The sequence below is a fragment of the Bdellovibrio sp. SBM16 genome, from assembly GCF_056175625.1.
The window spans coordinates 57,672-115,342 of record NZ_JBJKJG010000004.1 but is presented as its reverse complement, the minus strand read 5'-3'; the positions used below and the strand labels follow the sequence as shown (position 1 = coordinate 115,342).

At 42.6% G+C, this 57,671-nt stretch carries 54 protein-coding genes (2 of these 54 cut by a window edge); 33 read left to right on the top strand and 21 right to left on the bottom strand.

The window, feature by feature from the left end; genetic code table 11:
* The 4 genes in view from AC04MM_RS05180 to AC04MM_RS05165 are tightly spaced (at most 15 nt apart) and all read left to right on the top strand, a layout consistent with a single transcriptional unit that may run on beyond the window.
* Positions 1-662, top strand: the 3' portion of a protein-coding gene (locus AC04MM_RS05180) for a peptidyl-prolyl cis-trans isomerase (protein WP_475379262.1). It extends 349 nt beyond the left edge of the window; the window shows 662 of its 1,011 coding nt (coding positions 350-1,011); its start codon lies off the left edge, out of view; the stop codon is at positions 660-662.
* A gap of 15 nt (positions 663-677) precedes the next feature.
* Positions 678-1,673: a peptidylprolyl isomerase gene (locus AC04MM_RS05175; protein WP_475379261.1), complete on the top strand. Its 996-nt coding sequence runs from the start codon at positions 678-680 to the stop codon at positions 1,671-1,673.
* Positions 1,666-2,652 (top strand): PdxA family dehydrogenase, encoded by a 987-nt coding sequence (locus tag AC04MM_RS05170; protein WP_475379260.1) that lies wholly within the window; start codon positions 1,666-1,668, stop codon positions 2,650-2,652. The genes AC04MM_RS05175 and AC04MM_RS05170 overlap by 8 nt, the downstream gene beginning before the upstream one ends.
* Entirely contained in the window at positions 2,649-4,019 is a 1,371-nt protein-coding gene (locus AC04MM_RS05165) for a phosphomannomutase/phosphoglucomutase (RefSeq protein ID WP_475379259.1), read from the top strand. The genes AC04MM_RS05170 and AC04MM_RS05165 overlap by 4 nt, the downstream gene beginning before the upstream one ends.
* 180 nt (positions 4,020-4,199) lie before the next feature.
* On the opposite strand, the gene AC04MM_RS05160 is transcribed toward AC04MM_RS05165, so the two are convergent.
* The 10 genes from AC04MM_RS05160 to dnaA all read right to left on the bottom strand — a co-directional run bounded on the left by AC04MM_RS05160 (position 4,200) and on the right by dnaA (position 15,624).
* The gene (locus AC04MM_RS05160) at positions 4,200-4,523 is read right to left on the bottom strand and encodes an ATP synthase F0 subunit C (RefSeq protein ID WP_475379258.1); all 324 of its coding nucleotides are present in this window, start codon (positions 4,521-4,523) and stop codon (positions 4,200-4,202) included.
* 58 nt (positions 4,524-4,581) lie between these two features.
* Complete coding sequence (gene atpB, locus AC04MM_RS05155) at positions 4,582-5,268, bottom strand: F0F1 ATP synthase subunit A (protein ID WP_475379257.1); 687 nt, start codon at positions 5,266-5,268, stop codon at positions 4,582-4,584.
* 9 nt (positions 5,269-5,277) lie between these two features.
* Positions 5,278-5,634: a hypothetical protein gene (locus AC04MM_RS05150; RefSeq protein WP_475379256.1), complete on the bottom strand. Its 357-nt coding sequence runs from the start codon at positions 5,632-5,634 to the stop codon at positions 5,278-5,280.
* Positions 5,635-5,647: 13 nt separating this feature from the next.
* Positions 5,648-5,878, bottom strand: a complete 231-nt coding sequence (locus AC04MM_RS05145; protein ID WP_475379255.1) for a hypothetical protein — start codon at positions 5,876-5,878, stop codon at positions 5,648-5,650.
* On the bottom strand, positions 5,875-6,696 hold the full coding sequence (locus tag AC04MM_RS05140; protein WP_475379254.1) for a tetratricopeptide repeat protein: 822 nt from the start codon (positions 6,694-6,696) through the stop codon (positions 5,875-5,877). Before AC04MM_RS05140 ends, AC04MM_RS05145 begins: the two co-directional genes overlap by 4 nt.
* Positions 6,662-9,136 (bottom strand): DNA gyrase subunit A, encoded by a 2,475-nt coding sequence (gyrA, locus tag AC04MM_RS05135; RefSeq protein WP_475379253.1) that lies wholly within the window; start codon positions 9,134-9,136, stop codon positions 6,662-6,664. Before gyrA ends, AC04MM_RS05140 begins: the two co-directional genes overlap by 35 nt.
* A gap of 17 nt (positions 9,137-9,153) precedes the next feature.
* Complete coding sequence (gene gyrB, locus AC04MM_RS05130) at positions 9,154-11,583, bottom strand: DNA topoisomerase (ATP-hydrolyzing) subunit B (RefSeq protein WP_475379252.1); 2,430 nt, start codon at positions 11,581-11,583, stop codon at positions 9,154-9,156.
* 75 nt (positions 11,584-11,658) lie between these two features.
* A complete protein-coding gene (recF, locus tag AC04MM_RS05125) occupies positions 11,659-12,789 on the bottom strand; it encodes a DNA replication/repair protein RecF (RefSeq protein WP_475379251.1) in 1,131 nt (376 codons plus the stop codon).
* Positions 12,789-13,895 (bottom strand): DNA polymerase III subunit beta, encoded by a 1,107-nt coding sequence (gene dnaN / locus AC04MM_RS05120; RefSeq protein ID WP_475379250.1) that lies wholly within the window; start codon positions 13,893-13,895, stop codon positions 12,789-12,791. The genes recF and dnaN overlap by 1 nt, the downstream gene beginning before the upstream one ends.
* A 307-nt stretch (positions 13,896-14,202) precedes the next feature.
* Positions 14,203-15,624, bottom strand: coding sequence for a chromosomal replication initiator protein DnaA (gene dnaA / locus AC04MM_RS05115; RefSeq protein WP_475379249.1), 1,422 nt, complete (start codon positions 15,622-15,624; stop codon positions 14,203-14,205).
* Positions 15,625-15,793: 169 nt separating this feature from the next.
* On the opposite strand from dnaA, the gene rpmH reads away from it, so the two are divergent.
* The 8 genes from rpmH to AC04MM_RS05075 are packed head-to-tail and all read left to right on the top strand — an operon-like array spanning position 15,794 to position 22,672.
* Positions 15,794-15,946: a 50S ribosomal protein L34 gene (gene rpmH, locus AC04MM_RS05110; protein ID WP_475379248.1), complete on the top strand. Its 153-nt coding sequence runs from the start codon at positions 15,794-15,796 to the stop codon at positions 15,944-15,946.
* A complete protein-coding gene (gene rnpA / locus AC04MM_RS05105) occupies positions 15,933-16,271 on the top strand; it encodes a ribonuclease P protein component (protein WP_475379247.1) in 339 nt (112 codons plus the stop codon). The genes rpmH and rnpA overlap by 14 nt, the downstream gene beginning before the upstream one ends.
* 22 nt (positions 16,272-16,293) lie before the next feature.
* Positions 16,294-16,497 (top strand): membrane protein insertion efficiency factor YidD, encoded by a 204-nt coding sequence (yidD, locus tag AC04MM_RS05100; RefSeq protein WP_475379333.1) that lies wholly within the window; start codon positions 16,294-16,296, stop codon positions 16,495-16,497.
* 13 nt (positions 16,498-16,510) lie between these two features.
* Positions 16,511-18,112 (top strand): membrane protein insertase YidC, encoded by a 1,602-nt coding sequence (gene yidC / locus AC04MM_RS05095; RefSeq protein ID WP_475379246.1) that lies wholly within the window; start codon positions 16,511-16,513, stop codon positions 18,110-18,112.
* 18 nt (positions 18,113-18,130) lie between these two features.
* A complete protein-coding gene (locus tag AC04MM_RS05090; protein WP_475379245.1) occupies positions 18,131-18,682 on the top strand; it encodes a Jag family protein in 552 nt (183 codons plus the stop codon).
* 5 nt (positions 18,683-18,687) lie between these two features.
* On the top strand, positions 18,688-20,085 hold the full coding sequence (mnmE, locus tag AC04MM_RS05085) for a tRNA uridine-5-carboxymethylaminomethyl(34) synthesis GTPase MnmE (protein WP_475379244.1): 1,398 nt from the start codon (positions 18,688-18,690) through the stop codon (positions 20,083-20,085).
* A 49-nt stretch (positions 20,086-20,134) separates the two neighbouring features.
* On the top strand, positions 20,135-22,003 hold the full coding sequence (gene mnmG / locus AC04MM_RS05080) for a tRNA uridine-5-carboxymethylaminomethyl(34) synthesis enzyme MnmG (RefSeq protein WP_475379243.1): 1,869 nt from the start codon (positions 20,135-20,137) through the stop codon (positions 22,001-22,003).
* Between the two features lie 21 nt (positions 22,004-22,024).
* Positions 22,025-22,672 (top strand): 16S rRNA (guanine(527)-N(7))-methyltransferase RsmG, encoded by a 648-nt coding sequence (locus AC04MM_RS05075; RefSeq protein ID WP_475379242.1) that lies wholly within the window; start codon positions 22,025-22,027, stop codon positions 22,670-22,672.
* Between the two features lie 12 nt (positions 22,673-22,684).
* Here the strand turns inward: AC04MM_RS05075 and AC04MM_RS05070 are convergent, their stop codons facing one another.
* The gene (locus AC04MM_RS05070; RefSeq protein ID WP_475379241.1) at positions 22,685-23,203 is read right to left on the bottom strand and encodes a hypothetical protein; all 519 of its coding nucleotides are present in this window, start codon (positions 23,201-23,203) and stop codon (positions 22,685-22,687) included.
* Positions 23,204-23,329: 126 nt separating this feature from the next.
* Here AC04MM_RS05070 and AC04MM_RS05065 point away from each other — a divergent pair, with 126 nt between their 5' ends.
* From AC04MM_RS05065 to atpC, 10 genes are all read left to right on the top strand, one after another.
* Positions 23,330-24,139, top strand: a complete 810-nt coding sequence (locus AC04MM_RS05065; protein WP_475379240.1) for a ParA family protein — start codon at positions 23,330-23,332, stop codon at positions 24,137-24,139.
* Between the two features lie 3 nt (positions 24,140-24,142).
* Complete coding sequence (locus AC04MM_RS05060) at positions 24,143-25,168, top strand: ParB/RepB/Spo0J family partition protein (protein WP_475379239.1); 1,026 nt, start codon at positions 24,143-24,145, stop codon at positions 25,166-25,168.
* On the top strand, positions 25,168-25,497 hold the full coding sequence (locus AC04MM_RS05055) for a bactofilin family protein (protein ID WP_409478628.1): 330 nt from the start codon (positions 25,168-25,170) through the stop codon (positions 25,495-25,497). Before AC04MM_RS05060 ends, AC04MM_RS05055 begins: the two co-directional genes overlap by 1 nt.
* A 164-nt stretch (positions 25,498-25,661) precedes the next feature.
* Positions 25,662-26,132 (top strand): F0F1 ATP synthase subunit B family protein, encoded by a 471-nt coding sequence (locus AC04MM_RS05050; RefSeq protein ID WP_475379238.1) that lies wholly within the window; start codon positions 25,662-25,664, stop codon positions 26,130-26,132.
* Between the two features lie 2 nt (positions 26,133-26,134).
* The gene (locus AC04MM_RS05045) at positions 26,135-26,701 is read left to right on the top strand and encodes an ATP synthase F0 subunit B (protein ID WP_475379237.1); all 567 of its coding nucleotides are present in this window, start codon (positions 26,135-26,137) and stop codon (positions 26,699-26,701) included.
* On the top strand, positions 26,698-27,237 hold the full coding sequence (gene atpH / locus AC04MM_RS05040; protein ID WP_475379236.1) for an ATP synthase F1 subunit delta: 540 nt from the start codon (positions 26,698-26,700) through the stop codon (positions 27,235-27,237). The genes AC04MM_RS05045 and atpH overlap by 4 nt, the downstream gene beginning before the upstream one ends.
* A 3-nt stretch (positions 27,238-27,240) precedes the next feature.
* Complete coding sequence (atpA, locus tag AC04MM_RS05035; RefSeq protein WP_475379235.1) at positions 27,241-28,761, top strand: F0F1 ATP synthase subunit alpha; 1,521 nt, start codon at positions 27,241-27,243, stop codon at positions 28,759-28,761.
* 13 nt (positions 28,762-28,774) lie between these two features.
* Positions 28,775-29,650, top strand: a complete 876-nt coding sequence (atpG, locus tag AC04MM_RS05030) for an ATP synthase F1 subunit gamma (protein WP_475379234.1) — start codon at positions 28,775-28,777, stop codon at positions 29,648-29,650.
* 34 nt (positions 29,651-29,684) lie between these two features.
* The gene (atpD, locus tag AC04MM_RS05025; protein ID WP_475379233.1) at positions 29,685-31,094 is read left to right on the top strand and encodes a F0F1 ATP synthase subunit beta; all 1,410 of its coding nucleotides are present in this window, start codon (positions 29,685-29,687) and stop codon (positions 31,092-31,094) included.
* Between the two features lies 1 nt (position 31,095).
* Positions 31,096-31,515: an ATP synthase F1 subunit epsilon gene (atpC, locus tag AC04MM_RS05020; protein ID WP_475379232.1), complete on the top strand. Its 420-nt coding sequence runs from the start codon at positions 31,096-31,098 to the stop codon at positions 31,513-31,515.
* Positions 31,516-31,621: 106 nt separating this feature from the next.
* Here atpC and AC04MM_RS05015 read toward each other — a convergent pair whose 3' ends face one another.
* Entirely contained in the window at positions 31,622-32,701 is a 1,080-nt protein-coding gene (locus AC04MM_RS05015; RefSeq protein WP_475379231.1) for a CapA family protein, read from the bottom strand.
* A 249-nt stretch (positions 32,702-32,950) separates the two neighbouring features.
* Between AC04MM_RS05015 and AC04MM_RS05010 the strand changes: the two genes are divergently transcribed.
* Positions 32,951-33,733 carry a hypothetical protein gene (locus tag AC04MM_RS05010; protein ID WP_475379230.1) on the top strand — a complete coding sequence of 261 codons (783 nt, stop codon included), beginning with the start codon at positions 32,951-32,953 and terminating at the stop codon, positions 33,731-33,733.
* A gap of 9 nt (positions 33,734-33,742) precedes the next feature.
* Positions 33,743-34,519, top strand: a complete 777-nt coding sequence (locus AC04MM_RS05005; RefSeq protein ID WP_475379229.1) for a hypothetical protein — start codon at positions 33,743-33,745, stop codon at positions 34,517-34,519.
* Between the two features lie 4 nt (positions 34,520-34,523).
* Here the strand turns inward: AC04MM_RS05005 and mfd are convergent, their stop codons facing one another.
* Positions 34,524-38,057 (bottom strand): transcription-repair coupling factor, encoded by a 3,534-nt coding sequence (gene mfd, locus AC04MM_RS05000; protein WP_475379228.1) that lies wholly within the window; start codon positions 38,055-38,057, stop codon positions 34,524-34,526.
* 227 nt (positions 38,058-38,284) lie between these two features.
* Here mfd and AC04MM_RS04995 point away from each other — a divergent pair, with 227 nt between their 5' ends.
* From AC04MM_RS04995 to AC04MM_RS04965, 7 genes are read left to right on the top strand one after another with little or no spacing between them, the layout of a single operon-like run.
* Positions 38,285-38,656, top strand: coding sequence for an NADH-quinone oxidoreductase subunit A (locus tag AC04MM_RS04995; RefSeq protein WP_475379227.1), 372 nt, complete (start codon positions 38,285-38,287; stop codon positions 38,654-38,656).
* Between the two features lie 26 nt (positions 38,657-38,682).
* Positions 38,683-39,810, top strand: a complete 1,128-nt coding sequence (locus tag AC04MM_RS04990; RefSeq protein ID WP_475379226.1) for a complex I subunit 1/NuoH family protein — start codon at positions 38,683-38,685, stop codon at positions 39,808-39,810.
* A gap of 9 nt (positions 39,811-39,819) precedes the next feature.
* Positions 39,820-40,353 carry an NADH-quinone oxidoreductase subunit J gene (locus AC04MM_RS04985; RefSeq protein WP_475379225.1) on the top strand — a complete coding sequence of 178 codons (534 nt, stop codon included), beginning with the start codon at positions 39,820-39,822 and terminating at the stop codon, positions 40,351-40,353.
* The gene (gene nuoK / locus AC04MM_RS04980; protein ID WP_475379224.1) at positions 40,340-40,666 is read left to right on the top strand and encodes an NADH-quinone oxidoreductase subunit NuoK; all 327 of its coding nucleotides are present in this window, start codon (positions 40,340-40,342) and stop codon (positions 40,664-40,666) included. Before AC04MM_RS04985 ends, nuoK begins: the two co-directional genes overlap by 14 nt.
* 6 nt (positions 40,667-40,672) lie before the next feature.
* Positions 40,673-42,607, top strand: a complete 1,935-nt coding sequence (gene nuoL, locus AC04MM_RS04975) for an NADH-quinone oxidoreductase subunit L (RefSeq protein ID WP_475379223.1) — start codon at positions 40,673-40,675, stop codon at positions 42,605-42,607.
* A 3-nt stretch (positions 42,608-42,610) separates the two neighbouring features.
* Complete coding sequence (locus tag AC04MM_RS04970; protein ID WP_475379222.1) at positions 42,611-44,137, top strand: complex I subunit 4 family protein; 1,527 nt, start codon at positions 42,611-42,613, stop codon at positions 44,135-44,137.
* A 2-nt stretch (positions 44,138-44,139) separates the two neighbouring features.
* Positions 44,140-45,600, top strand: a complete 1,461-nt coding sequence (locus tag AC04MM_RS04965) for an NADH-quinone oxidoreductase subunit N (RefSeq protein ID WP_475379221.1) — start codon at positions 44,140-44,142, stop codon at positions 45,598-45,600.
* A 68-nt stretch (positions 45,601-45,668) separates the two neighbouring features.
* On the opposite strand, the gene AC04MM_RS04960 is transcribed toward AC04MM_RS04965, so the two are convergent.
* Positions 45,669-46,865 (bottom strand): patatin-like phospholipase family protein, encoded by a 1,197-nt coding sequence (locus tag AC04MM_RS04960; protein ID WP_475379220.1) that lies wholly within the window; start codon positions 46,863-46,865, stop codon positions 45,669-45,671.
* 193 nt (positions 46,866-47,058) lie between these two features.
* Here AC04MM_RS04960 and AC04MM_RS04955 point away from each other — a divergent pair, with 193 nt between their 5' ends.
* Positions 47,059-47,559, top strand: coding sequence for a hypothetical protein (locus tag AC04MM_RS04955; protein WP_475379219.1), 501 nt, complete (start codon positions 47,059-47,061; stop codon positions 47,557-47,559).
* A gap of 102 nt (positions 47,560-47,661) precedes the next feature.
* Here the strand turns inward: AC04MM_RS04955 and lon are convergent, their stop codons facing one another.
* The 7 genes from lon to hemW all read right to left on the bottom strand — a co-directional run bounded on the left by lon (position 47,662) and on the right by hemW (position 55,670).
* On the bottom strand, positions 47,662-50,082 hold the full coding sequence (lon, locus tag AC04MM_RS04950; protein WP_475379218.1) for an endopeptidase La: 2,421 nt from the start codon (positions 50,080-50,082) through the stop codon (positions 47,662-47,664).
* A gap of 175 nt (positions 50,083-50,257) precedes the next feature.
* A complete protein-coding gene (locus tag AC04MM_RS04945; protein WP_475379217.1) occupies positions 50,258-50,653 on the bottom strand; it encodes a TraR/DksA family transcriptional regulator in 396 nt (131 codons plus the stop codon).
* 178 nt (positions 50,654-50,831) lie between these two features.
* The gene (locus AC04MM_RS04940) at positions 50,832-51,224 is read right to left on the bottom strand and encodes a TraR/DksA family transcriptional regulator (protein ID WP_475379216.1); all 393 of its coding nucleotides are present in this window, start codon (positions 51,222-51,224) and stop codon (positions 50,832-50,834) included.
* Between the two features lie 181 nt (positions 51,225-51,405).
* A complete protein-coding gene (locus AC04MM_RS04935) occupies positions 51,406-52,887 on the bottom strand; it encodes a penicillin-binding protein activator (RefSeq protein WP_475379215.1) in 1,482 nt (493 codons plus the stop codon).
* Complete coding sequence (locus tag AC04MM_RS04930; RefSeq protein WP_475379214.1) at positions 52,887-53,891, bottom strand: DnaJ C-terminal domain-containing protein; 1,005 nt, start codon at positions 53,889-53,891, stop codon at positions 52,887-52,889. The genes AC04MM_RS04935 and AC04MM_RS04930 overlap by 1 nt, the downstream gene beginning before the upstream one ends.
* A 2-nt stretch (positions 53,892-53,893) precedes the next feature.
* Positions 53,894-54,433 carry a nucleotide exchange factor GrpE gene (locus AC04MM_RS04925; protein WP_475379213.1) on the bottom strand — a complete coding sequence of 180 codons (540 nt, stop codon included), beginning with the start codon at positions 54,431-54,433 and terminating at the stop codon, positions 53,894-53,896.
* A gap of 49 nt (positions 54,434-54,482) precedes the next feature.
* Positions 54,483-55,670, bottom strand: a complete 1,188-nt coding sequence (gene hemW / locus AC04MM_RS04920) for a radical SAM family heme chaperone HemW (protein ID WP_475379212.1) — start codon at positions 55,668-55,670, stop codon at positions 54,483-54,485.
* 15 nt (positions 55,671-55,685) lie between these two features.
* Between hemW and AC04MM_RS04915 the strand changes: the two genes are divergently transcribed.
* On the top strand, positions 55,686-57,671 hold the 5' portion of the coding sequence (locus AC04MM_RS04915) for a M16 family metallopeptidase (protein WP_475379211.1). The gene runs 627 nt beyond the window's last position; only the first 1,986 of its 2,613 coding nucleotides appear in the window; the start codon lies at positions 55,686-55,688; the stop codon falls past the right edge of the window.

Below are 57,671 nucleotides of genomic sequence, written 5' to 3'. Positions count from 1 at the left end.
TCGAGGCCGAACTGGCAAAAATAATCTCCCAGTTTCCAAGCGACAAAGATTTTCGTGATGAACTGGCTTCGCAGAACAAATCTTATCAGGACTGGCGAAAAGCCGTTGAAATCGGCCTCAAGCGCGAAAGGCTTTTTTCTGAACTGCGCAAAGAAATGGCCACGCCCACCGATGAGGAGCTAGAGGCGCATTACCAGGCTAACAAGCTTAAGTACTTTCAGAACGAATCGGTTCAGGCCGAATCAATTTTATTGCAGGATGAAAATCAAGCCGATGTGATCAAAAAGCTCTACCGCAAGCGTACGCTAGAAAGCCTTTTTAAGGAGTATTCTTTAGACCGCGCAAATCCTGCCGCCATGAAATACGGTTGGATTGAGCGCGCCTCAGGATCTCCGCTTGAACCGTTATTTATTTCTAAAAAAGCGGAGCTAATCGGGCCGATTCAAGTAGCCGAAGGCTACCGCCTTTTTAAAGTAACTCAGCGCAAGCAGTCGTTCCAGCGTACGTTCAATGAAGTCAAGCCACAGATCAAAGCTGAGGTCGTGGCGCTGCGTGAATCTGCGCGCTTTTCGGCCTGGCTAGACGAGCAAATTAAGCGCTATAAAATTCTTCGCAATACAGCTGCCATTGACGCTTTGGTCGTTGAAACCCGCGAAGAATAAAGAGATATTCTTGGGATGAAAAAGTACTTCATTCCATTAGTATTAAGCTTAGTTTCTTGTCTTGTTTTGGCGGCTCCGGCCAAAGAATCTCCTGCCAAAAAATCTGATAAAGCAGACCTTGTTGATAAAATTATTGCCACCGTTGGTTCCGAGGCCGTATTGCAGTCAGACCTAAACGAAGTTCCTTCGCGTTTAAAAAAAGAGGGCTCAATCGATGAGACCATGTTATTGGACGATAAAATTGAAGATTTAAAATCAAACCGCAACACCCAGCTGCAGTTTTTAATCCGCGAAAAACTTGTTGAATCAGAAATCAAACGCCAGAACTTATCTTTTACCGATGAGCGTGTTAATGAAGAGATGTCTGAAATGGCAAAGAAAAACGGTATGAACAAGTCTGAACTGGAAGCTTATATTAAAAGACAGGGCTTCAGTGTGGCTGATTACAAAAAAACCTTAAAAGCGCGCATGGAGCGTAAAAACTTTTTTGAAACCGAAATCGTCTCTAAGCTCCGCATTACCGATGATGACGCCTACAACGAATATAAAATACGCAATCCTAAATACAAACCGAACGTGAACGAATTTAAAGTGGCAATGATTTTCTTTAACCCACGTAAGGGCTCGCCGGAAGAAGCTCTGAAACGTGCTGACAGTGTTTATAAAAAACTGCAGGCTGGCGAATCGTTTGAATCACTGGCCGACAAATACAATGAAGACCCGAACGCGAATCCAGGCGGGGTTTTGGGTACTTTTAAAACCGGTGATCTAAACCCAGAAATGGAAAAAGCCGTAGCCAATCTTGAGGCCGGCGAAAATTCGCAGATCGTGCGCACTTCGCGTGGTTACCAGATTTTAAAGGTGTTGGATAAAAAAGTAACCCAGGATCCGATGTTCGTAAGATACAAAGAGCAGATCAAAGCGGGCTTGGTTGAGAAAAACTTTAAGCGCCAGTTAAAAAACTGGTTCGAATCAAAAAAACAAGAAGCTTACATTAAAATTTATGAGTAAGTTGTTTTCGGCCGTTGCCATTACCACGGGCGATCCAGATGGTATTGGCTTCGAGGTCACAGCAAAAGCGCTAGCAAAACTCGGTCCGCAGAAGAACACTTCGTTTTTTTTATTTCGCGATAAAAAGCAGGAAAAAAAACAGAAGCGCTACTTTAATCTGATTGATCAAAAGTTTTCACGTTTAACATTTACCTCTGCGCGTTCAGCGCTGGCCTTTTTTTATATTTTAAAAAATGCCAATGCGCTCGACGGCCATTTTCTGTTTGATTTAGAGCTTTCCAGCAATGCGGCCGAATGGATCGTTGAAGCCACCGAACTTTGCCGTGATAAGATGATGACCTCGCTGGTTACGGCACCGGTTTCAAAAACACTGATCAAAGAGGCTGGTTATAAATTCGTAGGGCATACCGGAATTTTTAGGCATTACTTTCCGAAGAACCCCATGTTTATGGGTTTTATCGGTAATAAATTTAACGTGATCATTGCAACTGACCATATAGCCATAAAAGATATCGAAAAAGAGTTATCCCCAAAGAAACTCACAGCCAGCCTGGCAGCCGCCAAAAAGCTGCAAGCCCTGCTATCTAGTGGTAAGCCGGTAGGTCTTTTAGGACTCAATCCGCATGCCGGCGAAAAAGGTGTGGTTGGATCATTTGAACAAAAATTCTTACTGCCGCTAGTAAAAAAACATAAGTTTCTCAGCGGTCCGCTTTCGCCAGATGCAGCATTTTTTCCTGAAAACTGGTCAAAGTATTCGACTTATTTGGCTCTCTATCATGATCAGGGTTTAATACCGTTTAAAATGATTCATGGCCAGGATAGCGGCGTGCACATTACATTAGGACTACCATTTCTACGTACCAGCGTAGATCATGGAACGGCTAAAGATATTTATAATAAAAACAAAGCTAACGCCAACTCGATGCGTGAAGCGATTGAATTAAATATTAAATTATTAAAGAAGGGACAGCAGATATGATCATCAGCCCAATTATTTTTCGTGAATACGATATTCGTGGAGTTTACAATAAGCAATTCGACGATGAATTCGCTTACTACCTAGGAAAAGCGTTCTGCTCGTTTGTGCAGAAAAAAACCGGCAAAAAGTCTTTTCGTTTATCATTAGGTCATGATGCCAGAACGTCTTCTGTGCCATTAATCGAAAATCTTAAAAAAGGATTTGTTGAATCGGGTGCTGAGGTTTACATGCTCGGCATGGTGACTTCACCGATCAGCTATTTTTCTACCTTTGCTCTGGATCTAGATGGCGGCATCATGGTAACCGGTTCGCATAACCCGCCAGAGTACAACGGCTTTAAGATTTCTTTTGGCAAAACCACTATCCATGGCGCCGAAATTCAACAGCTTTACAAAATTATTTCTGAAAATGACTATGTCACTAACCCGGGTGGTTCGGCAAAAAGCTACGATATCTTTCCGGATTATTTAGAACGCTATAAAAAAGAATTTGGCCAGTTAAAGCCAATCAAGGTCGTTCTTGATTGCGGCAACGGCGCCGGCGGCGTAATTGTAAAACGCTTATTTGAAGCCGTGGGTTTAACTCCAGAAATTTTATTTGAAAAACCAGATGGAACTTTCCCAAATCACCATCCTGATCCAACTGTCGAAGAAAACCTACAGGATCTTGCGAAAAAGGTTAAAGAAACCGGTGCTGTAGTTGGTATCGGATTTGACGGCGATGCGGACCGTATTGGTATCGTCGATCACACCGGTAAGATGATTTACGGCGACGAGTTAATGACGATCTACGCTCGTTCAGTATTGGCGACAAAAAAAGGTGAAAAAATTGTTGGTGATGTAAAGTGCTCTGACAGAATGTACAATGATATCGCCAAACACGGTGGCGTGCCGGTGTTATGGAAAACCGGCCACAGCTTAGTAAAGGAAAAAGTTAAATCAGAAAAAGCACCGTTCGGCGGTGAAATGTCTGGTCACGTATTCTTTGCTGACCGCAACTATGGTTACGACGACGCTCCATACGCAGGGCTGCGTTTATGTGAAATCTTATCACAAACCGGAAAAAACATTCCGCAGTTATTAGAAGGTTTGCCTCCGGCCTTCAACACGCCAGAAATTCGTATCGACACAACAGAAGAGAAGAAAGTTTTAATCGTTGAAAAAGTTAAAGAAGCATTTTCAAAACCTTCAGACGATTTTAAAGTTAACCTAATCGACGGCATCCGCATCAGCTTTAACGATGGCTGGGCATTGGCTCGCGCTTCAAATACACAACCAGTATTAGTTGTGCGTTTCGAATCATCAACTGAAGCAGGGCTTAAAAAGATCCAAGATTCAGTTATGAATGTTGTGAATAAATACTTATAAAAGCCGGCAGGCCTTTTCACTACAGTTATTTTCAGTCGAAAAAGAATAAACCCAAGGTATGTTGCCTTGGGTTTTTTTATTTTGCTAGCCAATCACTCTTCGAGCCAATAAAAAAAGGCCGGTGATAAAACCGACCTTTCTTAGTTTTAAACTTAGCTGCGAACTGAGGTTCGCAATAAATTAGAAACCGAAACCAGCTGCTGGTAATTTTACGAAAGCAACTAGGAACGCTAAGATAACTAAAGACTCGATAAGAGCTAAAGCTAAGATAAGCGGTGTGAATAATTTGTCAGAAGCAGCTGGATTACGAGCCATACCTTCTAAAGCAGCAGAAGCAGCTTTACCTTGAGCCGCTGTACCACCGAATACCGCTAAACCGATAGCGATAGCAGCAGATAAAGCGATTAAACCGCTGTTTGAGCCAGTTGCTGCTGCAGCTGCATCTTGTGCAAATACGGTAGCAGAAGCTAATAATGTTGTAGCAAATACGATTGCCTTTTTCATGTGTTTCTCCTTGGTATTTTTAATACCAGTTAATTAGTGGTCAGCCTTCCGGCTGATCTTAGTGGTCGTGGGCTGTAGCAAGAGCCACGTAGACCATTGATAATAAAGTGAATACGAACGCTTGAATGACGCAAACAAGCATTCCCATTAAGTAGAACGGAATCGCAGGACCGATCGGGAATAAGTTTAAGAAAACTGTTAATACCGCGTGGTCACCTGTCATCACGTTCGCCAAACGTAAACCTAAAGTTAATGGACGGATAAAGTGAGAGATCAACTCGATGATCAACATTAGCGGGGCTAATGCTAATACTGGGCCCAAGAAATGTTTTAAATAACCTAAGCCACCTTCTTTTAAACCAATCACGTTATACGCTAAGAAAGAAAACACACCGAAAGCAAACGTTGTGTTAAAGTTGTCAGTCGCAGGTGTCATACCCGGGATAAGACCTACAAAGTTGTTGATTAATACAAAAGTAAAAATCGCTGCAAAATATGGAGCGAAATGACGGCCATGGTGACCAATTACTTGATTTGCTAAGTTGTAGATATACTCAGTTAAGAATTCAAAAACACCGCGAACAGAAAATTTGTTCGTCGGGATCACAGCTGCATCGCCAGAACCTAAAGAAACGCGTGCAACTAAGCCAACTACTACACAAAGGATCGTTGCCAACAATAGCGTAGCAACATGGATATAGTGGTGACCAACAAAAGGGATTAATTGCGTCCAGTTAAAATGCATACTTTGTCCTTACGGTTTAATTTTTTTATCTAAACTCTGCTTTAGCAGAGCACCCAGAACAATCGAAACGACAAACGATAAAAATCCGATTAAAACGCCGATTGAATTAAACCAACTCTGGCGGCTCATCTGTATTACGATATATCCAAGTAACGGGTATTTTAATATAATGACCACAACCCCTAGGGCAACGGATTTTTTCTCGAAAACCACTCTCCAAATAACCCAAATCCCTAACAAATTCACAATAAGCAGCAGATGACAAAGTACTGCGGTGAAGGCCATCGGTCCGGTGGCGAAAAACCAGGTGGCAAGGCCGGCAATAATTGCGGTTAAAAGCGATAAACTTGCAATTTTTTTAATCATTTAAATGGTCTTTCTATTGATCTTTATTTTTTTCGATCGCTCGTAACTTAGTGATAAGACTGATAAACCACACAACAAAGGCCAACACAATAAGTAATGCCTTTAGGTAATTTGGGTAGCCCTGTTTAACCAGATACTCACCACCATAAATTGCAAACAAAATAAGCGATATTAATTCAAAGCCGATGGCAGTGAACATCAAGTACTTATTTCGCTTCGGTGGTTTAGGATTTGGCATATTCATTTTCTGACCCCGTTGGTGAAGGGTTTATTCACTAGCTTTTCATTTAAGCGCTTAATTCGCAGATCGAAGTAAGCCTGATCTTTAATTTTATTTTTGTTTTGTTGGAGATAATTGATGGCCGCTTTGTAATCCTGCTTTTCTTCATAGGCCATCGCCACCGCTATATATAGGTTTTCTTCCAAGAAATATTTCGGGTCGCTGGCCAGGATCTGGTTATAATTCTTAACGGCTTCATCGTATTGACCCAGCGACGAATAGGTTTGGGCCTTTAGTTTCAAAAATGCGTTTTTCTCAAATTTTGCCGAAGCCGAAAAGACCTCAATATACTCAAGCGCCGTTTTAAAACTTCCGGTATAGCGGTAACACTGAGCGATTTTAAGCCTGATCTTTTCCAGCTTTTCCGGGTCCTTAATCAGTGATTCAAGCAATAAATATTCTTTAACGGCACTGGTGTAATCCTGGATATTTTCAAAATAAATTTCGGCGATTGCATCCTGCGAAAGCAGGCGAATCGACGCGTCTTCAGATTTTAGAATTAGGTCGCGGTACACGAGTAAAGCTTTATTGTAGTCATGAATCTCAAAACGCAGAATGCGTGCAATCTCAAACTGGGTTTTTGACCACAGACGATTGTTTTTTTCTAATTCAGCTGAGTTTTCTAAAAGATCAACAGCGTCCAAAAACTGACGCTGTTCGATTTTTTCTTGAGCCAAGTGGTAAAACTTTTCAGCTCTGGATTGGCAGGCACTCATAGCACCTGCCGTTAAGAAAAGTATGAATAACTTAGTGGATTTCTTCGCCAGCTTTATCTTCATCATCGACAACAGCTAAACCTGAAACGAACTCTTGCTTCTCATCTAAGTTAATAAGTCTTACACCTTGTGTATTACGTCCAAGAACTGAAATATCAGAGATTTTCATTCTGATAACCTGGCCTTGATCCGTCGATAAGATTAACTCCTGAGCCGCATTTACTTTTAATGTTCCAACCACATTACCAACTTTATCAGTTGTTTTTTGTGTGATGATACCAACACCACCACGCGATTGAACGCGGTACTCGGTAACATCTGAACGCTTACCGTAACCCTTAGAAGTAACCATCAAAAGTGTATCTTTCGTGTCTTTTTCGATCACTTGCATGCCGACAACGATATCGTCTTTAGCCAGCGTAATACCTTTTACACCGCGGGCCGAACGACCCATGCCGCGCACGTCATCTTCATTAAAACGAATCGACATACCTTCTTTCGTGGCGATGAAAATATCTGATTGGCCATCAGAAATCTTCGCTGCTACTAATTGATCTTCTAAATCTGTCGTTAAAGCGATGATACCCGCCTGACGAGGGTTGCTGAAAGAATCCAGAGAAGTTTTTTTGATGATCCCTTTTTCAGTTAACATTACGACGTATTTGTTTTCAGAAAACTCATTCACCGGTAAAATTGCGCGGACTTTTTCGCCGGCCGCCAGCTGAACAACGTTCGCAATTGCTTTGCCTTTAGATGTTCTGTTGCCTAAAGGTAATTTATGAACTTTACACCAGTAAACTTTACCTTTGTCAGTGAACACTAATAACTGAGTTTTTGTTGAGGCCGTAAAAATATCCGTGACGTAATCTTCCTCACGGGTTTCCATGCCTTTTAAGCCTTTACCGCCACGTTTTTGTACGCGGTATTCTTCTGTGTTGATACGTTTGATGTAACCCGTGTTTGTGATTGTCACAACCATCGGCTCATCAGCAATCAGATCTTCATCTTCAAGATCTTCCATATCACCAGTGATTTCCGAGCGGCGCTTGTCAGCGTACTTTTTCTTAATTTCTTCTAATTCACCAATGATGATTTTGTAAATTTCTTTCACGTCAGATAATACAAATTTTAACCAGTTAATCTGTTTGGTGATTTCTTCTAATTCATCGATGATTTTTTGGATCTCTAAACCAGTTAAGCGCTGTAAACGCATCTCTAAAATGGCCACCGCTTGACGCTCAGAGAACTGGAACTTGCTCATTAAGTTTTCGCGAGCCACGTTAGCTTCACGCGATGCTTTAATCGTAGCGATAACGGCATCGATATTATCTAGTGCTTTCTTCAAGCCTTCTAAGATATGGGCGCGTTCTTGGGCTTTTTTAAGTTCGAAGATACAGCGCTTAGTAACAACATCGCGTCTGTGATCAACGAACGCCTCTAACATTGATTTTAAATCAAATGTTACCGGTTGGTTTTTCGCATCGATCGCAAGCATGATGATACCAAAGCTAACTTGTAACTGCGTGAATTTGAATAAGCGGTTTAAAATAACCGAACCGTTTTCGCCACGTTTTAAGATAATAACGACGCGCATACCTTCGCGCGATGATTCGTCGCGGATATCTGAGATACCTTCGATCGTTTTTTCTTTTACCAGGTCGGCAATCGATTCAATTAATTTTGCTTTATTTACCTGGTACGGAAGCTCAGTCACGATAATTTCTTCGTGATCTTTTTTTGTTTCGATTTCAGTGCGTGCTTTTAACGTGATGATACCGCGACCTTTTTTGTAAGCCTGTAAGATTCCCGCACGTCCGGCAATTAAGCCTGCAGTCGGAAAATCCGGGCCAGGGATTCTTTCGATTAAATCATCGATCGAACAGTCCGGATTGTTAATTAAGTGAATGGCGCCATCTACTACCTCGCCTAAATTGTGCGGCGGAATATTTGTTGCCATACCGACGGCGATACCAGAAGAGCCGTTCACTAGTAGATTTGGAAATTTTGATGGTAACACCAACGGGATCTGTAACGAATCATCATAGTTCGGACCATGTGCTACAGTTTCTTTTTCGATATCAGCCAGTAATTCTTCTGCCAATCTCGTCATACGTACTTCGGTGTAACGGGAAGCGGCCGCGCTGTCTCCGTCAATTGAACCGAAGTTACCCTGACCGTCGATCAGCGGGTAGCGAAGCGAGAAATCCTGAGCCATACGTACCATCGTATCGTAGGCGGCATTATCACCGTGCGGATGGTATTTACCGATAACATCACCAACAACACGCGCTGATTTTTTATACGGCTTATCGTGTGTGTTTGAAAGCTCATGTTGGGCAAATAAAACACGGCGATGAACCGGTTTTAAACCGTCACGCACATCGGGTAGGGCGCGACCTACGATTACAGACATTGAGTACTGTAAGTAAGCATCGCGCATTTCTTTGTTGATATCTACGTTAGTAACGCCTTTTACTGGAACGTTGTTGTTGTCATTCGAATCCATTTAATCCATTCCCCTAATTACACATCTAACGAACGCGCCAATAGCGCATTATCTTGGATAAATTTACGACGTGGTTCAACTTGCTCACCCATAAGAACTGAGAAAGTTTCATCTGCCGCGACAGCATCATCAATAGTGACTTTTAATAAATTACGGTTTTCAGGATTTAGTGTCGTATCCCAAAGTTGCTCTGGATTCATTTCTCCTAATCCTTTGTAACGTTGGATATAAATACCTTTTTTCGAGCTTTCCATGATGTTTTCATAGAAGTCGTTGTAATTTTCAAAGTCCTGATCTTCACCGTTTCTAACGATTGTCATCGGTAGCTTAGAAATCGATTGCATATGGTTCCAGATATTTCTGATTTCTACAATTTCAGAGAAATTGATCATGTCAGCAGATAAAACTGTTTTCATCCGGTCAGCGTAACGGGTAGTTTCAACTACTGCTTCAACTTTGCCATCTGTGTTTGTTACAGAGAAATCAACTTCAGTAACACCCAAAGTCGGCTGGTTTGCAATCCAGGCTTTTAAATCAGTTAAAGCTTTTGTTAATTTAGTTTCATCTTTTAGGGTCGAATCTAAATCAGCTACTTTACTCAATAAGAAGTATAGAACATCTCTGTCGTATTTACGTGAAGATGAATGTAATAACGAATTAAATTTTTGAATACCCAAGATGAACTTACGCAATTCAGCGGTTTCAACTTTTTTACCTTTAACTTCAAACGAATCTAAACCTGTTTTTAATAGATGTTCTGTTAATGCAGCTTCATCCTTTAAGTAAGTCTCAGATTGACCTTTTTTAGCGCGGTATAAAGGTGGTTGAGCGATGTAGATATAACCTTTTTCTAATACTTCCGGCATTTGACGGTAGAAGAAAGTTAATAAAAGTGTACGGATATGCGATCCATCCACATCGGCATCGGTCATGATAATAATTTTGTGATAACGGATTTTATCGGCTGAAACATTTTCTTTGCCGATACCTGTTCCTAACGCCGAAATCATCATTTTGATCTCGTCGTTTGATAACATTTTATCAAAACGTGCTTTTTCAACGTTTAAGATCTTACCTTTTAACGGTAAAACGGCTTGTGTCTTACGATCACGCGCCATTTTTGCTGATCCACCGGCCGAGTCTCCCTCCACCAGGTATAATTCACATTTGGCTGGATCGCGCTCTTGGCAGTCTGCCATTTTTCCAGGTAATGATCCGCCGTCGAGTGCTGTTTTACGGCGGGTTAAATCACGCGCTTTTCTAGCTGCGTCGCGGGCGCGGGCTGCTTCCACACATTTAGTCACAATTGTTTTTGCAGTGCTTGGATTTCTATCTAACCAGTCAGCTAATTTATCATTTACTAAAGATTCGACAATACCTTTTACTTCGGCATTTCCAAGTTTAGTTTTTGTTTGTCCTTCGAATTGAGGTTCACGAACTTTAACAGAGATAATCGCAGCTAAACCTTCGCGGATATCTTCACCTTCGATTGATTCTTTAAAATCTTTTAATAGATTTTTCTGAGTCGCGTATGAATTTGTCGTACGAGTTAAAGCGCCACGGAAACCCACTAAATGCGTTCCACCTTCGTGAGTATTGATGTTATTTGCGTAGCAGTAGATAGATTCTGAGTAAGAATCATTCCATTGCATTGCGATTTCTACTTCAACCTGGTCTTTTTCACCTTTGAAGTAAATTACTTCATTGTGAATCGCTTTTTTAGATTGATTTAAGTAAGCAACGAATTCAGCAACACCGTTAGCGTATTGGAAATCAGCTTTTTTGCCCGTTGTTTCATCCGTTAAACAGATGTGAAGACCAGCATTTAAGAAAGCAATCTCGCGAAAACGGTTTGATAATGTATTAAAATCAAAGGCCATTCCCGGTTCTTTAAAGATTTCTAAATCAGGTTTAAACGTTACGATTGTACCGGTACGGTTTGTAGGGCCAACTTTTTCAACTGGGCCATCAGGAATACCTTTGTGGTAAACTTGGCGGTAGTGAGTACCGTTTTTATGCGATTCTGCCTGACAACGAGAAGACAGGGCATTAACAACCGAGGCACCAACGCCATGTAGACCGCCGGAAACTTTGTACGCGCCACCATCAAATTTACCGCCGGCATGGAGAACCGTATAAACAACTTCCATTGCATCTTTACCGGATTTATGTGGACCAACCGGAACACCGCGGCCGTTATCGTCCACCGATAGAGAACCATCGGTATGAATGGTCACGTAAATATTTTTACAATATCCAGCTAAATGTTCATCGACAGCATTATCCGCAATCTCGTAGACAAGATGGTGATAACCACGAATCGTCGTATCACCGATGTACATTCCCGGTCTTTTACGAACGGCTTCAAGTCCTTCTAAGACCTGAATATCGTCTGCGCCGTACTGTTTATCCGAAGATACGGCCGTTGTTGAAACTTGTTCTGACATGAGCACCTCTCACACATTTGCGAAACATCTAAGAAAGAAAAATTCTTTTTAAATTAATTTCTTTAACCGCTGAAATTAACCAGCAGTTTGTACAAATCCATTTTGTACTTTGAAAACGGTGCTTCTATCGATGTTTAGTTTGTTCAAAACTTCGATATCAGTTGAGGTTAAAAATGTCTGAGTTTGAATTTCATTCAACGCCAAAACGAGCGAATTTTGCTTCGTTTGATCTAGCTCCGACAACACATCATCCAATAACAACACAGGATAGAATCCGTTAACCTTGTAATGATACACGATTTGAGCCATTTTGAAAGCTAATATGATAGATCTTTGCTGCCCCTGCGAAGAGAAAAAACGTGAGTCATTTCCGCTATATAGAAATATGACATCATGCTTCTGCGGACCTACTAAACTGATGCCTGCGGAAAGCTCAGCTGGGAGCAGTTCTTGGGCTCTTTTTTTCATTAAATTTATCAACATTTCCTCAGAATTTTCCACAATTTTTTGGTCAGAAATTTCGTAAGAAAAATCAAAAGTCACATTTGGGTTTTTAGTTTCAATTTTAACCAGGGCGTCTTGTACGTAGGGTTTAATCTCAGTCAGGCATTTAATGCGTAAATACGTAAGTTTGCCTGCTAAATGGAAGTAGATCTGATTGATGCTCTCTAAAGTTTGAATACCCATATCGCGCGCGATCTTATCTTCAGCAATATCTCTTAAAATCTTATTGCGTGTTCTTAAGGCTTTTTTAAATTCAAGGATTAGTTGTTTACCGTTTTTGACGCTGGTTTCAATTAAGCTATCCAGAAGCTTTCTGCGCTCGTCATCAGATTCTTTGATCACCGATAAGCTTTCAGGCGAAAAAAGCACAACAGGAGGCAGGTATTGCTCAACCTTGGTGGTTTTTTTATCATTCACCAGAGTTTCTTTTTTATTGCCGATCAGTTTGACCAGAATTTGATATTCAAGATCATTATTTTGTACGCAAGCTTTGATAAATGCGTTTTGCTGACCAAACTGAATTAAAGTTGAATAGTCAGAATATCTGAAAGATTCACCCTCAATCAGCAGATGGATACTTTCAATAAAGTTGGTTTTACCCTGACCATTATCGCCGATAAAAATATTCAAACGTGGAGAAAGCTTGAGATGCGCCTCAGAAATATTTCTAAAGCTTTTAAGCCCCAGAGTATTCAGCTGCATTAAATTCTCATCGGCATGACGACATTCACATAGTCGTTTTTACCAGATGCTTTTAACACGCCAGGAGACACCTGATCATTTAATTCAATTTCTATGCTGTCTTGCTCGATGTTTTTTAGAACATCTTCAATGTATCTGGCATTAAAACCGATTTTTAAATCCGGACCTGAGTAATCAACATCTAGCTCATCTTTAGCATCACCTAATTCAGGATTGCTAGATGTGATTTCTAGTCTGTTGTTGGTAAATGTTAATAGAATCGCTTTTGATTTGGCGTTAGCCAATAAAGAAACTTTCTTTAAAGAAGAAAGAATTGTCTCACGAGGAATTTTGATCTTGTGAGAAAGTTTTTGTGGAATAAACTGTTGATAATTCGGATATTTACCTTCAATCAGTCTGATCATTAATACGCAAGTGCCGCACTTAACAATAAATTGTGAACCTTCGACTGCCACATAAACATCTTCAACGGTGTTCTCAATTAATTTTTTAATTTCAAATAAACCTTTTTTGGGAATAATCACGCCCACTTTTTCGTTAAACGTTAGATTCGAAAAAGATTTTTTAATTAAACTTAATCGGTGACCATCGGTTGCTACCATTGTCACATTGTTTTTATCTGAAGCTTCAAAGAAGACGCCATTTAAATGATAGCGTGTTTCATCGTTAGAAACGCTGTAAATTGTTTTATCGATCATCTGCTTAAATTCTGAAGCATCGATCTTAGAAAAGTTTTCTGATTTATAAGTTGGGAATACCGGATACTCTTCAGCAGCTACACCGACAATCTTTGATAAAAACTTGCCCTGTTTAATTTCTAGGTAGTTATTTTCTTTCTTGGTTAATTGAATCGGACCTTCCAAAAGTTCTTTAGTTAAATCAAATAGGCTTTTAGCGCTTACAGCGACCTTGCCTTCTTCTTTAATCACGGCCGGGCTACTGTCAGTAAGGCTTACTTCTAAATCTGTGGCATAGGCTTTTAATTGATTATTTGCCGTTTCTAAAAGAACGTTCACTAAAACAGGCATCGTGTTTCTTTTTTCAACGATGTTTTGTGTTCTACCGATTAATCCTAATAAATCTTTTTTCTGAATTTCGATTTTCATATAAAGCCTTTTGGTTTTATTGCTTAAATTTTTATGTGCCTTACTAAAGCATGTTCAAATGTATTTAACTACATCTTTTACTTGTTTTTTTGGATCCCAGTTTACCTAATAATATATATATAAATAAGTAGTAGTATTAGTAGGGGCTGTTGTTATCCGTAAAACTCAATTAACTTATTGAAACTTCTATCTTTTCTACGTGGAAAACTCAACCTTTAGCTCACTGTTTTCAGGCCTCAAAATTGGGGGAAACTTTACCCACAAAGTTATACCTAACTAATCCACAGCTCTATCCACAATCCACATGTTATAAACCTGTGATATTGTGGATTTGGTTTACTAACTCGTCGATATCACTTTTGAATTGTAAATCTTTGGCCTGTAGAGATTCGACTTTTTCCAGTGAATTAATCACAGTTGTGTGGTCGCGGCCGCCGAAAGTTTTACCAATTTCTACTAATGACTTGTCTAAAAACTTTTTGATTAAAAACATAGCGATCTGGCGCGGGACCACGATTGGCTTTGCACGGCTGCTAGATTTTAAATCAGTAATGCGGATTTTATAGTATTCAGCAACGATTCTTAAAATTTCATCAACACTAATAGTAGTCGTTGCTTCATGGTGTGATAAAATTTTGCGCGCTAACTCTAAATTCACAGTTACACCCTGAAGTTCTGAGAACATTTTAATTTTGTTCAGATTTCCTTCAAGTTCACGGATTGAACGTTTTGAAATACGCGCTAAATACTGGATAGCATCTTCCGGGATACGCAAATTTTTCTTTTCAGCTTTGTAACGTAATATGGCTATTCGCGTTTCTAGATCTGGCATTGTGATATCAGCAATCAATCCACGTTCTAAACGGGTGCGCGAACGATCTTCTAAATTAAGAATATCTTTCGGCATTCGGTCGCTGGCTAAAATCACCTGACGTCTGCGTTCAATAAATGCATTAATAGTATGGAAGAACTCTTCCTGAACAGCCTGACCACGTTCAATGTACTGTACGTCATCAACCACTAAAACATCGCAGTTTTCGCGATATTTCATACGGAATTTATCCATTTCTTGTCTACGGATAGACTGAACACATTCGTTTAAGAATTTTTCGGCACTGGTATAAACGACACGATAGTGTGGATAGTTTTGGTGAATCTGGTGGATAGCCGCCTTTAATAAGTGCGTTTTACCCATCCCTGATGGTCCATATATAAAGAGAGGATTGTAATCACCTTCACCAGGGCTTTGCGATACATTATATGTAGCCGCGTGCGCGAATTCTGAGTTTTTACCCACAACAAAAGTAGAAAAAGTAAACTCTTCGCCTAAAAGTTCCATGTTTACTACCGGTAGTGGCTTGGCCTGGTTTAATTTATGCTGAACCTGTAACAACTCATCAGAATTTTGCAGGATATCTTGCAGTGATGAATTGGTATCGATCGACGACGATTTTTCAGAAATGACAAAGTTAACTTCGAAATCTTCAGTCACGACGGATTTAATTTCAGCAACAATGGTATCTTTTAAGTTATTGCTGACATAAAAATGATGAAATTTTGAAGGTACAGATAAAGTGAAATGAAATTTATCTTCGACTTTTTCGGTACTGATAAACTCAACGGGTTCTAAATAGGATTCTAAAATGCGGTTCGAACCGCTTTTTTGCTTAATCGAGTTTTTTACTTGGCTCCAGAATGATGAATCCAATTGTGCTGAATTTAACTGCATTGGCCCCCCTAGCAATTAACGGAATGTGGATAACTATCAAAGGCACGGCTAGTTTTCAACAGTTGACCATGACGCCGCGATGTGTTTTAACTAGAGTTCTCTTTTTTGAAAGAGCTTAAAAAACTTGCAATAGACGTCAATCGTCGTAAGAAGAAAAATCGAGGATATTATGAGTAAACGTACATACCAACCAAGCAAAAAACGTCGCGCTAAAAAACACGGTTTCCGTGCTAGAATGAAAACGTCTAAAGGTAAAAAGGTATTATCTCGCCGTAGAGCAAAAGGCCGCAAAAAATTAACAGTTAAACGTGGCGGAAAGTAATTCTAAAGTCTTTCCTATAAAGCTGTCCTCTGAATTCACTGAAATTACGAAAAATGGTCGCAAGGTAAGAGCTTCCTCTTACCTGACTTTAATTTTATTGGATTCAAAGGATGAACACGCGTATTTCGGCATAACAGTTTCAAAAAAAGTAGGCTCCGCCGTAGTACGAAATAAGCTAAAGAGATGGGTGCGTAACTGTGTACGATCTGCAGGCTGGAGTACAAAATATAAATCCAAAAAAGTTGTGTTCATGTTCCGAGCACAGCCCGAAGGTTTTTACAAAAAACTCGAATACAGCAACTTCGTCGCAGCAGTTATGGCTTAGCCAGGCTTTAAGCAGGGCATTTATCTATTTAGTGAAATTTTACCAGGCAACATTTTCATACTTTTTAGGTGGAAATTGCCGGTTCTATCCCAGCTGTTCGCATTATGCGGTGGAAAGCTTTCAGACACACTCTTTCTTAAGAGCCCTTAAACTTACAATTATCAGACTACTTAAATGTCATCCGTTTCACCCGCATAAAGGGTTTGATCCGGTACCCAAGACATAAATAAGGACAACGAATGAATCAAAAACAAGAAACTCCCTTCGGTAATCCTAGATTTTTAATGGCTTTAGCCATCACTTTTTTCGGATTATGGGGCTGGCAGTATTATTTAAGTAAAAAATTCCCGCAACCGCCGCCGGGATCACAGGCTGCGGCAGTCAGCGCAACGACTACAGTTACACCTACTGCGACACAAGCGACTCCGGCCGCATCTGCTGCTGTGGCAGCGACAACGGCGCCGGCTGTTGAAGAAGAAAAAACCTTCGATTACGAAGACGAAAATGTAAAATTCCAGGTTTCTTCTAACGGTTTAGGTATTAAGAATTTTACTCTTAAAAAGTACACCGACAGAAAAGGTGCAAACATTCAGTTTGCCTCTGTAGAGCCGCAGGCCGAGCTTTCAGTCAACAATCAAAGAATTAATTTCACTATGGCGCAGGCCAGTTCGCCGAATCTGCCGGAAGATATTCATTTTCATGGCGTTGCGACCGTAGACGGCAAAAAAGTTTCGCGCTCATTAAGATACAAAAAAGACACCATGTCTTTTGAATCAGAAACCGAATTTGATGCGGGCTTTGAAACTTTATCTATTAAGTTATTTCAAAAACATCAGCAGCCCGAAAGCACAAGCTTCTTAACTCCGAGTTTTGAAAAGCAGGATTTCGTTTGGATTGAAGCCGGCTCTACGAACAGCGAGAGCATTGCCGGGCTTAAAGAAAATGAGGCTTTCTTAAAAGCTGCTCCTGCAGCGACTATGGCATCAGTCGGTACTCAGTATTTTACAGCAGCGGCCTTAAACCGCGCTGACATCGTGCCGAGTGTTTCGAATAAAGTCGAAAACAACATGGCTTCAGTTGACGTTATTTATAACTTAAAAAATTCAAGCTTAAATAAAATTTCGCAGGTGATTTACCTCGGCCCGAAAGAGACCAACGCTCTAGCAAAAATCGACAAACAATTAACTGAAACACTAAATTACGGCATGTTCGGGTTTATCTCGGCAGTTTTGATGAAATTAATGGTGTTTTTATACGGAATTTTCGGCAACTGGGGCTTAGCAATTATCGCTTTAACGTTAGTTGTGCGCGCAGTGCTTTTACCGTTTAACGTGATGTCGTTCAGATCAGCGCAAGCGATGCAAAAAGTTAAACCTAAACTTGATGCTATCCGCGAAAGATATAAAGACGATCCAATGCGCATGAACAAAGAGACGATGGCGGTGATGAAAGAAAACAACGCCAATCCGTTATCGGGCTGTTTACCGATGTTAATCCAGATTCCGATTTTCTTCGCACTTTGGAGCGCCATCGGCTCAAGCATCGAAATCTATCAACAGCCATTTTTTGGCTGGATTAAAGATTTAAGCTACCACGATCCGTTATTTGTGTTTCCGATTTTGATGGGTATTACAATGTACTTCCAGCAAAAAATGACACCGACCACGATGGATCCGACACAGGCAAAAATTTTAAATTTTATGCCGATTTTATTTACGTTATTTATGTTAACTTTACCGAGCGGCTTAACACTGTACAATTTTGTGAGTGCGCTATTCGGTGTGGTTCAACAATATTTTTTATTAAAAGAAACTAAAAACAACAGCCCGGCAGTGGCGTAGTTATAGAGGGGTATAGTTATGGCAGGATTTTTCTCAAAACTTTTTGGCGGCGGTAAAAAATCAGATATCGATGCAGTTGTAGAAGCAACTTTATCAGGAATCTTAGAAAAAGGCGGATTCGATTTAGAGTACAATTTAAATATCTCTAAAAAAGATGAAGTCACCGAAATCAAAATTGATTTTTCTGGTAATGACGAAGAGTTGTTAAAGGACCACAAAGGTCAGTTATTAGACGCTTTTCAGTTAATCATCAAACGCGTTACCCAACACAACTTTCCAGATGTGCAAACTAACGTACTGGTTGATTGCGGCGGTTACCGCGAAGAATCGGAAGCTGCTCTTATCGAGCGCGCTGAGCACCTAAAGACAATCGCTATCGAACAGGGTAAATCGGTTTATTACCGTGCCTTACCTCCGAAAGAGCGCAAAGTTGTTCACCAGTATTTAGCACAGGATGCGCGCGTTAAAAGCCGTTCACTTGGTGATGGTCTATACAAAAAAATCAAAATTTTTCCGGTTAAGAATCAAGGCGCTGGAGCTGACGAAGCTGCAATGTCTGATGAAGGATAGTTTGCATGTTCGATGCTAGTCGCGAAACAAAGACTATTTGTGCATTAGCATCGGCAACCGGTACCGCGGCCATTTCAGTCATCAGACTGAGTGGTCCGGACTCATACAGCATCATTCAAAAAGCCTGCAAGAGTTTGGCGGCAAAAAAGATCGAATCGCACCGAGTTTATCTTGCAAAATTTTTCAATAAAAATCATGAAGTGATTGATCAGGTTGTTGTTACAGCTTTTGATCAGGGTAAATCGTATACTGGCGAAGAGACCATCGAGATTTCTTCACATGGTTCTCCACATATCACAAAAAAAATCCTTGAAGCGTTAATTGAATACGGCGCGGTGACGGCCGAAAAAGGTGAGTTTACATACCGTGCGTTTATGAACGACCGATTAGATCTGGTGCAGGCCGAGGCCGTATTGGCGTTGATCGAGTCACAATCAGACAGCGCATTAAGAATGTCGCTGCGTCAGCTTGAAGGCAAGGTCTCTGACAAGTTTAAAGCGTTAGAAGATAAACTGACTTGGTGTTTAGCGCATATCGAAGCTTCGATTGATTTTTCGACTGAAGGTATTGATGTGGTCGACCCGCAGGTTTTGATTCAGAAGCTTAAAGAGCTAAAGGCAGAGTTGGATGTTTTAACAAACTCCTACAGCCAGGGTAAAATTCTAAAAGACGGCATCAAACTAGTTTTGGCCGGTTTACCTAACGTGGGTAAATCAAGTTTACTTAATAACCTGGTTCTGGATGAAAAAGCCATTGTGACTGATATCGCCGGCACCACGCGTGACGTGGTCGAAGGGTCGACGTTTTACAACGGTATTAAATTTAATATCTCAGATACAGCCGGTCTTCGTGAAACTACCGATATCGTCGAAAATATCGGCGTCCAACGGTCCTTAAAAGAGATCGAAAGCGGCGACTTAACCCTTTTTGTGTTTGATAGCAGTTTAGGCCTCCAGCAGGGCGATCTTGAGCGTTTTCGCATGGTGAAGGGAAACGCCTTGGTCCTGGCAAATAAAGCTGATAAAATCAATCCTGTAAAGCCGTCGGAAATTAAGCAAAAATTACAGGATTTAGGCGGGGGCCCGCGGGTTATCGACGTGCTTCCGGTTTCAGCCCTTGATGTTAAGGCCCGCGATACGATATTACATCGGGTAAGCACCATCATGGGATCTGAGAAGTTTAGCGATGAATCTGTCATTTCATCGGCTCGCCAGTTTGAACTTTCTAATACGGCAATGCAGTTGATTGATCAGTCGATCGGCGAATTAGAAAATCAAATGGGTAGTGAGTTTGTCGCTCAGACTCTTAAGAATGCCTTGCTGGCGCTGCAAAAAATCTTAGGAAGATATTTTGACGATCAAATTATGGATCGTGTTTTTAAAGAATTCTGCTTAGGAAAATAGATAAAGCTAATTAGCGCTTATTTAACAACCCCTAAGCAATAGGGTGTTCATGAAATCTAATTCGTATCAAGTTATTGTTGTCGGCGCAGGTCATGCGGGTATTGAAGCCTGTTTGGTGCCAGCTAAATTAGGATTAAAAACCCTGATGGTGACTACGAATACAGATCGTATCGGTTACATGTCATGTAACCCTTCAATCGGGGGTTTAGCCAAAGGCCACATGGTGCGAGAGATAGATGTGCTTGGCGGGCAAATGGGTGTTGCGGCCGATCAATCTTGTATCCAGTTTAAGAGATTAAACGCCTCTAAAGGCCCAGCCGTTCGTGGTACACGCACGCAGAACGACAAAAAAATCTACTCGCAAATCCAGACGACAGCTTTGTATAACCAGCCGAACTTAGAAGTTATCCAGGGCGAAGTAAAGCGCCTGCTCTTAGAGGGCAGCGAGTGCCGTGGTGTGGTTTTACAAGATGGGTCAGAGATATTTTCTGACCGCGTGATCATTACTGCAGGAACTTTTTTAAATGGTGTAATGCACATCGGTTTAGAACAAACACCTGGCGGTCGTGTTGGCGACGCAGCCTCGGTAGGTCTATCTGATCAATTGCGTGAATTTGGGTTCACTGTTCAGCGCTTAAAAACCGGCACGCCGGCCCGTTTACATAAAGACAGTATTGATTGGAGTAAAACCGAACCGCAGTACGGTGATCCAAAGTTTTATCCCTTTAGTTTCAGATCAAAACGTGAATTCTATCTGCCGCAGGTTCTTTGTTATCTATCACACACCACTGAACAGACGCATGAAATTATTCGCAACAACCTTGATAAATCGCCGATGTACTGCGGAGTCATCGAAGGTGTAGGCCCGCGCTACTGTCCTAGTATTGAAGACAAAGTAACGCGTTTTTATGAAAAGCCGACCCACCAAACTTTCTTAGAGCCAGAAAGTTTAACAAGTGATTTGATTTACCTTCAGGGTATTTCAACCTCGCTTCCTGCGGATGTTCAGGATCAGTTTTTAAAAACGATTCCTGGCTTAGAAAACGTTAAGGTTGTTCGCTATGGTTATGCTGTTGAATACGACTTTATTGAGCCAACCCAGATTCATCATCGCCTTGAAACCCGGCCGATTAAAAACCTGTTTTTAGCCGGGCAGATCAATGGCACCAGCGGTTACGAAGAAGCCGCGGCACAGGGTTTTATTGCTGGGGTAAATGCGGCCCATAGCTTACTTGAAAAAGACGAGTTTATTTTGTCTCGCTCAGAAGCCTATGCCGGCGTACTTATCGACGATTTGGTGACGAAAGGTACGCGCGAGCCGTACCGTATGTTTACTTCGCGCGCCGAGCACCGGTTAGTCTTGCGTGAAGATAATTCGATAGACCGCCTGGCCGAAATCTCTAAAAAAATTGGTTTAGTCTCTGAACAGGAGCTCAATCAGCTGATGGCGATCAAAGATGAGCGCGCAGTGCTGTTAGGCCAGCTACAGGCAACGGTTTTATACCCGAAAAAAGCTGTTAATGATGTAATTGCCGAAATGGGCAGTCAGCCTCTTGTTAAGCCGGTCACCATGGAAGAATTTTTGCGCCGTCCGGAGATTGGCTTTCCGCAGTTGGAAAAGCTGGATTTTCAGGTTTCTTCTAACGAAGTCGTGACTGAAGCCGTTGAAATCGAAGTTAAGTATTCGGGTTATGTGAAAAAGCAGTACGAGATTATCGAACAATCGAAAAAGCTCGAGTCTCTCGAAATTCCACAAGAATTAGTTTTTTCAAGTGTTAAAGGCTTGTCGAATGAAGAGGTTGATAAATTAAATAAAGTAAAACCTCGCACTTTAGGACAGGCGCAAAGAATTTCTGGTGTAAATCCATCCGCAATCCAAGCTATAATGATTTATCTCAAAGGTAATAAATTTTTGTAGTTTGATGGGGATAGTTGGTTGATGAGTTCAGATGTTCAGGTTAATTGGCGTTTAGCAAAATGGTTCCCACAACTTACTAAAGAAGCACTTGAAAAGCTTAGTTTATTCAATCAAGAGTTGATAAAAGCTAACGGCACTTTGAATTTAGTTTCGCAGAAATCGCTTCCCCATGCCGATCTAGTGCATTTTGCGGATTCGCTACTTGCCTTTGAGGCAGTTTATAAAAAAGTTAATAAAAACGAAAGCTTATATGATATTGCATCGGGAAATGGTTTTCCTGGTTTGGTCATTGCTATCGTCTATCCGGATGTAAAAGTAAACCTGGTTGACCCAGACCAACGTCGGTGTGAGTTCATGAAGAAGGTCATTCAGGTTACCGGAATTAAGAATGCATTTGTAATTCCGATGCAGGCAGAAAATTTAGAAGAGGATTCGGTTGTGCAGGCAATTTGCCGCGGCTATACCACCATGGCCAAAGCGTTCATGGCACTACGTAAATCGTTTAAGTCGGGTGCGACGATGTATTTTATGAAAGGCTCAGACTGGCCTGCCGAGATCTCACAGGTGCCAACGCAACTTTGTTCTATTTGGACGCCCGCTCTTTTTCATGAGTATAAATTACCGGTGACAGATACAAACTTCTACGTCGTCGCCGCCAAGAAGAATTAGCCGCTAATTTTGTTATTGCGAGGCCTTTGCGGGCGCGGGCTTGTCGCTTGTTCCACGTGGAACATCCTTGGGCTCTTCGGTTTTTAATGTATCTTTTAGACGCGCGGTCTTCTCGCGAATAAGTTGTAACCTGAGAAGTTCGGCCGCGGCCTCACCCTCTTCGGGCCACTTGCGACCCTCTTTAAGCAAACTCTCTAGGTAGCGGCGCTCAACATAGAGTTTTCTCTCTTCCAGGCGAACTTCATACATGCGCACCTGTTGTGCGGCGTAGGTCTGCGCATTTAATCCTTCGTTGATTCTTTTTTCGTATACAGCACGCTCGCCAGATTGCGGAACGGCTTTTTCAAGATCTAGCTTATTGGTATTGATATAATCATTCACATAGGCAAGTGCCGCTTTAGCCTCGCCCATATCTTTTTCTAGTTGTGCGTATACCGGATCTTTTTTGTGAGGATTGGGGTCGCGCTTATTACAACCCGCCACAATTAGCGAAATCAGCATAAAAAGAAGGAATTTGGTCAGGTTTTGCATATGTTCCACGTAGAACAATCGGATTAAATAGTGCGGCACTAAAGTATTTTCTTGAAAAGAAGTGCTTAGGGCTACAGGATATTCACATTGTTCCACGTAGAACATTTCAATTAGGAGAAAAACATCATGGTTAAGGTCATTTGCGTAGCCAATCAAAAGGGTGGAGTCGGAAAAACCACTACAACAGTGAATTTATCGTCAGCATTAGCCCAATTAGGCAAAAAAGTATTGGTTATCGACATGGATCCACAAGGAAATGCGTCGAGCGGACTGGGAATTAAAAAACACGAGACCGAAGAAAAGAATATTTATCACGTACTGATCGGCGAAAACACTCTGCAAGAGGTGGCTTTTCGCGCCAATCACGACAATTTATTCATCGCCACCGCAAATCCTGACCTGGTGGGCGCCGAAATCGAGCTTGTGGATATGCCACAGCGCGAGTTTCGCTTAAAACAGGCTATCCAAACGGTGGCAAGCCTCTATGATTACGTCTTAATTGACTGTCCACCATCGCTGGGACTACTCACTTTGAACTCATTAGCTGCCGCTAATAGCTTTTTAGTGCCATTACAGTGTGAGTACTACGCCCTCGAGGGCCTTTCACAACTATTAAATACGGCCGGCCTCGTTAAAAGGGGAATTAATCCAAACCTACACATCGAAGGTATTCTTTTAACGATGTTTGATAAGCGTAATAACTTAAGCCACCAGGTGGTTGAAGAAATTAAAACTCACTTTAAAGATAAGGTGTTCGGCGTGATCATTCCACGCAATGTGCGCTTATCAGAAGCCCCTAGCCATGGCGTATCGATCTTCGGCTACGACCCAAGAAGTATTGGTGCGTTGATGTACCTAGAATTAGGTAAAGAGATCATTTCTAAGCGCAAAACTGAAGCTCTAGAGCAAAACAACGTTCAAAATCAAGAGATCTAACATATGGAAAATTCTACAGAAAATTCAAACAAAAAACGTTTAGGCCGTGGTTTAGGCTCCCTTTTGGGGGGCGCTACCGCCGATATGTCAGCCCCTCCCCAAACGGCTAAAGCCCAGGCGCCGGCCGGTGCGACTACTCAACCAAAGTCTGTGATTAGCCAAGAAGTTAAGCCCGTTGTTGTTGAGAAGGTAGTCGAAAAGATCGTAGAGAAAGTTGTCGAACAAAAAATCGATGAAGACAAAAGAGTATGGCAAATCGCCGTCGATAAATGTGTTCCGGGTCAGTTTCAACCGCGTAAGAAATTTGATAAAGAAGCGCTAAATGAACTCGCTCAATCTATTAAAGAAAACGGCATTTTGCAGCCAATCGTTGTACGCAAACGTCAAGCGGGTGGTTTTGAAATCGTGGCCGGCGAGCGCCGCTGGAGAGCCTCGCAAATTGCGGGTTTACACGAAATTCCAGCGTTAATTAAGACATTTTCGGATCAAGATGCGCTTCAGCTGGCGTTAATCGAAAATATTCAGCGTGAAGATTTAGATCCGGTTGAAGAAGCTGAAAGTTACCAGCGCTTAATGGATGAATTTAATTTGTCACAACAGCAGGTAGCCGAAAAAGTCGGTAAAGAGCGTTCTTCGGTAGCCAATGCCGTTCGTCTATTAGTATTACCGTTTGAAATTAAAAATATGATCGCTGATAAAATCATTTCGGTGGGCCATGCAAAAGTGATTCTATCTGTCGAGGGAAAACAAGAGCAAATGCGCTTGGCAAAAGCTGTTCAAGCCAAAGGCCTATCGGTTCGCGCCCTGGAGCAGATGGTAAAATCCGGTGGGCATAATGAAGAGAATTCTGAAGCTCAGATTAAAGAAATGGATATGCCAGAAAAGCTTGCCCAGCAACTAGCCCAGCAAGTGCAAAAAGTGATCGGCACAAAAACAACGATTAACTATAAAAAGGGTAAGGGCGAGCTAACAATTCACTTCTACTCGGACGAACAACTTAACAGTATCTACGAGAGATTAACCGAATAATGGATCAACTTTCGATATCAGCAATAGTTGAAGAAGGCTGCGCCATCGAAGGGCGTATGTCGTTCAGCGGAACCGCGAAAATATCAGGCCAGTTCAATGGCGAAATATTTTCGCGTGATGAATTAATTATCACTGAAACCGGCTTTGTTAAAGCCGATGTTGAAGTTGGCAGCATTACCGTAAAAGGCACTTTTGAAGGCAATATTACCGCCCACACCAAAGTGATTATGTTGCCACCAGCCCATTTTAGAGGCACCGTGACCGCGCCTAGTCTTAAAATCGAAGAGGGTGTGGTTTTTGAGGGAGCTTCGTACATTCCGAAGACCTAAAACTGCCACAAATCTGCCACCGCTTTAGAATGCGAATTTTTAAAGCGGAAGCTATTTAATTTTCAACTTGCCCTGTAAAAATCCTGTTGGCTCTTAGATCTTGACCTTAAAATCAATAAAATGCTATCCCATGGTGTTTCTTAAGAAATACATAAAGGATAACTATGGAAATTTTCACGAAAATTGGTGAGATCGTTACGCAGATCTTGGTCCAACTTCACGCCAACTACACGGTGTACTATCAGCTTGTTATTTTTATTGTGGCAATTTCGTTTTTAACGATTGTTGTTTACAATCCTTATTTCAAAGCTGCAGACAAACGTTTTCAAAAAACAAAAGGTGCAGATGCGGTTGCAAAAGACGCAGCAGCAGAGGCAAAAAACCTTCAGTTGGTTTATCAAACGAAAGCTCGCGAAGTGAATAATAAAATTCGCGACATCTATGATGCAGAAAAAAATAAAGCGTTAAAAAAATCTGCAGACATCTTGGCGCAAGCAAAAATTCAAGCCGATCAAGCAGCTTCTAGCGCACGTAAAAATATCGATGACCAGATGAAAGCCGCCGATGCAGAGATTGCAAAAATCTCTCAAGACATCGCGCAAACGTTAACAACTAAATTCGAGCAGGGGTTATAAGAATGAAATCATTATTAATCTCAGCAACACTATTATTATCAGTTTTTGCAGTTGCGGCCGGCGGCGGTGGTGACCACGACGTGAACCACATTCCATGGGAAGCTATTCGTAACCAAGCAATCAATGTAGGTATTTTGTTTGCGGCACTGATTTTCATGTTAAGAAAATCTATTCCGGCGGCTTTTCAGGCGCGCCAGGCTTCATTCTTAGAAGAAGCACAAAAAACTGAAGCAGCGTTAAAATTGGCAGAAGCAGAATTAAAAGATATCAAAACCCGCCTTGCTGAACTTGAAAAAAATGAAGCCTCTTCAATTGCTAAAGCAGAAAAAGAAGCAATCATTGCCGCTGAAAAAATCGTGGCTGACTCTCAGGCTCAAGGTAAAAAAATCGTAGACGACACTTCATTGATTATCTCTGCTGAGGTGTTGAAGGCCAAAGCGCTTATCCGCGAAAAAATTATTTCTCAATCAATGGCGATCACAGAGCAGGGCATTAAGGCTTCTGCTGATGCGATCACAAAAAAATCTGAATCTGGATTTTTACAAGATTTAGGACAGGTGAAAGCATGAGTTCGAACAACGTCGTAACAAAATACGCGAAGTCACTGTTTGACGTGACTTACGCAAAGGGTTCTGCGGGCGATGTGGGCCAACAATTAAACGAAGTGGCAAAAGCTTTCACTTCTGATGTTGTTGCGTTTTTTCAAAGCCCGTTCAATACAGCAGAAAACAAACTAACAGTAGCAAAAGCTGCGCTAGAGGGAAAAGTAACTGCAGAGGCATTTAACTTTATCCTTACTTTGGTTCAAAACGAGCGCGTGGCTTTATTAAAAGACATCGCCAAAGAGTTTAGCTCTTTAGTGCAAGCAAGCGCTGGCATTACAAAAGGTAAATTATTTGCCGCTCAAGAAGTTTCAGCAGATTTCTTAAAACAAGTAGAGGCAACGGCTTCAAAAGCTTTAGGTAAAAAAGTTGAGCTTGCTTTCGAAAAAAATCCTAATCTAGTGGCGGGCTTCAAAGTTGAAGTTGCCGGCTGGACAATGGATGATTCAGCTCAAGCCCATTTAAAAATTTTAAAAGATGATTTAATTAAGAGAGGACTATAATTCATGGAAACACAAATCAGAGCCGATGAAATTGGCCGTATTTTAAAGGAACAAATCTCTAAATATAACAAGACGGTTGAAGTTGCCGAAGCAGGAAGCGTTCTTTCTGTTGGTGACGGTGTTGCCCGCGTTTATGGTTTAGAAAACGTAATGGCCGGCGAGTTAGTTGAATTCGCATCAGGCGTTAAAGGTATGGCGTTAAACTTAGAAGCATCTCAAGTGGGTGTGGTTATCTTCGGCGAAGACCGTCAGATTAAAGAAGGCGATACTGTTAAAAGAACTAAACAAATCGTTTCTGTTCCCGTTGGTCCCGAGTTATTAGGCCGCGTAGTTGACGCTTTAGGTAACCCTGTAGATGGCAAAGGTCCTCTTAATGCTAAAGAAACCCGTATCGTTGAATTAAAAGCTCCGGGTATCGTTTACCGTAAATCGGTTCACGAGCCGCTTCAAACTGGTATCAAAGCTATTGATGCCTTAGTACCAATTGGACGTGGTCAACGTGAGTTAATCATCGGTGACCGTCAAACTGGTAAAACAACTATCGCTATCGATACAATCATCAATCAAAAAGGCCAAGGCGTTCACTGCTTCTACGTAGCGATCGGTCAAAAGCAATCTACAGTATCATTAGTTGTTGAAAAATTACGTCAAGCAGGCGCAATGGATTACACAACTGTAATCACAGCTTCAGCTTCTGATCCAGCTCCGATGCAGTTCTTATCAGCTTACTCTGGTACTGCGATGGCTGAATACTTCCGTGATTCTGGCAAACACGCCCTAATCATCTACGATGACTTAACGAAACAAGCTCAGGCGTACCGTCAAATGTCATTATTATTACGTCGTCCTCCTGGACGTGAAGCCTACCCAGGCGACGTATTCTATTTACACAGCCGTTTATTAGAGCGCGCAGCTAAAGTTTCTGACGCAGTTGGTGCTGGTTCATTAACAGCGTTACCGATGATCGAAACACAAGCGGGCGATATCTCTGCCTACATCCCAACAAACGTTATCTCGATCACTGATGGTCAGATCTTCTTAGAATCAGATTTATTCTATAAAGGTATCCGTCCGGCTATCTCTGTAGGTAAATCAGTATCACGTGTTGGTGGTGCGGCTCAGATTAAAGCGATGAAACAAGTTGCCGGTTCTATGAAATTAGAATTAGCTCAGTTCCGCGCACTAGAGGCTTTCGCGGCTTTCGCATCTGACTTAGATAAAGCATCACAAAACCAATTAGCTCGTGGTCGCCGTTTAGTTGAAGTTTTAAAACAAGGTCAATATCAACCAGTTAAAGTTGAAGAACAAACTGCGATGATTTTTGCTGCGGGTAACGGTTTCGTGGATGTAATTCCTGAGACTGACGTTAAACGTTACGAAAAAGAAATGATCGAATTCTTAAAACAAAAATACTCTTCTATCTTGCCAGACATCGTTGCGAAAAAAGCGATCTCTGATGATACGAAAAAAGAGTTATTGAACGCTCTTAACGAATTTAAAGCTGTATTCCAAGCTACTAAGTAATTAGGAAGATAGAATGGCAAGTTTAAAAGACATTCGCATGCGAATTGATTCGACGAAGAATACTCAGCAAATCACGAAAGCGATGAAGCTGGTATCTGCGGCGAAACTGCGTCGTGCGCAACACAACATCACAAATATGAGACCGTATGCGGTAACTTTGAAAAAAGTTATCGCCAACATTACGGCAACTCAGAAAGTGGCGCATCCGTTAATGACGGCAAAAGACTCTGTAAAAAAGGTTCTTTTAGTTGTATTAACTTCTGATCGCGGCCTTTGTGGTGGTTTTAATACTAATATTATCAAGTTCGTCGATAAATACCGTACTGAGCAATCAGCCGGTTTAGAAAAATTAGATTTTATCTTTATCGGTAAACGCGGTGACGACTACTTCGCAAAACGTGGAGTTAAATCTGTTCAAACTTTCTTAAAGTTAGATAAAGATATTTCTTACGATTTAGCAAAAGGTGTCGCTGACAAATTAATCACGCATTACTTAGATGGTAGCTACGATGAAATTCGATTAGTTTATAACGAATTTAAATCAGCGATCTCTCAAGTCGTTGTGGCTGAAAAAATGTTACCAATCGAGGTTGAAGCAACTTCTTTTGATGCAGAGGGCAGCCAGTTTTCTAAAGACATCGTTTTTGATCCGTCTCCGGAAGCGATCGTTGGAGAGCTTTTGAAAAAGCACTTTAACTTATCGGTTTACAGAGCCATGTCTGAATCGGTCGCGTCTGAGCATGGTGCTCGTATGTCGGCGATGGAAAACGCAACTAACAATGCAAAAGAGATGATTAACAAATTAACTCTGACGTACAACAAAGCTCGTCAAGAAAAGATCACTACAGAGTTAACTGAGATCGTATCTGGTGCGGAAGCACTTAAATAATTTTTGAAAGTATAAATTTAAAGAGGAAATAAATATGATTAAAGGTAAAGTTAAACAGGTTACGGGAGCGGTTGTTGACGTTGAATTTGACGGCGCAGAACTACCACCAATCAACGGCGCATTACGCGTAACAAACAAATTCATCTCTGATAAAGCATTCAACTTAGTATTAGAAACAGCTCAGCACTTAGGTGACAACACTGTGCGTACAATCTCTATGGACTCTACTGAAGGTTTAGTTCGTGGCGCAGAAGTACAATACACGGGTAACATGATCACAGCTCCTGTAGGCCGCGAAGTATTAGGCCGTATCATCAACGTAGTTGGTGAACCAATCGACGAAGCTGGTCCTGTAACTGCAAAAGAACAATGGCCAATTCACAGAGCGGCTCCGAAGTTCGAAGACCAAGCAACTTCTGCTGAGATGTTAATGACTGGTATCAAAGTCGTAGACTTATTAGCTCCTTACGTAAAAGGTGGTAAAATCGGTTTATTCGGTGGTGCCGGCGTTGGTAAAACAGTTCTTATCCAAGAATTAATCCGTAACATCGCGACTGAGCACGGTGGTTTCTCTGTATTCGCCGGCGTAGGTGAGCGTACTCGTGAAGGTAATGACTTATGGATGGAAATGAAAGAATCAGGCGTTATCGAAAAAACAGCGCTTGTGTTCGGTCAAATGAATGAACCTCCTGGAGCGCGCGCCCGCGTTGCTTTAACTGGTTTAACAATCGCTGAATATTTCCGTGATGTTGAAAAACAAGACGTTCTTTTCTTCGTAGATAATATTTTCCGTTTCACTCAAGCGGGTGCGGAAGTTTCGGCGTTACTAGGCCGTATCCCTTCTGCCGTAGGTTACCAGCCAAACTTAGCATCTGAAATGGGTGCGATGCAGGAACGTATTACTTCAACTAAAAACGGTTCGATCACGTCAGTACAAGCGGTATACGTACCAGCCGATGACTATACGGATCCAGCTCCAGCAACAACATTTACTCACTTAGATGCGACGACAAACTTAGACCGTGATATCGCGGCGCAAGCGATCTTCCCAGCGGTTCACCCGTTAACGTCGACTTCTCGTATCTTAGATCCTTTGGTTGTGGGCGAAGCGCACTATAAAACAGCACGTGACGTTCAGGCGTTATTACAACGTTATAAAGAGCTACAAGATATCATCGCCATCTTAGGTATGGATGAGTTATCTGAAGAAGATAAATTAGTTGTTCACCGCGCACGCCGTGTACAACGTTTCTTAGCACAACCATTCTTCGTTGCTGAGCAATTTACAAACTTAGCTGGTAAATACGTAGATATTAAAGATACTGTTCGTTCTTTCCGTGAAATCTTAGACGGTAAACACGATGCTTTACCAGAACAAGCTTTCTACATGGTTGGAACTATCGACGAAGCAGTTGAAAAAGCTAAAAAATTAGCGGCAGGCTAATATGTTTAAATTAAACTTATTAACTCCAGAGAAAAAGGTTGTTGTTGATCAAGAGATCACAGAAGCCGTTATCCCGATTTGGTCAGGTGAGGTAGATATCTTACCTGGTCACGTTCCGATGATTGCTAACCTTGGCACTGGGATTTTAAAATTCAAAGTGAAAGAAACTGGTTCGGTGTTTAAAGCCGTTATCAGCTCTGGATACTGCGAAGTAAATCCTGAAGGCGTAAACATCCTGACAGAATCAATTCAGCTAAAAGAAGAGATCTCTGAAGAGGCTGCTAAGGCCAAAGTTGCTGAAGCAAATGCTAAACTGACCAAAGAATCTTTAACTGATGCTCAGTTCGAAGAGACTTTAAAAGAAGTTAAAAAAGCTCAAGAAGGCATTAACTTAGTAAACGAAAACATTCGTCACCACTAAATTAAGACTTTAAATTCTAAAAAGAAAAAACCAAGGTCAAAAGCCTTGGTTTTTTTGTGCCTGAAGTGATATCTCGGCAGCGAACAAGGGCCGGTCGGCCTTTTAACTACGGCAGAAAACCGCTATTTTTATCTGCCGGAGCGATGATGCCGTTTTTTGAAAAACTGATTCCACCACCGCCAAATTGCTGCTGAGTCATATTGTAGATCGTAACTAAGGCACCGGCCTTTTTGTCAATCTCAATACGGTGTGGACCCTTATGCTGGATGAACGAAATAATCTGACCACCGACAAATTCGCCCTTGGCATTGATCTGATAGCGAATCAGCGGCGCTTGTCCAGAGATGCCGTTCGTACTGATGCCCCGGCCAGTTAAAAAATTACCTAAGCTGTAGATAATTAATTTCTTTTTATAGAGCTCGATAGCGCGAGGAACGTGTGGGCCATGCATAATGATAGAATCTGCACCTGCATCAATAGCTGTGCGGGCAAACTTCACCGAATCTCCGCGGTTTTCACCAAGATACATTTCTGTGCCTTCAAGCGAAACCTTCGTGGATCCTTCGCCGCCCACGTGCGAAGAAATCAAAACAATATATCCTTCGTTTTTTAGTTTGCGAATTTCTTCATACACCGGAAGCGGGTTAGTGATACTGCGTTTGCCGGCGTAAAAATCTGTGGCGATTAATGCGATCTTGTGGCCCTTTGCCGAAAGCAAGGCAACTTCACCGGCCTTAGATGAATACTGCAAACCTAATGTAGCCAAGGTTGATTTGGTAGACTGAATTCCTGCCTGGCCGAAATCTTTGACGTGATTATTGGCCAGTGAAATCACATTAAAGCCAGCGTCGACTAGGCGCTGACCCATAACGGTTGGAGTCTTAAACAGATAACGGTTCGGACCCGGTCTTTTACCGTCGGGTTGTGGGTCGCCGTCGAACAAGGTTCCTTCTAAATTTGCGAAACGCACATCAGCAGCCTGAATCCATTGTTTGGCCGGGTCGAATAATCCCAAACCATCATTCGGGGGCAACATGCTCTCGTCGGGATAGTTTGTGCCCATCATCACATCGCCGACAGCGCTGATCATGATATCGTCAGAAGCTGCAATCGCCGCAGAAACTAAAAGTTGCGAAGAAATAAAAGCCGCAAAAAATAATTTTAATTTTGAAGAAGGGGCAAGCATACGACGTCTCCTCGTTACTGCAGAATGGTTTGCGACATTCGTTCCAGCCATAGTCGTCTATATGCGAGATAACAGCTAAAATTCGTATAAGCGATTTACAATGAGACAGCTAAAGTCAGCGTCTAAAAGTTTGACATTGGCAGGATAGACAAAAGTCCTAAAACCTTCGTCTTCATTTTAAGTGAAATTCTGGATATTCTAAACAAACGATCAACAGGCTGCAGAGAATAAAGCTAGAATGAAATAGCTATGAATTCACTCTTAAAAGCATGTCTTCTTGTTGCCGTTTCAAGCGTAAGCTCTTTTGCGTTGGCGCAGGATTATTCCGAGCCACTGGCAGATAATGAAATTATTGTTGAGAGCAAACAGGATTTAACAGAGCCGTATAAAGAACGCCGCAAAGATTTTGGTGCGTTGTTTTCGGTGAATTATGAACGCTATTTTCCGGCAGAACATGTTTCAGTTATTCAAAACAGAACCTACGAAGAAATTTCTGGCGGCGAAGATATCCCGGTCATCGGAGCTGAAATCGGCGTAAAGTATAATTTTTCTTTGGGCTCGCTTTCTGGTCTGTTTGGCTACGGAATGGGAACTTATGCCAATGAAGAACAAAATCTCGATGGCGTGAGCGTTAAAATTACCAAGCTCGGCTTAAATTTTGCCTTAGACAACTTAATGTCTGAACCATGGATTGTGCCGTACGCACAGGGCGGGATTCATCAGATTGACTGGGAAGAAAACAGTTACACCGGAACAGAAAATGTATTTGAAACACTAATTACCAAGCCTAATGCGCACTTTAAGGTTGGTATGCTAGTGCAACTCAACTGGATCGAAAACTGGATTGATCCCACGACAACGGCCGAAGGTTTGCGCTCATCGGGCCTTGAAAATACATACTTAGATATTTTCTACACGAGCTATTCTGCTTACGCAGAGCCAGACCCATTGGTTGGAGCGCTGGGCTCAGACGATGGTGAGGCCAATTTATCTAGTTCGGGCCTTGGCCTGGGACTTAAGCTCGAGTTCTAAAAGGTATAAATGCGAATTTATGTGTTGGCAGCTTTTTTACTGATCTCTGTACAAGATGTGTTTGCCTGTGGCTTGCGCTCACCGGCATCTGATGAGCTGTTGCGTGCGATTGCCGAACAAAGCCAAGCGCCTGCCGATAAGTCTTTACCAAGAGCCATAATCTCTGGGGCGGGATCGCTGTTGATAACCAACGAAAATGGCGAAGAAGTTAAAATCGACAGTAACCTGACACTAGCGGCCGGCATGACTATTGTCGCCAAATCCGGAGCCGCCAAAATTATTCTGCCATCGACCGGTCAGATTATCGAAATGCAGCCACAGACTTCATTAACTGTGGTGCAAATGAATAAATCTGACGAACAAAAAATATGTTCTGTTAGCTTTGCGCAAACAAGCGGTAGCGCGCAGTATACTTCTGACCACCTGGGGCGCGAGCAGCAATGTAAAACCAGCAGCAATGATGTGTTTGAAGTAGTTACGCCGAATGTGGGAATCATACCAGTCGGAACAAAATATAATGTCGATTTAAATCAGGCTATTGCCGAGCTTAACGGCGAAGACTATAGCAGCGAAAATATTGCGGTAGATAAAGGTGCTGTGAAAGTGCGCCTTATCAAATTAAAAAAGAGCCGCAAAAATGTTCAGACTAAAGAAGAAAACGTGGCGGCAGCAGATTACGTGTTTGATGAACAAAAGCAGGTCACTGTTAAAGCAGGAAAAAAAGCGCGCATTAAGAAATCCAAAAAAGACCGTCTGGCCGACATCCAGATTGTTTATCCGGAATAACTACTTACACCAAACTTAATAGATATTGCAGTTCTTCGTAAACACCCGACCAGGTGATATTATTCATGCGAACATTCAAACGCTGATCCGGTGTGATCGAGTATTTTTTATTTTCGCGCATAGCAAGCTGAATCGCGGTTTGTGGTTTTAGTTTGGTCTGCTCGGTAAACACCAGAGAAATATTTTTTAATCCGGCGCTGATATCACGCACCCCTAAGTTTTTGCACTGGCGGCGGATCAGCATAAGTCCCATGAGATTAACCACAGGTTCAGGTAATTCGCCAAACTGATCCTTTAGCTCGTTTTCGATCTGATCTAAATCTTCTTGTGATTTAATATCAGCTAATGCTTTGTAATAACTTAAGCGAATACGGATATCTTTGATGTACACATCAGGAATAAGAGCAGGAATTCGCAGATTAATCTCCGGATCTAATTCCTGATCCGGTGTTGATTCGCCTTTGGCTTCTGCCAGCGCCTCGTTGAGCAGATCCATGTACATTTCATAGCCCACCGAATTAACATGTCCTGACTGATCATCGCCTAAGATATTGCCGGCACCACGCAATTCTAAATCGTACTGCGCAATCTTGATTCCAGAACCTAAAGCCGAATTATCCTGGATGATCTTCAAGCGCTCCTGCGCATCTTTTTCCAAACGTTTGTCTTTTGGCATTAATAGATAGCAGTAAGCACGGGCCTTGCTGCGGCCGACGCGACCACGCAGCTGATACAGTTGTGATAACCCGAACATGTGGGCCTGATCGATAAACATGGTATTGGCGCGCGGCACATCCATGCCGGATTCAACGATGGCGGTACAGATCAGAACATCTATTTCGTGGTTAAAAAACGCAAGCATTGCAGCTTCAAGTTCTTCTTCGTCCATTTGTCCGTGGGCGACTTTCATTCTGGCGTCAGGAACAATTTGTCGCAGCTCATCGGCGATGCCATAAATACTTTGCACGCGGTTATGAATAAAATAAACCTGTCCGCCGCGGGCGATTTCGGCCGCGATGCCCTTGCGGATTAGTTCGGTATCAAATTTTGACACAAATGTTCTGGTCGGCAAGCGGTCGACCGGCGGTGTATTGATAATCGAAAGATCGCGCACGCCGGTAAAACTCATGTTCAGAGTTCTTGGGATCGGTGTTGCAGATAATGTCAAAGTGTCGACATTGGTTTTAAGTTTTTTAACTTTTTCTTTGTGGAGAACGCCGAATTTTTGCTCTTCATCGATAATTAATAAACCCAAATCTTTAAAAACCACATCTTTACTTAATAAACGATGGGTGCCGATCAAGATATCGACCTTACCGTCTTTTAGTTCAGCCAGGGTTTTCTTTTGATCTGCAGTCGAAACAAAGCGGTTTAGCGATCTGATCTCGTAATTAAATCCGGCAAAACGCTTTTTAAAAGTTTCTAAATGCTGAAATGTTAAAACGGTGGTTGGCGCAAGCACGGCCACTTGTTTTTTGTTGGCCACGGCCTGGAAAGCTGCGCGCATTGAAACTTCGGTTTTACCAAAACCCACATCACCACACACCAAGCGGTCCATCGGGTGGTCTGAATGAAAATCTTTTTGGATTTCAGTGATCGCGCGCAACTGATCGTTGGTCTCATCATACGGAAATGCGCGCTCGAACTGGCCGTATTTGATTTCATCTAATGTTAACGGGCTGCGGGTGATTTCGGCGCGTTTGGCATAGAGCTGTAAAAGTTCGGCCGCAATATCGCGCAGATGTTTTTTAACTTTGGTTTTGGTTTTTTCCCAGCCCGGGCCGCCGAGCTTGTCGAGAATAGTCGTTTGAGCTGCGCCGGAAAATTTCTGCAGCTGGCCGACCCGATAAACCGGAAGATAGAGCTTGTCTTTGTCCTTGTAGGCCACCTGAATAAACTCAGACTCGATACCGCCGACATTCATGATTTTTAAACCTTCATAAACACCGATACCATGTTTAACGTGCACGACGAGGTCGTTAGGTTTAAGATCACCGAAACTTAAACGTTTGGCATTCTTAGAAAACTCCTCATATGAGCTTTGTGCCGAAGTCCGCTGCTTGCGACCGAAAAAATCATCAGCGCGCAAGAAAATAATCTGTTCTTCATGGAGCAAAACAGTTTCGCCCAGGTCACGCGGGATCAATACTGCGGGCTGATTGGCCTGATCAAGAAAAGATAGCCATTTATCCCAGTCATAACTTGCCGGACCTGATGCGGGAGCTACTTCAAAACCGACTTCCAGCCGGTCTAACAGGTTTTTCAGGCGATCAAGCTGGGTTTGATTTTTGAAAGAAATAAATATTTTGTATTTATCTTTGCGCCAGGTCTGTAATTTTGGCGCGGCTGCAGAAACCCATTCTGTTGAGCCCGGTGTTTTATTGTAGGCAAGCTGGGTAAACTCAGTCAGAGGGCTTGATTTATATTCAATGCGCTCTTCTGTCAGCGATTCTTCGGTTAAAAACGCCAGGTTTGAAAACTGGATTGTTTGCGAGCCTTCGGGAAATGTAACTTTGTCATAAGAAAAATAGAGCTCATCGATCTCGGGCTTAAATAACGTCGTTTCAGCCGCGCGGTAATCGGCAACGACTTCCTGGTAAAATTCGTCGGCTCTGCGGGCCACCTCGACCGGATCAACTACAATAACATTTAAAGCTGAAGAAAAATGATCCAGCGGTGATGTTAAGCTGTCGTAACTGTAAGGCAATAGGTACTCAGCACCCGGAAATAAAGTTTTCTGGGTTAATTCACGCAACAACTCATCGCGCTCGGCGTGGGCCACCGGACGGTCGCCAAGTTGTTTGCGAAATTTTTTAACGACTGCTTCTAAGTTATCATCGGTTAATTCATATTCAAATACCGGAGCCAAGTTTAGAACGCGAGTTTCGTTTTCACTAAGTTGCGAAATATTAGAAAAATATCTTAGGGTTTCAACCTGATCACCGAACAATTCAAGGCGCACCGGTTTTTCTTCGGCCACGGAAAAAATATCGACGATACCTCCGCGGATTGAATACTGACCACGATCTTCAACAACCGGAGCCGGTTGGTAGCCCAGGTCATGAAAGTATTCGGCCAAGTTTGAAGGCAGTTCGTCGCCGGATTTAATGGCACGACATCTTTTTAAGAAGGCACTGTAAGGAGCTGACTTCTGTTGCAGGGCTGAGATCGGCGCGATAAAAATGTTGTTTTTTTCAGCGTTTGGCTGGTTGGCCCAATATAAAAATTTAGAGCGGTCCCATGAAACCGATGGCGATGGGTAGAGCCCTGAATACGGCTGTACATCGAAATGTTTTAAGATATGACAGTGAAATTCGTTAGAAAAAAAGCTCATTTGTTTGGCAACCAGCTCGGCTTCTTCCAAACTGGAAACTACGACAAGCGTCGGTAAGCCATTGAAATTAGAAGCGAAATGTTGCGACAACAAAAAAGAAATGCCTGCGGTTGATTGCGAACCAACCACATTGAATAACTCTTTCTTTTTGTTGGCCGCGCGAAGAAGAATTTCTTCCAAACGCAGCGGATACTGACTACTCATGAACTAACGATTCCTAAATATGCATCATAATTATATTTCAAAGAGTTCAGATGTTGCCAAAAAAATATTCTTTCGTCACTCGAGAAAAGCGGACAAGACAAACAATGTTTAGGTGGATTTTCAGCTCAATTCAGACGTGAATTTTCATTTGGTTTTTAAGTGAACGCTTTGTATAACTAAGTAGTTAAAACTATTACGTAAAAAAACAAAAACGACAAGGAGGCAAGATGCCTTTAGGTGGGATCATTTTTATCACGCTTTTTATCGCGGTGTTTGGGGTAATTTTAATTTACCTAGCACGCTGGACGGGCGGCCGCGCAAAACGTACAAGCGCAGCTAAAATGGAAATCTATGAGTGTGGTATTCCAGAACAAGAAAAAAAGGATACTAAAATTTCTGTTAAATTCTATTTAACGGCGATCCTGTTTATTCTTTTCGATATTGAGATCATCTTCATGTATCCGTGGGCAGTGGGCTTTAAAGAGTTTATCGCTTCAGGTGCCGGCCCTTTTGTTTTTGGATCGATGGCGATTTTCTTAGCGATCTTCATCTTCGGTCTTTGGTGGGAAATCAAATCTAAAGCTCTTGAGTGGGACTAGGAAAAGGAAACTGATTTATGTTAGATATGGGAAGTACTCCTTTTGAAATTACAATCAACTTAGTGAAAACTGTTTTGGTTTTCTTAATGATGGTTCAGCTTGTTCCGATTTTGGTTTGGGTTGAGCGTCGCGGTTCGGCTTTCATTCAAAATCGTTTCGGCCCGAACCGTATCGGACCTTTGGGTTTATTACAGCTTTTGGCCGATGCGGTAAAATTCTTAACGAAAGAAGATTTCGTACCGGATAAAGGTAACAAATATTTATTTTACGCCGCACCGATCTTTGCGTTAATCCCGGCATCAATTGCTTACATGGCTATTCCGATGTCGACTCCGCTGATTATCGGTGATTCAAAATTTTTAATTCAGGGTTTTGAAATCAACGTTGGTATCGTTTTTATCCTGGGCGTTTCGTCTTTAGCCGCGTACACCATCTTGATGGCAGGCTGGGGCTCTGGTTCTAAGTTTGCCCTAATGGGCGCGATGCGTGCGGCAGCTCAGATCGTTTCTTACGAATTAGCATTAGGTCTTTCAATCGTTGGCGTGATCATGACTTATGGCACATTCAACTTATCGGAAATGATCGCAGCTCAGCAGGGTTTATTAACATTTAATGGCTTTGGCCACACAGCGACTTTGCCGCTTCCGAACTGGGGCATTTTTTATCAGCCGCTTGGCGCACTGATTTTCTTTGCGGCAGCGTTTGCTGAGTCAAACCGTTTACCGTTCGACTTAGCAGAAGGCGAAGCAGAGCTTGTAGCCGGCTTTCACACTGAATACGGCGGCTTTAAAATGTTAATGTTTTTCATCGGCGAATACGGTCACATGATGATCGCGTCTGGCTTGTTTGCGACGTTCTTCCTGGGCGGGTACAACATTCCATTCACAACCGTAGAAGGCATTCATGCGTGGTTAACTGGCCTGACAGGCTCGGCTGCTACGGCGAATATCTTAAATACGGTGGTTCACTTTTTATCTTACAACGTGAAGTTTTTAATCTTACTTTGGATCTTTATCCATGTTCGTTGGACCTTACCACGTTTTAGATACGACCAATTAATGGAGCTGGGCTGGAAAACCATGCTTCCTTGGGCGTTAGCAAACACAATCTTAACTTCAATCGTCATTTTCGCAGCGGCGCAATTTGCGTTCTAGGGAGTAGTAATGACAGATGCAATTTTATTCTGGTTTTTAGCAGCAGTTACGATCTTAGCGGGTCTTTCTGTTGTTCTTATGTCTAACCCGATCTATTCAGCGCTTTCGTTAGCGATGACGATGGTCGGCGTAGCAGCGCTATTTGTAACACTTGGCGCGTATTTCTTAGCGGGTGTTCAGTTGATCGTTTACGCCGGCGCCGTGATGGTCTTATTCGTCATGGTTCTGATGTTATTCGACTTAAAACACGAAATTCAGGCGTTTACCCGCGGTAAAATCACAGGCGCGATAAAAATCGCTTCAGTCGGTATTTTGGCGGGCTTAATTGTTGGCGCGATCACTTTAGGAACTAAAGTTATCGAAGTTTCTAAAACAGCAGAGGCAACGGCAAAAACTTACGGCGACAACACGATGGCGCTTGCACAAAACCTATTCTTACAAAACGTTTTTGGCTTTGAAGCTTTGGGCGTAGTTCTTTTAGTAATTGCAGTTGGAACTGTGGCGTTATCACGCAGCAGAGGGGGCACACATGCCAGAGACTAATATCTTCACAACTATCGGCCTTGAGCACTACTTAGTTCTTTCGGCTGTATTATTTTCGATGGGCATGGCCGGAGTACTTCTGCGCCGTAACTTAATCGTACTATTAATGTCGATTGAGTTAATGCTCAACGCAGTTAACATCAGTTTTGTGGCGTTCTCGAAATACAACAACAACATCGAAGGCCAGATCATGGTTTTCTTCGTTATGACAATTGCCGCAGCTGAGGCGGCGGTTGGTTTAGCGTTGGCGGTATCGATCTTTAAACGCTTTAAAGAAGTTAACATCAGATTCTTCGAGCACTTGAAAGGGTAATTAGAGATGAGTCACCAAGCATTGATTGCAATATTATTACTAAGCCCTTTTGTGGGGTTTCTTTTAAACGGTCTTCGATATCGTTCGCAAAACTACGTGTTGGCGGGTTCGATCGCAACCGGCGCAGTTTTTATCTCTTTCATCTGTTCAGTGATGTTGATGATGGACTTAATCGCAGCCCCGGTTGATCAAAGACGTTTTACAGCTAACTTTTTTGAATGGATTGCGGTTGGCGGTTTTAAAGTTAACGCCGGCTTTGTCGTTGATCAGATCTCGTCGATTATGATCCTGATCATCACGGGCGTAGGTTCGTTGATCCACTTATTCTCAATTGGTTACATGCACCACGATAAGGGTGTAACAAAGTACTTCGCCTATCTAAATCTTTTCGTGTTCAACATGTTAATCCTGGTGTTGGGAGACTCATTATTAACAATGTTCGTAGGCTGGGAGGGCGTAGGTCTTTGCTCTTACTTGCTCATCGGTTTCTGGTTTTCTGATGCGGCCAAAGCGGCAGCCGGCATGAAAGCGTTTATCACGAATCGTATCGGTGATGCGGCCTTCATTATCGGTATGTTTATTTTATTCTTCTCGTTCGGCACTTTAAACATGTTTGAACTAAACGCTTTGGCGCCAACAACTGTTGAAGCCAGCTGGTTAGGGGCTGCGACGCTTGGTACATTAATGTTATTTATCGGGGCGACGGGAAAGTCAGCTCAGGTTCCTCTATATGTATGGTTACCTGATGCGATGGCTGGTCCGACTCCGGTTTCTGCGTTAATCCATGCGGCAACGATGGTAACTGCCGGTGTCTATATGATCGTTCGTCTTAATCCGATGTTCGTAGCTGCGCCAAACACAATGATGGTTGTAGCTATTACCGGCGCGGTCACGGCAGTTATGGCAGCAACGATTGGTTTAACTCAGTTTGATATCAAAAAAGTATTGGCTTACTCAACGGTGTCACAACTTGGTTATATGTTCTTAGCCGTTGGTGTTGGCGCATTCGGCCCGGGCATGATGCACTTAATGACTCACGCTTTCTTTAAAGCGTTAATGTTCTTAGGCTCTGGCTCTGTAATCCATGCAATGCACGAAGAACAAGATATTCGCAAAATGGGTGGACTTAAAAAATATTTACCAATCACCCACTTTACTTTCTTAATGGGATGGCTTGCGATTATCGGCTTTCCGTTGTTTTCGGGTTTCTTTTCTAAAGATGAAATTCTGTGGCAATCATACGCATCACCGCGCGGAAGCATCGTTTTATGGATCGCGGGTGTTGTGGGTGCCGTATTAACAGCGTTCTACATGACTCGCCTAATGGCATTAACTTTCTGGGGCAAGTCGCGTGTACCTAAAGATGTTCACCCTCACGAGTCTCCGGCCATCATGACGATTCCATTAATCGTGTTGGCGATTTTGTCGGTGATCGGTGGTTTTATCGGAGTGCCGCATTTAATCGGCGAATACTTGGGCCACATCCCGAATTTCTGGGCTGAGTGGTTGGCTCCGGTTATCAAAACTCTTCCTGAAACTGCGGCTCCGCACACGGCTTCTGAAGAGTGGGGCTTAATGGCCATGTCGTTAACGTTAGTATTTATCTCTGCGTTTTCTGCTTACCGTATTTACACCAATGGTAAAAACACCAATGAACAAATCGCTAAAACGATGGGTCCGGTTTACAACGTTGTTAACAACAAATACTTCGTTGATGAAGCGTACTTCGCTGCGATTATCAATCCGTTGGTCAAGCAGTCACAAAATCTATGGATGTATATCGATGTAAACTTTATCGATAAAACAACACATCTGGTAAGCGATTTGACTAAAGGGGCCGGCTCGTTAGCCCGCTCGTTCCAAACTGGAAACATGCAACAATACGCAATGTACATCGGATTAGGTGTCGTTGTTGTTTTAACATTTGTGTTGATGAGGTAATAAATGTTGTTATCGGTTGTTTTATTTTTACCACTGGTTTTTGCGGCTATCCTGGCTTTATGGCCACAAAAAAGCACAATTCGCCACCTGGCTTTAGGTTTTTCGTTAATTGAATTTTTAGCGTCGTTTGCGATCTTAAGAAACTTCGATATGAATTCAGCAGCCCTACAAATGGCTGAACAGTATTCATGGGTTCCGCGCTTCGGGATTTCGTACTTTATCGGCATTGACGGTATCAGCTTAATGTTAATTATGCTGACGACGTTCTTAACCCCGATCATTATCCTGGGCTCTTGGACTTCGATTGCTGACAGAGTTAAAGGCTTTCACGTTGCCCTTTTTGTTTTACAAACAGCAATGATGGGATCTTTTTTGGCGATGGATGCGGTTTTATTCTACGTATTCTGGGAATTATCGCTGGTTCCGATGTATTTTATTGTTGGTATCTGGGGCGGTGCCCGCAGAATTTACGCCACAATCAAGTTTTTCATCTACACCATGGCGGGTTCGGTATTAATGTTATTAGCGATTATCTTTCTAATGCGCTTAACACCGGAAGTAACGGGCGGGTCAATTTCGGCAAGCTTACTTGATTTCTACAAATTACAAATCCCATTTGTGGTCGGTGAATTTTTCACGGCTCAAACCTTACTTTTCTTTGCGTTTGCTTTAGCATTTGCAATCAAAGTTCCGCTTTTCCCGCTTCATACCTGGTTACCGGATGCCCACGTTGAGGCGCCAACACCAGGCTCTGTCGTGTTAGCGGGCGTGATGTTAAAAATGGGTACTTTCTGTTACTTACGCTGGGTGATTCCATTGTTTCCAGAAGCGGCTGAGCACTATGCGTGGTTCTTCGTGGCTCTTGGTGTAATCGGTATCGTGTACGGTGCTTTAGTTGCGATGGTACAACCAGATGTTAAAAAACTTGTGGCGTATTCTTCAGTATCGCACATGGGTTATGTGGTTTTGGGTATTTTCGTGATGAACCAGTACGGTGTAAACGGAGCTTTATATCAAATGTTAAATCACGGTATCTCTACAGGTGCCCTGTTCTTGTTAATTGGTATGATCTACGAGCGCACGCATTCACGCATGATCGTAAAATACGGTGGTTTAGCAAGCGCTCTACCGATCTTTACTATTATGTTTGTGATCGTAACGATGTCTTCAATCGCAGTCCCACTGACCAACGGTTTTATCGGTGAGTTCTTAATCTTAATGGGAACTTTCCAGTACTCACCGATGGCCGCGGCGATTTCTGTATCGGGCGTAATTCTGGGTGCTGCTTACATGTTGTGGATGGTTAAGCGCGTATTCTTTGGCCCTAAAGGTGAAATCGTAACTCATGCTGAACAAGACAAAGAGCACGCTTTGCACGATTTAAATGTGCGTGAGTGGCTGGTCATGACCCCGCTGATTATCTTAATCTTCTGGATGGGAATTTTCCCGAATCACTTTATGGATTATTCGAAGAAGAGTGTTGAGCACTTAGTCGAAAACAAACACAACTACACTCTTGAGGTGAAATAGTTATGAATATCACAGTAGGTCTAACAGACGTTTTATTAGCTTCACCTTTGATCGTGTTGTTTTTATTCAGCTTGATCCCGCTAACGATTAAAACTCTACGCGGCAATACTGAACAAAATCCTGCCGCAACAATCGTTATCGCCTTAATTGGTTTGGGCTCAACCGCGGGACTATTGTTGTTGTTCGGTGGCTCTGATAAAACAGCGTTTAATAACCAGTTATTATTCGATGGTTTAACCCAGTGGTCAGCACTCTTGGCAATCCTGGCTTCGGCAGGGGCGCTGGTGATGATGTATGAAAATCCAGCGACACGCGGCAAACAGTTTTCTGAACTCATTTTCCTGGCGTTAAACTCAGTGCTGGGAATGATTATTTTGGTTGCGGCAGTTAACCTGTTAACCGTGTTCATCGGTTTAGAGTTAATGTCATTATCGCTTTATTTAATGATAGCGATGTCGCACGAACAAAAAATTTCTAAAGAAGCTGCAATGAAATACTTCGTTCTGGGCTCGTTTGCTTCGGCGATTTTCTTGTACGGGGTTTCTTTCGTGTTCGGCTCTTCTGGTTCAGTAAACATTACCGATTTCATGCAATCAGCGGCAACTTTAGTAAAGACCAACAAGCTCTTCTTGTTTGGTATCGTGTTTGTGGTTTTAGGCTTTTGTTTTAAAGTTTCGATTGCGCCGTTTCATGCATGGGCACCAGATGTTTATCAGGGTGCACCGACACCGGTCACATCATTTATGGCAACAGCGGTTAAGGCCGTATCTTTTGCTGCGTTCTTGCGTGTGATTGCAACGCAACCGTTAGTTGGATCGCAAAACTTGTTCGATGTTATGCAATGGTTAGCTGTTATTACGATGACTGTTGGTAACGTTGCAGCCCTAATGCAAAACAACTTCAAGCGCACGTTGGCGTATTCGTCGGTAGCGCACTCTGGTTATTTATTAGTGGGTTTGATCACAGCAGGTATCAGCCAGAATTCGGCCTATTCGGCATCGAGTGTATTATTTTATCTATTCGCGTATAGCATTATGACTTTAGGTGCATTTGCGATTGTTTCATTAGTCGAGCGTTCAGAAAATTCGGTTATTGGCACCGATGACTTAGCAGGTTTTGCGAAAAATCAACCGGCCCTGGCGATGTGCTTAACGATCTTTATGCTATCGTTAGCAGGTTTACCTCCGACTTTAGGTTTCTTCGGTAAGTTCTACATATTCAGCGCCGCTGTTAATGAAGGCTTAATTTGGCTGGCATTATGGGGTGTTATCAATTCTGTGATCAGCGTTTATTACTACTTACGCCCGATCGTTGTTATGTACATGAAAGAGGGCGACGCTGATGTGGCCGACCACTCATTACATGCAACAACAGTTACTGTATACGTTTGTGCCTTAATCATTATCGTGATCGGTTTATTCTCTGGTCCGTTATTTGATATGGTCGAAAAAAGCTTAGGTTAATCCTAAGCTTAAATTCATGAGTCTGTTTCAATCATTAAACCGTTCTGCAGCCGCAGGACGGTTTTTCTTTATAGATGACGTAAAGTGCTTAATCCGGATTTAAAGCCGATCCAGAGAATTTTCTCTAAGATCTCTGGATTTAGCGAGAAATGGTCAGCAAAAAACATTTCATAATTTTGCGGACGAGGCGCGATATAAACATAGTCGACATCGGGCTTAAAATTCATTTTTTCTTCGACCGCACCCAGAATTTTTTTGCTGAGTTCTGACGACAGCCCTTCATTCTTACAGATTTTCTGTAACTCGGTGTAAAGAACCTTTTTCTTGTTCTGAAATTGGATCGCGCGCGCCACTTTTTGTTCGAGCACCTGATACAGGGCCTGATTGACGATCGCCGGAATACCATACTTATGCAGTGAACCCATTTCTTCGGCGTAGTGGTAAGGCTGCATAGAATAAGAGGCGATAATTAAGTCGGCGCCATGGTCTGCGGCGACATGGGTGGATAATGTGTCGCGGATTTCGCCATCGTAAAGATAGATTTCTTTTTTATAGTCCGGAAGGGTAATCGGGTAGGGTGCAAAGACCGGCGGCAATGCCGTTGAAGCCGCCACTGCCTCAGAGACTTTTGAGGTTCCTAAATACAGGGTGTTTTCATCTTTGCGGTTTTCAAGGTAGTTACCGAAAACAACTTTGCGCGAGTGGTTTAATTGGGTGGCGATGATGTAAAGCTCAACCCCAAGGCGTGAAAATTCGTTTTCATCTAATACATATTTGCGCAAATAACGTTCAATGCCATTGGTGTTAAATAAACCGTTTAATTTAAAGCCCTCTTTGAGAAAGACTTCAATACCGCCGGTTAAGATCGATTTGCGAAACAGGGTTTCTGGTAAAAAACTTAATATCCGCGCACTGTTTACGTTAAACATATGGCGGTAGCCGATGGGCTTTAAGTTCTCTTCTTCGGGAACGGCATAAAACGGTGAATCACCGGCGCCGACCTGGAAGGCCGTAATCAGCGATTCAATCGATCGACCCGAGGCCAGCACCGAGCTGACGAAGGCACCGGCGCTTGAACCAACATAAGTTTGAATCTTAGGACCCTTGGTATTGCGGAGCTGGACTGATTCTTTGGTGCCACCCTCAAAGATAAAACCCTTTTCTTTAAGGGCTAAGCATACGCCGATATGAAAAGCCGCAGCCTTAATTCCGCCGCCACTTAACACCAGGGCAATCTTTTTCTTTTCGTGGATATTCACCGCCATAAGACTAGTTAAGCACGATCAAGGTCGAGTGTAAACCCGCTGAAAGTCGTGACTATTCACGGTTTTTGCTTAAAAAATGACGCATATCTTTGGATATCCACGTCAAAGGTCTGGAATGAAAAAAGTCTAGAATCCTTGTTTGACAAGCCTTTCGGCTGTGCTAGGCTTGAGTAGTCACCAGGAGGCCTAAAGAATGTGGTTACCTTTAGCTGAATACTCAATGAAACATAAAGTGAGTATTTCCACGTTACGACGTCGGATCAAAGCTGAGGACATTCAATACCGCCTGGACGACGGAAAATATTTTATTTTCGATACGGACCCGACAGCTACAACAACAACAACAACTGTCGAAAATAGAATGAGCACCGCAGGCCTTGCTGAAGGCAAAGCCCATAATACTGCTGAGGCCCATCGCCCCTCCCTAAAGAGTGATTCTTCGGCAGTTATCGAGGCTTCCCAAAAGGCAGAAGGTGAATCCGTGATCACCGCCGCCAACCGTTTATTAACGGATCTGAAAAAGGCCTACACGCAGGTTTTACAAGAAAAAGAAGAACAGATTGTCTCATTAAAAGAAGAAATCTCTGATTTACGTACACTGGTTCGCGTTCTTGAATCCGAAAATCACCGTTTAAATCAAAAAAACAACCCGCAATATTCAGGCTATTCTCACGAACAGAACCTGGATTATTAGAGCGCAGACCCTGTTTGAAAAAAGTAAACCAGTATCTTACAAATACAAAAGGGACTATCTTTTAGAATAGTCCCTTTAGAAACATCGTTTAATTTTTTAAACTTAGGCCGCTGCAGCTTTGGTTGATCCTTTTTTCGGATCTTTTTTAGCGCCGGGCTTATTTTTCGTAAAGCGATCAGACTTCTCAAAAGCTACCGCAAACACTTCATCTAAGTTTTCGGCTAAGATGAAATTCATCTTATCTTTGAAAACCTGCGGGATATCTTCTAAATCTTTACCGTTAGCCATCGGGATGATCACGTTAGTGATTCCTAAGTTAAGTGCCGCTAAGCACTTTTCACGGATACCACCGACAGGTAACACGCGACCTTGTAGTGTTACTTCGCCAGTCATCGCGATATCATTTCTAACCGGTGTACCAGTTAATAATGAAACTAACGCCGTTGTTAACGTGATACCTGCTGAAGGACCATCTTTAGGGATAGCGCCTGCCGGTAAGTGAACGTGAACATCAAATTTTTCAAACATCTCTTGTTCGATACCTAACTCGTCCATATGAGCGCGAGCATAAGACATCGCGGCATGAGCCGATTCTTTCATCACATCGCCTAATTGACCGGTAAGCATCATAGAGCCTTTACCTTTCATTTTTAGCGCTTCGATAAGTAAAACTTCACCGCCAGCCTGAGTCCAAGCTAAACCTTGAACTACGCCAACTTGTGGCTCAAGCATTTTGTCATCACGTAAGAATCTAGGCGGTCCTAATAGCTCAGGAACCGTTTGAGCTGTTACTTCTACGAAATTTTTCTCGTTCATAACAACTTGCTTTGCAACTTTACGGCAAACAGAGCCAACTTCTCTCTCTAAGTTACGTAAGCCTGCTTCGCGTGTGTATCCTGCGATTAAGAACTTAATACCTTCATCAGTAAATTTAATATTATCTGATGTGATACCGTTGGCTTCCATCTGTCTGTTAATCAAATGTTTTTTAGTAATAAATAATTTATCATTCTCTGTGTAACCAGGAATGTAGATCATTTCCATACGGTCACGTAAAGCCGGTGGAATGTTTTCAACCACGTTTGCTGTCGCGATGAATAGAACTTTCGACAAGTCGAAATCTACATTTAAATAGTTATCACGGAAAGTTGTGTTTTGCTCAGGATCTAACACCTCTAACATTGCAGAAGCTGGATCACCTCTGAAATCTGAAGCCATTTTATCGATCTCATCTAACACGATAACCGGATTTTTAGTTTTACATTGACGTAAAGCCTGCACGATTTTACCTGGCATAGCTCCAACGTATGTTCTTCTGTGACCGCGGATCTCAGCTTCGTCTTTAACGCCGCCAAGTGCGATACGGAAGTATTCACGACCCATTGCTTTTGCAATTGAGCGGCCTAAAGATGTTTTACCTACGCCCGGAGGACCAGAAAAACAAAGAATAGGACCCTTCATTGTCGTTTTTAATTTTCTTACAGCTAAAAATTCCATTACACGGTCTTTAGCTTTTTGTAATTCATAGTGATCATCATCTAAAACTGCTTTTGCATGGTTTAGATCATGGATGTCTTCAGTTTGTTTGTTCCACGGAAGATCAACCATCCAGTCTAGGTAAGTACGAACCATCGTTGCTTCAGAAGCATCCGGGTGCATACGCTCTAAACGGTTTAATTGTTTTAAGGCCTCGGCCTGAACTGTTTCCGGCATGCCGGCATTCATTAATTTATTTCTTAATTCTTCCATCTCTTCAGTTTTTGAATCCTGAGCTGCATTTTCGCCTAACTCATTTTTGATAGCTTTCATTTGATCGCGTAGGAAATTTTCGCGTTGATTTTTATGTTGGTCATCGCGAGAGTTGCCACGCAACTTAGCCTGAGCTTGTAGAACTTCTAATTCAGAAGCTAAAATTTGGCACACCAGCGACAGACGCTCTTTAGCGTCAACTGTTTCTAAAACTTTCTGCGCTTCTTGGACTTTTACACCTAAGTTAGATGCGATTAAATCAGCGATGCGGCCTGGATCAGTTACATCGTCTAACACCAATAAGATATCAGGAGACAACGCTTTACCAAGGGCGATGATTTTTTCAATCGACTCTTTAGCAGTGCGGATTAAAGCTTCGATTTCAGCAGGAGTTGAAGTTGTATTTTTATCTTCGATCTTTTCGATCGCTACTTCGTAGCTACCAGTTGTTTTTGTAAATGAAGTAATCTGAGCTTTTGCTTCACCTTGAATCAGGATTTTTACGCGGCCATCAGAAAGTTTTCTCATGCGCATGATTTTGGCAACAGTACCAACCTTGTAGATTGTATCTGGTGTCGGGTTCTCTTCAGCGATATCTTTTTGTGAAGCCAAAAAGATAAGGCGGTTCTTAGCTAAAGCATCTTCTACTGATCTGATTGACGATTCACGACCTACAAAAAGCGGGATGATCATGTAAGGGAATACAACGATATCTCTTACTGGCAACATCGGTAGAGTTTGAGGTACTTCAACTGGTTGATTATCAAAAGTCATTTTGGCTCCTGTTTCGTAATAACCTAATCGGAGCAAAATGAATCAGCTTGAATGAATTTAAGTCTGGATTTCAAAAAATTGTAAAAAACAAGACTGACATCCATGTCAGCAGGTCTCATTCCATGAGAAAACTTTCTGTTTTCTTAGTGACTAATGGCTGGAATTAAACGACCGCTTATTGGAAAAGTCCAGAGTTGTGCGACTGTTCTTCGTGCTCTTCCATGCAATTGATGCAAAAAGGAGTCAAAGGTCTAGCCTGAAGGCGCTTGATAGCGATTTTATCACCGCATGATTCGCATTCGCCGTAGGTTCCGTTCGCAAACTTAGAAAGAGTTTTTTCTATAAGTACGAGCGATTTTCTCTCGCGTTCGTGAAGTTGAATTGAAATATTATTTTGTAGTTCTTGCGCCGTTTGGTCGCCTTCATCAGATAGTTTAGCAACATCTAGCTGTGACAATTTAAACTCGTTATCACGATTTAAGATTTCACTTTTTTGCAATAATAATGAATCTCTGATGATAGTCAGTTCTGGCGACATAATTAACGCTTCCGAATTCTCTGTATTTTTCACCAAATCCCCCTCACTGACCTGCGCCAGTTGATATGTTGAAACATAGTTTCGAAGTGTTGCGATAATTAACTTAAGAGGGATTTCTGTCTATCAAAAACGAGAAGGATAATTCATTTTTATTGCTGCGCTCGACCAAACTTGAGCGCAGAATCTGAAACGAAATCTGTAATTTGTAGAATCAAAAAGCAAGATAGCCTTTGCCTGCTTTTTTTGTTTGCGACTCGCGGATTTCTGCCCCTTCAATGCTCAGACGTGTCCAAGGAATGGCCAGTAAACGCTCAGTCTCGATGAGCTCATCAGTTTCCTCGCAGATGCCGTAGTTTCCGCTCTCAATGCGGCCTAAGGCCATTTCAATTTCTAATAATTGGGCTTTCATGCGGGTCTGTGCGATCAAAAAATTATGTTCTTCCTGGTGGGCTGCAGATAGATCACTTTCGTCACCTCGTGACTTATCTACTGAGTTAAAATCTGCGGCCATGCTCTTCATTTGGTTCAGGATGTTACTTTTAAAGGTTAAAAGTTTGGTTCTACACACCTGAATTGTTTGTTCTGATAAAAAATCCTTTTTCATCTAAACTCCTCCCACCATGCACTCTATGCATTTCTAAGGACTAGACCATTTGCTAGTTCTTGCAGATGGGACGCGTTTATTTGCAAAAGCGGTTAATGAAATGATGAAAAACGCCACAAAAGCCGCACCCAGGCCCCGAAATAGGACTAAAGTCGGCTTTGTTTTGCAAAATTTTTAAGATTTATTCGGTTTTTTGGATTACGCCTTCGCTTAAGCTAAAGATGTGCAGCGGGCGTTCAATTTCATGGTTGTTATTCATGCGTATTTCGCCGTAGGCGCCCTGTTTACGGCCCAAGATCCCTAACTGGTAGGCCAAAGAACTGCGGCCGATAGAGCTGCGGCCAATGGTGTCTTTAAGGATCTTCGCCGCTTCGAAAATCTGGGCTTCTACGATGGTTGGCTCTTCTTCGTATTTAGCAACGTACTTGTTGTGAAAATCAGACTTCTTTTGCTCTTCTAAACTGTAACTTGCATCGACGAAAAATACGCTGCTCGTGCTATTGCCCACGCGGCGGAACAGATCCGGAGTGTTCCATAAATTCGTTCCAAGATACGTCATTTGGGTGACGTCATTATTTTTCATAAACGCCATGACTTGACCCAAAGCGCGGCCGCTGTCGGGAACAAACAGCACATCAAAATCCACAACCGGCGGCAGAATATTTTCCTGCGCTTCGTGTTCACGGCTGTTTTTCTTTTTGTTGGGCTCTAGTTCTTTTTGTTTTTTCTTCTTTTCGGCGATTTCTTTTTGGCGAGCTTTGTACTCTTCCAGTCGGGCTTCGATGTGGTAAGTGCCCAGTAGTTTTTTAACGTAGATATCTAAATCAGTGTCTTTAGGGTCATAGGCCTGGGCTGCAACAACTTCACCGCCGCCGGCCAAAACCAGATCCCAGTACTTGTTGGCAAACTCAATGCCGTAGGCATCGTTCGGGTAAAGAATAGCAAAGCGTTTAGCATTTAAGGTTTTAAATGCGTGTTGCAGTAAGCGTGCAACCTGCATTTCAGGGGTTACCGAGTTTCTGAAGGTGTACTCAGTTGCATCGGTTAAACCAGACTTTTGCGAAAACGAAAAAAACGGCACCTGAAAAAATTCAGCCTTAGCCGAAATGTTCTGTGCTTCTTTCGAACTCAAGCCACCAAGCAGTGCTACCACGCTGTCATCACGTAATAGTTTTTCTACGCCAAGGGCGGCCGTGTCGGGATTACTTTGGCTGTCGTAAACAGCTAACTGAAAAGTTGGATTTTTATCTTCAAGACCAAGACCTAATCGAATGGCATTTAAAGCGCGTTGGCCAAGACTTGCATTTTTACCGGTGATCGGAAGAATGACCCCGATTTTTTGGGCATCGGAATCAAAGCTTACCGTTGAACGCGGTTTTTCGGTTTTTTCCTCTGAAAAACTAAAATTTTTAACTTCCGGAACAACCACTTCCGGTTGTGATGGGGCAACAATGGCTGTTGGCTGCGGGGTAGCAGCTGCTGCGGCCGGAAGCGGGTTGTAAATCGACGACGGGGCAACAGTGTTATTGCTGGTCTTGTCGGATGTTACCACATGTTCATTTCTTTTCGGGGGAATAACTTTGTGACGGGTTTCGATTGAAGGCGTGCTGCTGCAGCCATGAAACACGAACAAAGCGGTAAGAGTTAAGATCAAATTCTTCATTATTTACGAGACCTCAATAATGTTTCTAGCTTTTCTTTGTAAGATTTTACCAAAGGAGTTTCGTCAGCGTAACGGTTTAGCTCTTCGAGAAGCTCTTTCTGGCGTGTGTTGGTTTTTTGCGGAGTATCGACCAAGAGGCGAACTAACATGTCACCATTGCCGATACCGCCGATGCGCGGAAAGCCTTTGCCTTTTAAACGTAAGACCTGGCCAGAATAAATTCCGGCAGGAATTTTGATCTGCGCTTTACCGGTTAAGGTCGGAATATCGATTTCCGTGCCTAAGATGGCTTCGGTGTACTTTACCGGAAGATCCAGCATTACATCGGCCTCTTCACGCTTAAATAACAAATGTTCCTGTAGGTTGATGATGACATACAAGTCGCCGGCCGCTCCAGAAGACGGCTTATCTCCCTCTTCTGAAAGCTTCAGACGCTGACCGTCTTTAACTCCGGCCGGAACGGTCACAGACAGCTTGGCGGCCTCTTCGCGTGAACCAACCTGGCGAACAAAACTGATCACCTTTTCGGTTCCAGTAGCGGCTTCTTCAAAAGTAATATTTAGCGTGTAACGTAAGTCAGAACCTTTGCCACCACCGCGCGAACGCTGCTGTGACGTCGATGAGGTGCGCGATCTGCCGCCGCCAAACGCCTCGCCAAAAATATCACCGAATAAATCGTTGATATCGGCCTGGCCAAAGCCGCCGGCACCGCCAAACGGATTACCGCCGCGGCCAAACGGACCGCCACCCTGGCCACCGGCACCACCGAACGGATTGCCGTTAACACCGGCGTGTCCGAACATGTCGTAATTTTTTTTCTTCTCAGCATCGCTTAAGACTTCGTAGGCTTCAGAAATCTCTTTGAATTTTTCTTCAGCCTTTTTGTTGCCTTGATTTTTATCGGGATGATATTGCATGGCCAGCTTGCGGTAGGCTTTTTTAATCTCATCAGGCGAAGCTGATTTAGTGACACCTAATGTTTGATAAAAATCTTTTTTATTCATAGTTATTGTTTAGGGGCTGTGGCAACGACAACCTGACCCATGCGGATCACTTTATCATGAAGTTTGTAAGGTTTTTTAAAGACTTTGGTAATGTGGCCTTCAGGCACAGCCGTCGTCGGCTCGGCACTGATGGCTTCGTGAAATGAAGGATTGAAGGCCTGATTTTCACTGGGCACTTCCTGAATGCCGTGTTTGTTTAAAGTCTCTTTAAGTTCTTTGGCTGTCATCTCAACGCCGCTTTTATAAGTTTGCAGCGTTTCTGCAGAGACCTTTGTTTGTAAAGCGCGTTCAAAATTATCCATCACTTCCAGAATGTCGCGACCGATGCGCTCAATGCCGAACTTTAAAAGATCAGATCGTTCTTTGATGGCATGCTTTTTATAGTTTTCAAATTCTGCACGCAAATACAGATATTCGTTTTTCCATTTCATCATCTCTTCTTGAGCTGATTCTAAATCAGATTTAGGTGCTACGGTCGCAGCGCCTTCAACCGTGGCCTCGCCATTAGGTGTTTCAGGTTTTGTGTTTTTTTCCTCAGCCATAGGGTCCTCGCTATTTACAAAATATTAACCCATAAAGTGTGAGTTTTATCTATGAAATGTCAACCTGCAGGAACGTGAATTTTTCGAAAATTTGATTGCTGATCAACACGCCTTTGTGGGTCAGTTTTAGGTGATTATTTTCTAGGGCAATTAAACCATGCTGGAGCATTGGATGCGCAATTTCTAGAACTTTATTCCGCGCCTGTGCGTCGAATTTGCTCTCTAAGCAAGCCAGCGAAAGCCCTTCTGCAACGCGCAGTGAGGTATGACAAAAGTCGGTAAGCGCCTGATGTTTTGCCAGCAGTTCAATCTGGTTTTCCGGCAGTTGCGCCAGCTGATTGCGGATCTGTTTTTCGTAAACATCGATGTTGTTCGGATTCCAGAAGCGGTGGCCCCAGGCAGATGTTTTTGAATACGAATGGGCGCTTAAACCCAATCCCCAGTAAGCTTGATCGTCCCAATAGAGGCGGTTGTGCCGCGATTCTTTACCGGGCAAGCTGTAATTCGAGATTTCGTAGCGATTGAAGTTTTTTGCAGTCAAGTGTTGATGAATAATATCAAACATCTCAACCTGTTCATCTTCGAGCGGGCGGTTCTTCGAAAGCGGATGCGCTTCCGGAACGGTTAAACAATATGGGGAAATATGGGATGAGCCGATTTCCACAGCCATTTCCACATCCTGCTTGAGTTCAGCTACCGTCTGCGTTGGTAACGCGAAAAGTAAATCGAATGAAAAATTAAGCTGGTAGCGTCGTAACAGGTCTAAAGTCTGCAGTGTTTGCTTGGCGTTATGCTCGCGCTTAACCATTTTTAATAAACGGTCATGAAATGTTTGTGCACCAACGCTAAAACGGTTAACTCCGGCCGACAAATAATGTTCTAGTTTGCGTTCATCAATTGTTGCAGGGTTTATTTCAATGGTGATTTCTGCATCAGGACCAGTTGTTAACCCATGCTTGTTGAGTTCGGAAATCAGGCCTACAATTAAATCAGAAGAAATAAGGCTGGGCGTGCCCCCGCCGAAGTACACCGTATTTAGTTTTTTTTCGGCGTCTTGCGATAAACCGAAGTAGTGTTTGCGCAAAGGGATTTCTTCTTTGACCAGGGCCACGTATCTTTCGGGAACCAAGATTTCTGATTGCACGTAGGTTGCAAAGTCGCAGTACGAGCAGCGCTGAATGCAGTAGGGAATATGTATGTAGACCCCAAACTGTTGAGGTGCCGACGGTTCAGCCATAAAGGAAAGTTATAGATGAAACAGATTAAATTTCAACTTAAAAACAAGCTTAAAGTCATTCTTATTCCGAGTCATAAATCTCCGGTTGTCAGCGTGCAGATGTGGGTTAAAACCGGCAGCGCCGACGAAAAAAAAGGTGAAGAAGGCATCAGTCACTTTATCGAACACTTGGTTTTTAAGGGCACACATAAATTCAAAGTCGGAGAAATCGCGTCTTTCGTTGAGGCCTCGGGCGGTGAATTAAACGCCTACACCTCATTTGATCAAACAGTATTTTATGTCACAATTTCAAAAACCTTTCAGGATGTAGCCCTGGATGTCGTTTCGCAGATGATGGGTCACCCGACATTTGATCCCGATGAAACCCACAGCGAACGTGAAGTGGTGTGTGAAGAAATTAAGATGGGGCAAGATTCGCCAGGGCGCCAGTCTTCGCAGCTGTTGTTTAGCTCAGTATTTAAAAAGCATCCCTATGGTATTCCGGTGATCGGTTATGAGAAAAACGTACGTTCTTGGCCGGTTAAAAAAATAAAAAACTTTTATCAGTCAAGATATGTGCCGTCAAACATGTGCCTGATAGTGTCTGGTGATTTTGATGAAAAAGAAATGCGCGCCAATGTCGATAAGTATTTTTCATCCTTTAAACCGTACAAACTGAAAAAGATTAAGCGCAATGCCGAACCCAAAGCAAAAAGCGTCACTTATAAAGTTAAACATAAAGACCTTAAAGAAAGTAATTATAATCTGGCTTTTCCGGCGCCCGCGATTAAACACAAAGATGTTCCAGCTTTGGATGTTATGGCAATGGTGCTTGGCCAGGGCGAAACCAGCCGCCTGTTTTCAAAGTTGCGTCTGCAATCGAGCCTGGTGAGTAGTGTCTCGAGCTACAGTTATACCCCGCAGGACCCGGGCCTTATCGCCTTGAGCTTTAAAGTTTTAGAACAAGATCCCAAAGTGGCGTTCGAAGGGGTTTACCAGGAAGTTGAAAAAATCAGAAACGAAGAAGTGGCCTGGGAAGAAATTCGTAAAGCTATTATCAATATATCTTCAGAGCAATTCTATTCGATTGAGACAGTTGATGGCATCGCGAGCAAAATCGGCTCATCACAGTTTTACATGAACGACAGCCTAGCCCACGAAAAGTATTTAAAGGCGATCCAAAAGATTACGCCAAAAGATGTTTTGCGGGTGGCAAAAAAATATTTAGATCCAAAGATTGCGTGTTATTCGGCGCTTGGCCCGCTGCCTGAAAAAGATTTTATAGGTATTTTAAAACAATCACATAAATGCTGGCTTGACCTGATCGCCTCGCAAAAAAATCAGAAGCGGCCAAAAGTAAAAAATAAAGCCGCAAAGATTCCAAGGATCGTTTTTAAAGACATCAAAAAAATGGATAAGTCGGCGATCGAAGTGCACACCACCAATAACGGCACACGCGTGATTTTTGAAAAATCGCAGGAGATTCCGACTGTATCAGCCCGCGTGCTGTTGGGCGGAGGCGCACGTATTGAATCGCCGGACAAAATGGGCCTGTCAGAACTGCTTGGCCGCACCTGGCTTGGCGGCACCAAGTCGCGCAGCGAAGGCGAAATTCTGCAGATGATCGAAGAGTCTGCCGCGGGTCTGGCACCATTCAGCGGCAAAAATACGGTCGGCTTTTCGCTCGATTACATGAAACCGTTTGAATCCAAAATCGTTGGTTTAATGGAAGAATTATTCTTGGAGCCGGAATTTGTTCCTGGCATTATCGAGCGCGAACGTCAGGCAATGCAGCGCCAGATTCATGCTAAAGATGATCAGCCGTCATATTTGTGCGGCAAGCAGTTTGTAAAAAACATGTTTCCCAATCATCCGGTTTCTTATGAGCAGCTCGGCACCATGGAATCCATTGCTAATATTACCGTGCCGGACCTGAATAATTATCTAAACATGGTAAAGTCATCTCACAACATGCTTGCCGTTGTCGTCGGAGATTTCGATAAAAAATTCTGGATGGACAGT

Bases quoted from the DNA above. Each gene is read 5' to 3' on its own strand.
- AC04MM_RS05175 (WP_475379261.1), top strand. From the start codon at position 678: ATGAAAAAGTACTTCATTCCATTAGTATTAAGCTTAGTTTCTTGTCTT.
- AC04MM_RS05170 (WP_475379260.1), top strand. From the start codon at position 1,666: ATGAGTAAGTTGTTTTCGGCCGTTGCCATTACCACGGGCGATCCAGAT.
- AC04MM_RS05165 (WP_475379259.1), top strand. From the start codon at position 2,649: ATGATCATCAGCCCAATTATTTTTCGTGAATACGATATTCGTGGAGTT.
- AC04MM_RS05160 (WP_475379258.1), bottom strand. From the start codon at position 4,523: ATGAAAAAGGCAATCGTATTTGCTACAACATTATTAGCTTCTGCTACC.
- atpB (WP_475379257.1), bottom strand. From the start codon at position 5,268: ATGCATTTTAACTGGACGCAATTAATCCCTTTTGTTGGTCACCACTAT.
- AC04MM_RS05150 (WP_475379256.1), bottom strand. From the start codon at position 5,634: ATGATTAAAAAAATTGCAAGTTTATCGCTTTTAACCGCAATTATTGCC.
- AC04MM_RS05145 (WP_475379255.1), bottom strand. From the start codon at position 5,878: ATGAATATGCCAAATCCTAAACCACCGAAGCGAAATAAGTACTTGATG.
- AC04MM_RS05140 (WP_475379254.1), bottom strand. From the start codon at position 6,696: ATGATGAAGATAAAGCTGGCGAAGAAATCCACTAAGTTATTCATACTT.
- gyrA (WP_475379253.1), bottom strand. From the start codon at position 9,136: ATGGATTCGAATGACAACAACAACGTTCCAGTAAAAGGCGTTACTAAC.
- gyrB (WP_475379252.1), bottom strand. From the start codon at position 11,583: ATGTCAGAACAAGTTTCAACAACGGCCGTATCTTCGGATAAACAGTAC.
- recF (WP_475379251.1), bottom strand. From the start codon at position 12,789: ATGCAGCTGAATACTCTGGGGCTTAAAAGCTTTAGAAATATTTCTGAG.
- dnaN (WP_475379250.1), bottom strand. From the start codon at position 13,895: ATGAAAATCGAAATTCAGAAAAAAGATTTATTAGGATTAATCGGTAGA.
- dnaA (WP_475379249.1), bottom strand. From the start codon at position 15,624: ATGCAGTTAAATTCAGCACAATTGGATTCATCATTCTGGAGCCAAGTA.
- rpmH (WP_475379248.1), top strand. From the start codon at position 15,794: ATGAGTAAACGTACATACCAACCAAGCAAAAAACGTCGCGCTAAAAAA.
- yidC (WP_475379246.1), top strand. From the start codon at position 16,511: ATGAATCAAAAACAAGAAACTCCCTTCGGTAATCCTAGATTTTTAATG.
- AC04MM_RS05090 (WP_475379245.1), top strand. From the start codon at position 18,131: ATGGCAGGATTTTTCTCAAAACTTTTTGGCGGCGGTAAAAAATCAGAT.
- mnmE (WP_475379244.1), top strand. From the start codon at position 18,688: ATGTTCGATGCTAGTCGCGAAACAAAGACTATTTGTGCATTAGCATCG.
- mnmG (WP_475379243.1), top strand. From the start codon at position 20,135: ATGAAATCTAATTCGTATCAAGTTATTGTTGTCGGCGCAGGTCATGCG.
- AC04MM_RS05075 (WP_475379242.1), top strand. From the start codon at position 22,025: ATGAGTTCAGATGTTCAGGTTAATTGGCGTTTAGCAAAATGGTTCCCA.
- AC04MM_RS05070 (WP_475379241.1), bottom strand. From the start codon at position 23,203: ATGCAAAACCTGACCAAATTCCTTCTTTTTATGCTGATTTCGCTAATT.
- AC04MM_RS05065 (WP_475379240.1), top strand. From the start codon at position 23,330: ATGGTTAAGGTCATTTGCGTAGCCAATCAAAAGGGTGGAGTCGGAAAA.
- AC04MM_RS05060 (WP_475379239.1), top strand. From the start codon at position 24,143: ATGGAAAATTCTACAGAAAATTCAAACAAAAAACGTTTAGGCCGTGGT.
- AC04MM_RS05055 (WP_409478628.1), top strand. From the start codon at position 25,168: ATGGATCAACTTTCGATATCAGCAATAGTTGAAGAAGGCTGCGCCATC.
- AC04MM_RS05050 (WP_475379238.1), top strand. From the start codon at position 25,662: ATGGAAATTTTCACGAAAATTGGTGAGATCGTTACGCAGATCTTGGTC.
- AC04MM_RS05045 (WP_475379237.1), top strand. From the start codon at position 26,135: ATGAAATCATTATTAATCTCAGCAACACTATTATTATCAGTTTTTGCA.
- atpH (WP_475379236.1), top strand. From the start codon at position 26,698: ATGAGTTCGAACAACGTCGTAACAAAATACGCGAAGTCACTGTTTGAC.
- atpA (WP_475379235.1), top strand. From the start codon at position 27,241: ATGGAAACACAAATCAGAGCCGATGAAATTGGCCGTATTTTAAAGGAA.
- atpG (WP_475379234.1), top strand. From the start codon at position 28,775: ATGGCAAGTTTAAAAGACATTCGCATGCGAATTGATTCGACGAAGAAT.
- atpD (WP_475379233.1), top strand. From the start codon at position 29,685: ATGATTAAAGGTAAAGTTAAACAGGTTACGGGAGCGGTTGTTGACGTT.
- atpC (WP_475379232.1), top strand. From the start codon at position 31,096: ATGTTTAAATTAAACTTATTAACTCCAGAGAAAAAGGTTGTTGTTGAT.
- AC04MM_RS05015 (WP_475379231.1), bottom strand. From the start codon at position 32,701: ATGCTTGCCCCTTCTTCAAAATTAAAATTATTTTTTGCGGCTTTTATT.
- AC04MM_RS05010 (WP_475379230.1), top strand. From the start codon at position 32,951: ATGAATTCACTCTTAAAAGCATGTCTTCTTGTTGCCGTTTCAAGCGTA.
- AC04MM_RS05005 (WP_475379229.1), top strand. From the start codon at position 33,743: ATGCGAATTTATGTGTTGGCAGCTTTTTTACTGATCTCTGTACAAGAT.
- mfd (WP_475379228.1), bottom strand. From the start codon at position 38,057: ATGAGTAGTCAGTATCCGCTGCGTTTGGAAGAAATTCTTCTTCGCGCG.
- AC04MM_RS04995 (WP_475379227.1), top strand. From the start codon at position 38,285: ATGCCTTTAGGTGGGATCATTTTTATCACGCTTTTTATCGCGGTGTTT.
- AC04MM_RS04990 (WP_475379226.1), top strand. From the start codon at position 38,683: ATGGGAAGTACTCCTTTTGAAATTACAATCAACTTAGTGAAAACTGTT.
- AC04MM_RS04985 (WP_475379225.1), top strand. From the start codon at position 39,820: ATGACAGATGCAATTTTATTCTGGTTTTTAGCAGCAGTTACGATCTTA.
- nuoK (WP_475379224.1), top strand. From the start codon at position 40,340: ATGCCAGAGACTAATATCTTCACAACTATCGGCCTTGAGCACTACTTA.
- nuoL (WP_475379223.1), top strand. From the start codon at position 40,673: ATGAGTCACCAAGCATTGATTGCAATATTATTACTAAGCCCTTTTGTG.
- AC04MM_RS04970 (WP_475379222.1), top strand. From the start codon at position 42,611: ATGTTGTTATCGGTTGTTTTATTTTTACCACTGGTTTTTGCGGCTATC.
- AC04MM_RS04965 (WP_475379221.1), top strand. From the start codon at position 44,140: ATGAATATCACAGTAGGTCTAACAGACGTTTTATTAGCTTCACCTTTG.
- AC04MM_RS04960 (WP_475379220.1), bottom strand. From the start codon at position 46,865: ATGGCGGTGAATATCCACGAAAAGAAAAAGATTGCCCTGGTGTTAAGT.
- AC04MM_RS04955 (WP_475379219.1), top strand. From the start codon at position 47,059: ATGTGGTTACCTTTAGCTGAATACTCAATGAAACATAAAGTGAGTATT.
- lon (WP_475379218.1), bottom strand. From the start codon at position 50,082: ATGACTTTTGATAATCAACCAGTTGAAGTACCTCAAACTCTACCGATG.
- AC04MM_RS04940 (WP_475379216.1), bottom strand. From the start codon at position 51,224: ATGAAAAAGGATTTTTTATCAGAACAAACAATTCAGGTGTGTAGAACC.
- AC04MM_RS04935 (WP_475379215.1), bottom strand. From the start codon at position 52,887: ATGAAGAATTTGATCTTAACTCTTACCGCTTTGTTCGTGTTTCATGGC.
- AC04MM_RS04930 (WP_475379214.1), bottom strand. From the start codon at position 53,891: ATGAATAAAAAAGATTTTTATCAAACATTAGGTGTCACTAAATCAGCT.
- AC04MM_RS04925 (WP_475379213.1), bottom strand. From the start codon at position 54,433: ATGGCTGAGGAAAAAAACACAAAACCTGAAACACCTAATGGCGAGGCC.
- hemW (WP_475379212.1), bottom strand. From the start codon at position 55,670: ATGGCTGAACCGTCGGCACCTCAACAGTTTGGGGTCTACATACATATT.